The organism is Flavobacterium sp. J27, from assembly GCF_004303025.1.
Taxonomy (GTDB): Bacteria; Bacteroidota; Bacteroidia; order Flavobacteriales; family Flavobacteriaceae; genus Flavobacterium.
Genome location: NZ_PJQW01000016.1, coordinates 2413 through 60083, shown reverse-complemented (window position 1 = coordinate 60083; position 57671 = coordinate 2413). Strand labels below are relative to the sequence as shown.

48 protein-coding genes, 1 pseudogene and 1 riboswitch (1 of these 50 running past the window's edge) are annotated in these 57671 nt (G+C 30.5%); of the genes and pseudogenes, 14 read left to right on the top strand and 35 right to left on the bottom strand.

The genetic code is table 11. The features are described from left to right. From metH to epsC, 14 genes are all read right to left on the bottom strand, one after another. A protein-coding gene (metH, locus tag CX675_RS17930) for a methionine synthase (protein WP_130736630.1) crosses the window boundary here: on the bottom strand, positions 1-1817 show its 5' portion. The gene continues 883 nt to the left of window position 1, outside the view; 1817 of the gene's 2700 nt are visible here — the first part of the coding sequence; its start codon is at positions 1815-1817; its stop codon lies off the left edge, out of view. Positions 1818-1819: 2 nt separating this feature from the next. Further along, entirely contained in the window at positions 1820-2173 is a 354-nt protein-coding gene (locus CX675_RS17925) for a four helix bundle protein (protein WP_130736629.1), read from the bottom strand. Positions 2174-2203: 30 nt separating this feature from the next. Further along, complete coding sequence (locus tag CX675_RS17920; protein ID WP_130736628.1) at positions 2204-3190, bottom strand: homocysteine S-methyltransferase family protein; 987 nt, start codon at positions 3188-3190, stop codon at positions 2204-2206. 66 nt (positions 3191-3256) lie between these two features. Further along, positions 3257-3365, bottom strand: a riboswitch (SAM riboswitch). A gap of 170 nt (positions 3366-3535) precedes the next feature. Continuing rightward, the gene (locus tag CX675_RS17915; RefSeq protein WP_130736627.1) at positions 3536-4633 is read right to left on the bottom strand and encodes an aspartate kinase; all 1098 of its coding nucleotides are present in this window, start codon (positions 4631-4633) and stop codon (positions 3536-3538) included. Positions 4634-4638: 5 nt separating this feature from the next. Next, positions 4639-5592 carry an alpha/beta fold hydrolase gene (locus CX675_RS17910; RefSeq protein ID WP_130736626.1) on the bottom strand — a complete coding sequence of 318 codons (954 nt, stop codon included), beginning with the start codon at positions 5590-5592 and terminating at the stop codon, positions 4639-4641. A gap of 98 nt (positions 5593-5690) precedes the next feature. After that, a complete protein-coding gene (locus CX675_RS17905) occupies positions 5691-6149 on the bottom strand; it encodes an OsmC family protein (RefSeq protein WP_130736625.1) in 459 nt (152 codons plus the stop codon). A 2-nt stretch (positions 6150-6151) separates the two neighbouring features. Beyond that, on the bottom strand, positions 6152-7444 hold the full coding sequence (locus CX675_RS17900) for an O-acetylhomoserine aminocarboxypropyltransferase/cysteine synthase family protein (RefSeq protein WP_130736624.1): 1293 nt from the start codon (positions 7442-7444) through the stop codon (positions 6152-6154). A 492-nt stretch (positions 7445-7936) separates the two neighbouring features. After that, positions 7937-8560, bottom strand: coding sequence for a bifunctional precorrin-2 dehydrogenase/sirohydrochlorin ferrochelatase (locus tag CX675_RS17895; protein ID WP_130736623.1), 624 nt, complete (start codon positions 8558-8560; stop codon positions 7937-7939). Next, complete coding sequence (locus tag CX675_RS17890; RefSeq protein ID WP_130736622.1) at positions 8553-9311, bottom strand: DUF2490 domain-containing protein; 759 nt, start codon at positions 9309-9311, stop codon at positions 8553-8555. The genes CX675_RS17895 and CX675_RS17890 overlap by 8 nt, the downstream gene beginning before the upstream one ends. Before the next feature lie 3 nt (positions 9312-9314). Beyond that, on the bottom strand, positions 9315-10955 hold the full coding sequence (locus CX675_RS17885) for an NADPH-dependent assimilatory sulfite reductase hemoprotein subunit (protein WP_130736621.1): 1641 nt from the start codon (positions 10953-10955) through the stop codon (positions 9315-9317). A gap of 88 nt (positions 10956-11043) precedes the next feature. Beyond that, positions 11044-12741, bottom strand: a complete 1698-nt coding sequence (locus CX675_RS17880; RefSeq protein ID WP_130736620.1) for a sulfite reductase flavoprotein subunit alpha — start codon at positions 12739-12741, stop codon at positions 11044-11046. Continuing rightward, positions 12731-13549, bottom strand: coding sequence for a uroporphyrinogen-III C-methyltransferase (gene cobA / locus CX675_RS17875; RefSeq protein WP_130736619.1), 819 nt, complete (start codon positions 13547-13549; stop codon positions 12731-12733). Before cobA ends, CX675_RS17880 begins: the two co-directional genes overlap by 11 nt. A gap of 112 nt (positions 13550-13661) precedes the next feature. Then, complete coding sequence (gene cysK, locus CX675_RS17870; protein ID WP_130736618.1) at positions 13662-14573, bottom strand: cysteine synthase A; 912 nt, start codon at positions 14571-14573, stop codon at positions 13662-13664. Between the two features lie 10 nt (positions 14574-14583). Beyond that, positions 14584-15408 carry a serine O-acetyltransferase EpsC gene (gene epsC / locus CX675_RS17865; RefSeq protein ID WP_130736617.1) on the bottom strand — a complete coding sequence of 275 codons (825 nt, stop codon included), beginning with the start codon at positions 15406-15408 and terminating at the stop codon, positions 14584-14586. 557 nt (positions 15409-15965) lie between these two features. Between epsC and metK the strand changes: the two genes are divergently transcribed. Next, positions 15966-17216, top strand: a complete 1251-nt coding sequence (gene metK / locus CX675_RS17860) for a methionine adenosyltransferase (RefSeq protein ID WP_130736616.1) — start codon at positions 15966-15968, stop codon at positions 17214-17216. Between the two features lie 80 nt (positions 17217-17296). Here metK and CX675_RS17855 read toward each other — a convergent pair whose 3' ends face one another. Further along, positions 17297-20011, bottom strand: coding sequence for a TonB-dependent receptor (locus CX675_RS17855; RefSeq protein WP_130736615.1), 2715 nt, complete (start codon positions 20009-20011; stop codon positions 17297-17299). 102 nt (positions 20012-20113) lie between these two features. After that, positions 20114-20950, bottom strand: coding sequence for a GLPGLI family protein (locus CX675_RS17850; protein WP_130736614.1), 837 nt, complete (start codon positions 20948-20950; stop codon positions 20114-20116). Positions 20951-21068: 118 nt separating this feature from the next. Here CX675_RS17850 and CX675_RS17845 point away from each other — a divergent pair, with 118 nt between their 5' ends. Together CX675_RS17845 and CX675_RS17840 are read left to right on the top strand one after the other, a co-directional pair. Then, the gene (locus CX675_RS17845; protein WP_130736613.1) at positions 21069-22556 is read left to right on the top strand and encodes a sensor histidine kinase KdpD; all 1488 of its coding nucleotides are present in this window, start codon (positions 21069-21071) and stop codon (positions 22554-22556) included. After that, positions 22546-23226, top strand: a complete 681-nt coding sequence (locus CX675_RS17840) for a response regulator transcription factor (protein ID WP_130736612.1) — start codon at positions 22546-22548, stop codon at positions 23224-23226. The genes CX675_RS17845 and CX675_RS17840 overlap by 11 nt, the downstream gene beginning before the upstream one ends. Positions 23227-23229: 3 nt before the next feature. Here the strand turns inward: CX675_RS17840 and CX675_RS17835 are convergent, their stop codons facing one another. Beyond that, positions 23230-24141 (bottom strand): GLPGLI family protein, encoded by a 912-nt coding sequence (locus CX675_RS17835; protein WP_130736611.1) that lies wholly within the window; start codon positions 24139-24141, stop codon positions 23230-23232. A 124-nt stretch (positions 24142-24265) separates the two neighbouring features. Between CX675_RS17835 and CX675_RS17830 the strand changes: the two genes are divergently transcribed. From CX675_RS17830 to CX675_RS17820, 3 genes are read left to right on the top strand one after another with little or no spacing between them, the layout of a single operon-like run. Then, positions 24266-25051, top strand: a complete 786-nt coding sequence (locus CX675_RS17830; RefSeq protein WP_130736610.1) for a hypothetical protein — start codon at positions 24266-24268, stop codon at positions 25049-25051. Then, entirely contained in the window at positions 25051-25665 is a 615-nt protein-coding gene (locus CX675_RS17825) for a deoxynucleoside kinase (RefSeq protein ID WP_130736609.1), read from the top strand. Before CX675_RS17830 ends, CX675_RS17825 begins: the two co-directional genes overlap by 1 nt. Positions 25666-25722: 57 nt before the next feature. After that, positions 25723-26313, top strand: a complete 591-nt coding sequence (locus CX675_RS17820; protein WP_130736608.1) for a carboxymuconolactone decarboxylase family protein — start codon at positions 25723-25725, stop codon at positions 26311-26313. Here the strand turns inward: CX675_RS17820 and CX675_RS17815 are convergent. The 9 genes from CX675_RS17815 to CX675_RS17775 all read right to left on the bottom strand — a co-directional run bounded on the left by CX675_RS17815 (position 26310) and on the right by CX675_RS17775 (position 39251). Next, entirely contained in the window at positions 26310-28775 is a 2466-nt protein-coding gene (locus CX675_RS17815) for a glycoside hydrolase family 2 protein (RefSeq protein WP_130736607.1), read from the bottom strand. The genes CX675_RS17820 and CX675_RS17815 overlap by 4 nt on opposite strands. After that, positions 28768-29439, bottom strand: coding sequence for a copper homeostasis protein CutC (locus CX675_RS17810; protein WP_130736606.1), 672 nt, complete (start codon positions 29437-29439; stop codon positions 28768-28770). Before CX675_RS17810 ends, CX675_RS17815 begins: the two co-directional genes overlap by 8 nt. A gap of 13 nt (positions 29440-29452) precedes the next feature. After that, complete coding sequence (locus tag CX675_RS17805; protein ID WP_130736605.1) at positions 29453-30445, bottom strand: isoaspartyl peptidase/L-asparaginase family protein; 993 nt, start codon at positions 30443-30445, stop codon at positions 29453-29455. Between the two features lie 112 nt (positions 30446-30557). Next, positions 30558-33071 (bottom strand): sodium-translocating pyrophosphatase, encoded by a 2514-nt coding sequence (locus CX675_RS17800; protein ID WP_130736604.1) that lies wholly within the window; start codon positions 33069-33071, stop codon positions 30558-30560. Positions 33072-33182: 111 nt separating this feature from the next. After that, positions 33183-33713: an inorganic diphosphatase gene (locus CX675_RS17795; RefSeq protein ID WP_130736662.1), complete on the bottom strand. Its 531-nt coding sequence runs from the start codon at positions 33711-33713 to the stop codon at positions 33183-33185. 109 nt (positions 33714-33822) lie between these two features. Beyond that, a complete protein-coding gene (locus CX675_RS17790; RefSeq protein WP_130736603.1) occupies positions 33823-34428 on the bottom strand; it encodes a DNA-3-methyladenine glycosylase in 606 nt (201 codons plus the stop codon). Positions 34429-34538: 110 nt separating this feature from the next. Then, positions 34539-37028: a DUF5686 family protein gene (locus tag CX675_RS17785; protein ID WP_130736602.1), complete on the bottom strand. Its 2490-nt coding sequence runs from the start codon at positions 37026-37028 to the stop codon at positions 34539-34541. Between the two features lie 69 nt (positions 37029-37097). After that, positions 37098-38075 carry a pyruvate dehydrogenase complex E1 component subunit beta gene (locus CX675_RS17780; RefSeq protein WP_130736601.1) on the bottom strand — a complete coding sequence of 326 codons (978 nt, stop codon included), beginning with the start codon at positions 38073-38075 and terminating at the stop codon, positions 37098-37100. 159 nt (positions 38076-38234) lie between these two features. Beyond that, positions 38235-39251 carry a PKD domain-containing protein gene (locus tag CX675_RS17775; protein ID WP_165396086.1) on the bottom strand — a complete coding sequence of 339 codons (1017 nt, stop codon included), beginning with the start codon at positions 39249-39251 and terminating at the stop codon, positions 38235-38237. A gap of 234 nt (positions 39252-39485) precedes the next feature. On the opposite strand from CX675_RS17775, the gene CX675_RS17770 reads away from it, so the two are divergent. The 8 genes from CX675_RS17770 to CX675_RS17735 are packed head-to-tail and all read left to right on the top strand — an operon-like array spanning position 39486 to position 48326. Next, a complete protein-coding gene (locus CX675_RS17770) occupies positions 39486-40067 on the top strand; it encodes a C40 family peptidase (protein ID WP_130736599.1) in 582 nt (193 codons plus the stop codon). After that, a complete protein-coding gene (locus CX675_RS17765; protein ID WP_130736598.1) occupies positions 40060-40986 on the top strand; it encodes a hypothetical protein in 927 nt (308 codons plus the stop codon). Before CX675_RS17770 ends, CX675_RS17765 begins: the two co-directional genes overlap by 8 nt. Continuing rightward, on the top strand, positions 40987-41850 hold the full coding sequence (locus CX675_RS17760) for a TssN family type VI secretion system protein (RefSeq protein ID WP_130736597.1): 864 nt from the start codon (positions 40987-40989) through the stop codon (positions 41848-41850). It abuts the gene before it with no gap. 8 nt (positions 41851-41858) lie between these two features. Continuing rightward, on the top strand, positions 41859-43040 hold the full coding sequence (locus CX675_RS17755; protein WP_130736596.1) for a hypothetical protein: 1182 nt from the start codon (positions 41859-41861) through the stop codon (positions 43038-43040). Between the two features lie 14 nt (positions 43041-43054). Continuing rightward, entirely contained in the window at positions 43055-43567 is a 513-nt protein-coding gene (gene tssO, locus CX675_RS17750; protein ID WP_130736595.1) for a type VI secretion system TssO, read from the top strand. A 22-nt stretch (positions 43568-43589) separates the two neighbouring features. Beyond that, the gene (locus CX675_RS17745; protein ID WP_130736594.1) at positions 43590-46049 is read left to right on the top strand and encodes an AAA family ATPase; all 2460 of its coding nucleotides are present in this window, start codon (positions 43590-43592) and stop codon (positions 46047-46049) included. Further along, the gene (locus CX675_RS17740; RefSeq protein ID WP_130736593.1) at positions 46030-46461 is read left to right on the top strand and encodes a GPW/gp25 family protein; all 432 of its coding nucleotides are present in this window, start codon (positions 46030-46032) and stop codon (positions 46459-46461) included. The genes CX675_RS17745 and CX675_RS17740 overlap by 20 nt, the downstream gene beginning before the upstream one ends. An 11-nt stretch (positions 46462-46472) precedes the next feature. Then, on the top strand, positions 46473-48326 hold the full coding sequence (locus CX675_RS17735; RefSeq protein ID WP_130736592.1) for a type VI secretion system baseplate subunit TssF: 1854 nt from the start codon (positions 46473-46475) through the stop codon (positions 48324-48326). Positions 48327-48384: 58 nt separating this feature from the next. Here the strand turns inward: CX675_RS17735 and CX675_RS17730 are convergent, their stop codons facing one another. The 9 genes and pseudogenes from CX675_RS17730 to CX675_RS20230 form a co-directional block, all read right to left on the bottom strand. Beyond that, positions 48385-49272, bottom strand: coding sequence for a right-handed parallel beta-helix repeat-containing protein (locus CX675_RS17730; protein WP_130736591.1), 888 nt, complete (start codon positions 49270-49272; stop codon positions 48385-48387). Between the two features lie 267 nt (positions 49273-49539). Beyond that, on the bottom strand, positions 49540-50322 hold the full coding sequence (locus CX675_RS17725) for a hypothetical protein (protein ID WP_130736590.1): 783 nt from the start codon (positions 50320-50322) through the stop codon (positions 49540-49542). A 96-nt stretch (positions 50323-50418) separates the two neighbouring features. Further along, entirely contained in the window at positions 50419-51027 is a 609-nt protein-coding gene (locus tag CX675_RS17720; RefSeq protein ID WP_130736589.1) for a hypothetical protein, read from the bottom strand. 113 nt (positions 51028-51140) lie between these two features. After that, positions 51141-52052, bottom strand: coding sequence for a hypothetical protein (locus CX675_RS17715; RefSeq protein WP_130736588.1), 912 nt, complete (start codon positions 52050-52052; stop codon positions 51141-51143). Then, on the bottom strand, positions 52053-52655 hold the full coding sequence (locus CX675_RS17710) for a hypothetical protein (protein WP_130736587.1): 603 nt from the start codon (positions 52653-52655) through the stop codon (positions 52053-52055). Positions 52656-52659: 4 nt separating this feature from the next. After that, positions 52660-55458 (bottom strand): OmpA family protein, encoded by a 2799-nt coding sequence (locus CX675_RS17705; RefSeq protein ID WP_130736586.1) that lies wholly within the window; start codon positions 55456-55458, stop codon positions 52660-52662. Between the two features lie 2 nt (positions 55459-55460). Further along, on the bottom strand, positions 55461-55961 hold the full coding sequence (locus tag CX675_RS17700) for a DUF4280 domain-containing protein (protein WP_130736585.1): 501 nt from the start codon (positions 55959-55961) through the stop codon (positions 55461-55463). 67 nt (positions 55962-56028) lie between these two features. Further along, the gene (locus CX675_RS17695; protein ID WP_130736584.1) at positions 56029-57084 is read right to left on the bottom strand and encodes a LysM peptidoglycan-binding domain-containing protein; all 1056 of its coding nucleotides are present in this window, start codon (positions 57082-57084) and stop codon (positions 56029-56031) included. Between the two features lie 17 nt (positions 57085-57101). Beyond that, a pseudogene (locus tag CX675_RS20230) lies at positions 57102-57671 on the bottom strand (DUF2235 domain-containing protein); the annotation flags it as partial.

Below are 57671 nucleotides of genomic sequence, written 5' to 3'. Positions count from 1 at the left end.
ATAAAATTAGGCTTGGAAGGTAGATAATTAGTCCAATCTATTTTATATTTATTTAGACGCGCTTCTTCTATAGTCAGAAAATTCTTTTCTCTGCTTCTGTTTAAATACCCTTCACGTAATGCGTCATATTCATCCCTAATAGCTTTAACGTAGTTTTCTTTAGTTTCTCTTTGAAGTAAATTACTAGCTACAGTTACCGCTCTTGATGCATCATTAACATGCACCACAGTTTCTTTATATTCTGGAGCAATTTTTACAGCGGTATGTGCTCTAGAAGTAGTTGCACCACCAATCATAATAGGTATTTTAATATTTAATTTATCCATTTCTTTAGCCAAATACACCATTTCATCCAAAGAAGGTGTAATTAAACCACTTAAACCTATGATATCCACGTTCTCTTGAATAGCCGTTTCTATAATTTTTTCAGGCGGTACCATAACGCCTAAATCAATGATTTCAAAATTATTACATCCTAAAACTACAGCTACAATATTTTTCCCTATATCGTGTACATCTCCTTTTACTGTCGCCATTAGCACTTTTCCAGCACTAGAAGAATTTCCTGTTTTTTCTGATTCAATAAAAGGCAATAAATAAGCCACCGCTTTTTTCATTACTCTGGCAGACTTTACCACTTGAGGTAAAAACATTTTACCACTTCCAAACAAATCTCCAACTACATTCATTCCTGCCATTAAATTGATTTCAATAACCTCAATAGCTTTGTTCGATTGTAATCTTGCTTCTTCTACATCAATTTCGATAAATTCGTCTATTCCTTTTACTAAAGAATGCGTCAATCGTTCTTGAACACTTCCATTACGCCACTCTTGAATCGCTTTTTCATTAGTTTTAGCTACATCTCCTTTATAACTTTCCGCTAATTCTAATAATCTTTCTGTCGCATCTTCCCTTCTGTTAAGCAAAACATCTTCCACATGTTCCAGTAACTTTTTATCAACCTCATCGTAAATTTCTAACATTTCAGGATTTACAATTCCCATTGTCATTCCATTTTGAATCGCATGATATAAAAAAGCAGCATGCATGGCTTCTCTCACTTTATCGTTACCTCTAAAAGAAAAAGACACATTACTTACACCTCCTGAAACTCCTGCAAATGGTAAATTTTCTTTAATCCATTTCGTAGCTCTAAAAAAATCTAACGCATTGAGTTTATGCTCCTCCATTCCAGTAGCAACAGGAAATATATTGGGATCAAAAATAATATCTTCAGCTGCAAAACCCACTTGATTTACCAATATTTCATACGATCTTTTACAAATTTCAATACGTCTTTCGTAGGTATCAGCCTGACCAACCTCATCAAAAGCCATTACAATAACAGCCGCACCATATCTTTTGATTAGTTTAGCATGGTGCACAAAGAGAGCTTCACCTTCTTTTAAAGATATGGAATTTACAATTCCTTTCCCTTGAATCACCTTTAAACCTGCCTCAATAATTTCCCATTTGGAACTATCAATCATGATGGGCACTCGAGCGATATCTGGTTCAGCAGCAATTAAATTTAAAAATTTAGTCATTGCCATTACACCATCTAACATCCCTTCATCCATGTTAACATCAATGATCTGCGCTCCACCTTCTACTTGGTTTCGGGCAATATCCAAGGCTTCGTCATAATTTCCTTCTTTAATAAGGCGAAGAAATTTACGCGAACCAGTTACATTAGTGCGTTCTCCAACATTGACAAAATTAGTTTCTGGTGTAATAATTAAAGGTTCAAGTCCCGATAATTTTAAGTAGTTGTTGGTATTTGGTTGTTGGTTATTAGTCATATCAATTTTCATGCTTATAGTTTTTTACAATAATTGATAAATCCATTCAACAACTTTTTACAAGTTTCTGTTTGAGTAATTATTGCATTAAAATCATCTTCAGAAATATATTTTTGATCTAGTGCTAAATAAAATTGGGTCTCTAACTCATATAAGGAGCCTCTTGATATATGAAGAAAATGTATTGTATCTTTTGAAGTCTGTCTCCCACAACCTTCTGCTATATTCGAAGGAATTGAAATCGCACATCTTCTAATTTGACTAGTTAAACTGTAAAGTTCTTCTTTTGGAAATGTTTTGGTAATATCGTAAACCAGACTAGTTAACTTTCTAGCTTCTAACCAAACTTCCAACTTTATGTAATTCATATATTATCTTTTTTATCTAACAGCCATTAACTAACAACCAACAACCATTCTAGGTTTATATTCTTTGGCAACTTCTGCAATTAATTGGATATGTTCTGGAGTTGTACCGCAACATCCACCAATAATATTTACAAGATTATCTTGAAGATATTCTCGAATTAAAGATTGCATTTCTTCTGGAGATTGATCATACTGTCCAAAAGCATTTGGCAAACCTGCATTTGGATGTGCAGAAATATTTAATTGTGTATTATTTGCTAATCTTTTTAAATAAGGTTTTAGTTGATCAGCTCCCAAAGCACAATTAAACCCAATACTTAACAACGGAATATGACTTATTGAGATTAAAAAAGCTTCCACCGTTTGCCCTGACAAAGTACGACCAGAAGCATCAGTAATAGTTCCTGAAACCATTACTGGAATATCAATTTTTCTTACTTCTTTAACTTCTTCAATAGCAAAAAGAGCTGCTTTTGCATTTAAAGTATCAAAAATAGTTTCTACCAAAAGCACATCACAACCGCCGTCGATTAATGCTTCCACTTGTAGCTTATACGCTTCTTTTAGTTCATCAAAAGTTACCGCTCTATAACCTGGATCATTAACATCAGGACTCATACTTGCTGTTCTATTGGTTGGTCCTATTGAACCAGCAACAAAACGCGGTTTGTCTGTAAATTCATCAGCCACTTCACGTGCAATTTTAGCGGATTCATAATTTAACTCATACACTACATCTTCTAAATGGTAATCTGCCATACCAATAGTTGTTCCTGAGAATGTATTCGTCTCAACAATATCAGCACCCGCTTGAAAATACAAACGATGTACCTCTTTTACAGCTTCTGGTTGTGTTATTGAAAGTAAATCGTTATTTCCTTTCAATGGGTGTTGAAAATCTTTAAAGCGTTCCCCTCTAAAGTCTTCTTCTGAAAAATTATTGCGCTGCAACATGGTTCCCATGGCTCCATCGAGCACTAATATTCTTTTTTGAATTTCATTCAAAATTTTTGACATATCTATCTATTTGCCCTTGAGCATTTATTTTTTAAAATTTTGTTATCAAGAAAAGGAGATTTTCTTAAGTTATCTTTTTCTGAAAAAATCAGAATAGAATGTAGCACCTTCTATAAAGAAAATAGGGTTGCTAAGCTTTCATAGAGTCTAATCTCTCCAGCTTTCGAGATAACAATCAATATTTTTACGAACCTCGCAAAAGTACTAATGTTTTTACAAAATAGAAATATTTTCTATTTTTAATTTACAAACAACTTTTTTTTAGTTTTAAAAACCATTTTTTTATTTAAAAATACTTTTTAAAACTAAAAAAAATCAAAAATGATTAAATTTACACTATTTCCTCTACACTTCTAAAAGTTGTTTTTTAGATTTAAATTGCTTGGCTATTTTAATAATATCAGACAAAACGCCTCTTGCCGTTACTTTTTTCCCTGCACCAGCACCTTGAATAACAATTGGAATATCACCATAGGATTCTGTAAAAATTTCAATTAAATTATCTGCCCCTTTTAGTTGCCCTAATGCAGATTGCACAGGAACAGAAACCAATTTCACCTCTAAATTATTGTGCAACACATCTAATTCACCTACATATCGTAAGACATGATTTTCACTTTGAGTTATTTTAGCAATTTCATAATCTTTATCCAACAATTCTTTACTAATCGAATAATTTCTTTTGGATAATCCATCAATTTTTTCAGTGGTAAGCGAGGTAATTTTTACATCTTCAAATTCATTGTTTAAATCCAATTCTCTAGAGAGAATTAATAATTTTCTAGCCACATCTTTCCCTGACAAATCTTCTCGTGAATCGGGTTCGGTTAATCCTAATTTTTCTGCTTCAATTAAAATTTTGGAGAAAGATACATTTTCGTTACCAAATCGATTAAAAATATAACTAATAGTTCCAGAAAACACACCTCTTATTTTTGTGATTTTTTCACCAGCTAAATACAAATCTTGTATGGTATTAATAACAGGTAGTCCTGCGCCAACATTCGTTTCATATAAAAAATACTTTTCTCTTTTATCCAAAACCCTTCTTAGTTCTTTATAAAAATCGGAATGTAACGTATTTGCTTTTTTATTCGCAGCAACTATGTTGAAATTATTCTGAATAAATGGAATATAATTTTTAACGATTCCTTCATCTGCGGTAACATCAACAGCTATCACATTTTCCAATTCATTCTGAATTACATAATCATAAATATCTTCAACCGTATAACTTTGGCTTAGCGTTTTAAATTCATCCACCCAGTTTAAAGGTAATGGTCTTTTTGTAAACAAAGCGTATTTAGAATTGCACACAATAGGAATTCTCAAATTAACTTTAAATTTTTCTTTAAAAAAGTCATGTTTTTCAATAATTTGATCTACAAGTGTACTACCCACATTACCAATTCCAAAAATGATGATATTTATAGTTGTATTCATAGGTTTTAATTTAAAAAAATTTGTTTTAATATTTCGTTCAGTTGTTGGTATTCCATCAAAAAAGCATCATGCCCATGAATAGAATTGATTATATAATGATTGAAATTGGTATTGTTTTCATGAAGGGCATTGTATTCGTCTAAATTATTCTGAAATAGCAAATCTGAATTGATATTAATGGCATGTACTTCAATTTTGGTTTCTTTTAAAAAACGATTCAAATCAAAACCATTTTTCACAATATTAATAGTGCCCAATAAGAAATTCATTTGACGATAAGCATTTAAAGAAAAACGTTCCGTTAATAAAATACCATGATAAGACAACCAATCATTTACGGTGTAAATATTTCCTTCTTTTGCATTTTTAAAGCGTTGATTGATTGATAAAGGCGTTCTATACAACAACATAGCGTGTTTTCGAGCAACTGCAATTGGATCCTGACTAAAATTAAGTATATCATCTTGAACACCTACATTTGCGATCACCCAATCACTAGCAAAATAATGGGTCGCAATAGGAATTACTTTTTGAATTCTTTCCGGATGCAAAACTGCCATTTCCCAAGAAATACCACCTCCTAAACTACCTCCAATTATTGCGTAAAGATTCGTAATATTTATTGTTTCCAAACCAAGCCAAAACAACCTAGCAATATCTAAAGTTGAAATTTCTTTATAATCAGAAGACAAGCCATTTTCAATTTGAAAATTATTTCCAGGAATATTGAAAGCAATAACTGTATATTGGTTTAGATCGATAATATGATCATAATCAATTACATTTTTCCACCAACCGTTTTCTCCTGACACGTTTGAATTTCCAGTTAAAGCATGATTGATCAAAATTACTGGAGCCTTACCTATTGGTTTACCAAAAACTTGATAAAACAAAGCCACATCTGCTTTCCGTTTTTCGTTTTCTAAAACAAAATTTGCAATTTCTATCTTTTGTAACATATTTTCACAGCTTAACACATTTAAAATTGAAAAAAGAGTCTTTGATTTTGTTAACCAAAGACCTTTCCACAACAAACGCAACCATACATTTAATTTTTTTAAATTAAACTCACAGTATCGTATGCACTTACCAAATCCACTTCAATTGGAGTTGGATTTACAAGGTTATCATAAATTGGACAGCGATCTTCAACTGTTTTCAACCAATTCTCTAATTGTTTTTTAGTAATATCAGCTTCTAATTTTATGGTCGCTTTCAACTTACTAAACCCAGCTCTAGCAGAAGTCTCTCTTCCGTAAAATTTATCGACATCAATCTCTCCTGAAACATCTACTTGCAAAGATTTGTATTCTATTTGTTGTTCTTTAGCTACCAAAGTACCTACTGCATTAATACAACCTGCATAACCAGCCAAAACATATTCCAAAGGACTTGGTGCGTCTAAATCTGGGTGGTTTTTATTTTTACTAATTCGGATATCGTGGTTTTCTGTTTTTATTAAAAACTGTTCGTCTCTTTTAGCTCTACCATATATAGTTACTGTCTTTGCGCTCATATTTATACTTTTAATCCGTTTTTAACTGTTACAAATGCTTCTTTTAAATCTGCTTTTAAATCTTCAATATCTTCTAGACCTACAGAAAGACGAATTAAATCTTGTGTTACACCTGTAGTCGCTTGTTCTTTTTCAGAAAGTTGTTGGTGTGTCGTACTTGCTGGATGAATGATTAAGGATTTCGTATCACCAATATTTGCCAAAAGAGAGAATAATTTGGTTTCATCTACCACTTTTTTAGCTGCATCAAAACCACCTTTTAATCCAAAAGTTACAATACCACTTTTACCATTTGGAAGGTATTTATCAGCTAAATCTTTGTATGGCGAAGTTTCTAATCCAGGATAATTTACCCATGCCACTTCTTCTTGTTTTTCTAACCATTGAGCTAATTTCAACGCGTTTTCAGAGTGTTTTTTAATTCTAATTTCTAAGGTTTCTAAACCTTGTATGGTTTGAAATGCGTTAAACGGACTTAAAGCAGCGCCAAAATCACGTAATCCTTCAATTCTAACTTTTGCAATAAAAGAAGCTGCTCCTAGAACTTCATAATATTTCAATCCATGATATCCTGGAGAAGGCTCTGTAAATTCTGGAAATTTTCCGTTACTCCAATCAAATTTCCCAGCATCGATAATAACACCACCTAAAGAAGTTCCATTTCCTGTAATGTATTTTGTTAAAGAGTGAATTACAATATCGGCACCGTGTTCAATAGGGTTTAACAAATAAGGTGTAGCTACAGTATTGTCTACAATAAAAGGCACTTTGTAATCATGTGCTTCTTTGGCAATCGCTTTTAAATCTAGCACATCTAATTTTGGATTTCCTAAACTTTCAGCAAAAAAAGCACGTGTATTTTCTTGAACAGCATTTTTAAAGTTTTCAGGATTGGAAGGATCAACGAAAGTGGTAGTAATTCCTAGTCTTGGTAACGTAACATTTAACAAGTTATAAGTTCCACCATACAAGCTACTAGAGGCCACGATATGATCTCCTGCTTTTAATAAAACTTGTAAAGCGGTAGCAATTGCAGCAGTTCCTGAAGCAGTTACAACAGCTCCAATTCCTCCTTCTAAAGCAGCTAATCTTTGTTCTAAAACATCATTTGTAGGATTGTTTAATCGGGTATAGATATAACCTGCTTCCGATAAATTAAATAAGTTAGCCGCATGATCTGAATTATTGAAAACATAAGAGGTCGTTTGATAAATAGGAACGGCTCTTGTTCCAGCATTTTTAGTAACATCGTGACCAGCATGTAAAGCGTTTGTTGCGAATTTTTGAGTACTCATAATTTTTTGATTTAATTGTTTTTATTATTTATTTTTTGATTTTTTCTCATTAAAAAACCCTTTTGAAAGTTTTCCAAAAGGGTTCAATTTTTAAACATAACTAAAGTTTAACTATTATCTTTTGGACATACTAAGGTGGTGCGCACATGCACATCATCATCATACAACACATTTTATTATTACTTTTCATTTTTATATTTTTAAATTATAGAGATAAAAAAACCTCTGTTTTGTATTACAGAGGTTTTGTATCATTTATTAGAATTATGCATACGTTACCTCTGCGGAATGTTCCACATCATTTTACACATCATACACATAATTGTTCTCATTGTTTTCTTTTTTATTACATTGCAAATTTAGAACTAAATTCTATATTTACAAATATATTAGTATATTTTTCTAAATTTTGTTATTTAAAAATAATAAAATAGATTTTTATTCTATATTATCATTTGTTAAGCATAAAATAAATTACAAGTTGTCCCTTTTTCAGTTTATCGCAAATAATTGTTTGAATCTATTCCAAAAACCCGATTTCTTTTGCACAGAAAAAGCGGCTGTAATGGCATTTAAATCCTTTAATTTTTGCTGCAAATCTCCTTTATGATTCGACCTAAACTGATGCAAAACAGTTAAATTTTCATCAATATCATCTGGAATAATAGCGGTAAAATATTCCCGCATTCGTTTCGCTAGAACGGGTGACTTCCCATTAGTTGAAATTGCAATTTTTAGATTTCCTTTATTTACAATAGAACCCAAATAAAAATCACATAAATCGGGTTGATCTGCTGCATTTACCTTAATACCTCTTCTTTTTGCCAAGTTTCTTACATTTAAGTTTACCTCAGCACTATCTGTAGCAATGATTACAAAATCTTTTTCAGTTAAATCATTCTCTTCAAAAGGTCTTTCAAAAAAAGTAATAGTAGAATAAGAATCTACAATTTGCTTTAATCTTAGATGTATTTGTATCCCAATAATAGTAATTCGAATAGTAGGATTCTGCCTCAATAAGGTTTCTGTTTTTTCTAAACCAACATTTCCTGCTCCAACAATTAAAAAGTGAGCGGTATCTGTTTTTAAAAAAACGGGAAAAAGTGTGTTACTCATTAGTTTTATTTTTAAAATCTATTTTATGAAAGAATAACAATCTAAGAATATCTCTATTGTAAAAATCGTCACCGTTCGCTTGCTGCTGGAACCAATTTAGATATCCAAATTCGACAGCAACATTTGAATTCACCACAGTTTGTAAACCCAAGTAGATTCGATTTTGATCAAATGTATTTTTTACAATTTTACTTCCTATATTAAATAGCACCTCATCTTTTACTTTTAAAATTATTTTCTCAGATTGTTCTTTTTTGTATAACGGAACATCTATTCCCAATTGATATCTCATTCTTAAATTTGAAAAAACATAGTCATCCGTTAGTCGATTCTCTTCTACAATAGCAAAAAAACGCCCTTCTAATTTATACCGATGCGACAATGAAAAGAAAGTATATTTTTGGTTATTTAGAATACCAATATTAGGTCTTAATTCTGGAACTATTATCTTATTTTCTGCATAAGGATTATTCGGACTTTGCAGAAAAAAAGTAAAACCAGCAAAACCACTCCAATGTTTTACAATTTTTCTTTCTAAATCACTCCGAAATAACAATTGATGTTGCTGAAAAGGCTTTAAAAATACGCGCTCTTGAATTTCGTTTTTCAAACTCCAGTTTTTATTAAAAACTAGTGTTGGATAATATCCAATCCAAAACAATTTTTGATGTGTTATGTTTTTCTGTCCTAAAATTGAAATTTGAGAAAGCAATAAAAAAACAAGTACTGCTTTCTCTATTCTATTTTTCATTTATTAAAAAACGGTTCTAAAAGCAAAATCACCAAAAGTTTCGTTTTCTAGTTTTTCTTTCACATATTTTCCTAATAAAAGATCAACTTCTTCTAAAATTTGACTTTCGGTTTGTTTTTCTTTGTATAATTTATTCAATCGTTCTCCATAACGATCACCACCTAGCATAAAATTATATTGTTCTGGACCTGTACCAATAAAACCTAATTCAGCTACATAAGGTCGGCCACAACCATTAGGACATCCTGTCATTCTAATTGAAATTTCTTCGTTGGTTAAATTGTATTTTTCTAATAACGGCTCTATTTTGGTTACCAAAACAGGCAAATAGCGTTGTGCTTCTGCTAAAGCCAAAGGGCAAGTTGGTAAAGCCACACATGCCATCGAACTTTTTCTAAGCGCACTAACATGGGTTTCAATAGCAAACTGCTTCAACAATGCTTCTATTTTTTTCTTTTCATTTTCTTTTATTTCACCAAGAATTAAATTTTGGTTCCCCGAAAAAATAAAATTAGACACATTCAATTTGGCCACCTCTAATAAAAAAGCTTTTTGATTGGGCTGCACTACACCATGTTCCACAAAAAGAGTATAAAACCAATTTCCTTGATGGTTTTTTTCCCAACCGTAACGATCATTTCTTTCTGTAAATTGAAAAGGTTTTGCTGCCTCCAAAGAGAAACCAATTCTTTTTTCTAATTCTTTTTTAAATCCGTCAACCGTTAATCTTTCGATAGTATATTTCAAACGAGATAGTTTTCGATCGGATCGGTTTCCAAAATCTCTTTGAATGGTTAGCACTTCATAAACTGCTTTTAAGATTTTTTCTTCAGAATCGACAAATCCTAGAACATCTCCTAAACGTGGAAAGGTATTTTCATTTCCATGTGTTGTTCCTAAGCCACCACCTACAACAAGATTAAACCCTTTCAACTCTTCCTTTTCAACAACAGCAATTAACCCTAAATCATTGGTAAACAAATCCACATCATTACTAGGCGGAATGGCAATTGCTATTTTAAACTTTCTCGGCAAATAACGATCTTCATATAACGGATCTGCTTCAGCCGAACGCTCGTATATTTTTTCCCCATCAATAAAAACTTCATAATACGATTGTGTTTTTGGCAATAATAAGGTTGAAATTTTATCCGCATAATCATGAATTTTTTTATGCAATGGAGATAATTGCGGATGTGCAGAAACGATAACATTTCTATTTACATCGCCACAAGCTGCGATTGAATCTAATTTTGCCACATTAAAAGATTGAATGGTTGGTCGTAGTTGATGCTTCAATAGACCATGCAATTGAATAGTTTGACGCGTAGTTATTTTTAACGTTCCCGTTCCATATGCTTCAGAAGTTTCATGAATCGCCAACCATTGATCTGCTGTAATTTGTCCACCAGGAATACGCAAACGAATCATAAAAGAGTATAATTTGTCTAACTTTTTAGCAGCTCTTTCAGCTCTTCTGTCTCGATCATCTTGTACATACATTCCATGAAACTTAACCAATGTTTCATCATCTGGTCGTACATTTCCTGTATGATTATCTAAGTCGATACTTTCTTTTAAAGTTCCTCGTAAACCGTCACTTTTTGTTTTTATAAATTCTACTGGAGATAATTTAGTGCTCATTTTAATTTTAAATTTGATTTTTAAATGTTCTCGATACATTTTTTGCTTCATTCCCTTCCACAAAAAACACTCGAACAGACGAATGGATTTAATACACGTCTTTTTGATATTTTCCTGTTGCTTCTAACTCTTCTAAAATTTGTTTTGCTTCTGTAGCAGCTATATTTCTTTCTTGAGACAACACTTCTACTATCGCTTGTTCTACATCGCCACTCATCGGATTTTTTTGTCCGCAGATATAAAGATGAGCACCACTTTCTAGCCAAGCATTAAATTCTTTTGCCTTTTCTTTAATACGATCTTGTACATATATTTTATGTTCTTGATCTCTAGAAAAAGCCGTATCTAATTTTGTTAAAACGCCAGTTGCAATCCATTCTTGAATTTCAGTTTGATAATAAAAGTCTTGTACAAAATGTTGTTCCCCAAAGAACAGCCAGTTTTTACCTTCTGCACCTGATGCATCTCTTTGTGATAAAAAACTTCTAAAAGGTGCAATTCCTGTTCCTGGACCAATCATTATAATATCGGTATCTTCCTTAGGCAATCTGAAATTTTGATTTTTATGAATGTAAAACTCAAGGGTTTCATGTAAAGGAAAATCTGCTAAAAATTGTGAAGCAAAACCTGTTTTAAGTTGATTGTTTACATTAAAAGTATTTAAATTCACTGTTAAATGCACTTCTCCATCATGTGCTTCATTAGAAGAAGCAATAGAATATAACCTTGGTGCAATAGGCAAAAGAATTTCTAATAAATTTTCAATTTGAAAAGAATCTGGTTTAGCAAATAATCGCAAAACATCAATTAAATCTGCCTTTTCAAAAGTAATTTCAGCTTGCAACAATTGTCCTAATTGTTCCAAAGAACGCTTACTAAGTCCTTTTATATTTTTTCCTTGAAGCCAATTTTCTACTGTTTTTTGTTCGTCTTTTATCGCAATTAACTTTTGAGCGTCTGCTTGAAAATAATCAATAATAATTTGAGCGTCTGCTTTAGTGTTTTTAGGCACAATACCTAGAGCATCTCCAGGTTCATACAAAACCTCTTCTTCTGTAACAATTTCTATATGATACGTTTCTTTATTAGAACCTACATCATTTAAGACAATCTTATTCTTAATTCTTCCAGTATAATTTTTCTTATGTGATGTTACAGTAGCTACCTTTGAAACCAAGATTTCAGGAGCTACCTGTTGTTTAAAAACCTGTTGCAAATCTTGTTCCCATTGCAAGACATTTGGAGCAAAATCTACATCTGACTTCACTAAAGGCAATAATCGTTTCGCTCCTTTTTTCGCTAAAATTTCATCCAATAAAACACCTGCATGACAAAATAACGGATAAGAAGAATCTCCTAAACCAAGAACTGCAAACGAAATATGCTGTAAATCCAAATCATGCGTTTGTAGATAATTGTAAAATTGAATCGCATTTTGAGGAAATTCACCTTCTCCTTGCGTACTCATTACAAATAGGATAATAGTTTCTTTTTCCAATTTTGCTGTGTCGTATTGAAACACATCGATTGCTTTAGCTTGAATTTTATTTTTCTTGAAATTAGCTAGTAATTGAGAAGCTACTTTCTTAGAGTTCCCCGTTTCCGTGCCATAAATAATCAAGGGTTTAACAGCGATATTTTCAGTTGAAGCAACAACTGGAATTTGAATTCCGTTTTTACTTCCCTCTAAAAAACCAGCCAAGTAGCCTTTTGTCCATATTATTTCCTCTCTAGAAGCATTTTGAACGAGTTGTTGCAAATAATTTAATTTAGTATCAGATAGCATTTTGTAAAAGTGTTTTATGATTATCAAAATAAGATGCGGTTTCTTTTTGCTCTTTAAACCAAGCAAACTCGTGATGTAAATTCACCACATTACCAACAATTAATAATGTGGGCACATACTCAAAGTTTGGTAAAGATTTTTTTTCTAAGTCTCCAAATTGAAACACTTGTGTTTTTTGTTCAGTTGTTGTCGCTTGTTGCACTACAGCTAAACCTTTATTTTTTTCAATTCCGTGAAGTATAAATTGATCCACCAAAGTATTCAAGCGTTGTCCACTCATGTAAAAAACCAAGGTATCCTCAGTATTTGACCAATCTTTCCATTGTTCATTAGTAACGTTTTTCAAATCATATAAAGTAAGAAAACGAACTCCCCTAGAATAAGTTCTAGCCGTCAGTGGTATTCCCGTGTAAGCAGCAGCTCCAAAAGCAGCAGAAATTCCAGGAACAATTTCATAAGAAATATGATTTTCGATCAAAACTTGTAATTCATCTAAAACATTGGAAAACAAAGAAACATCTCCTCCTTTCAATCGAAGAACCAATTTCCCTAGAGTAGCAAACTCAACCATTAATTCATTGATTTCACTTTGTGGGGTATGAATTCCTTTAGAACATTGTTTACCAACATAAATAACAGTTGCCTCTTTTTTCGCATATTCTTCTACCAAAATAGGTGAAACCAATCGGTCAATTAAGACAACATCTGCCACTTGCAAATATTTCAGTGCTTTCACACTTATTAAATCGGGATCACCTGGACCTGCACCAGCAAGTATCACCTTGCCTTTTGTTGAAATTTGTATCATTATTAATTTTTAAAAAACACTTACCCTATAGATTTTATAGAGTAAATAATTAAATTTTTATATACTTTATTATTAAAATAATTCGTTTCAATAAATAAAACGAATGCAACTATTAAAACAAATCTTCTACAGAAAGATAACGCTCACCTGTATCATAATTAAATGTCAGTACCACTGCATCATCAGGTAATGTTGCTATTTTTTTGGCTACAGCTGCTAAAGAAGCACCTGTTGAAATTCCCACAAAAACCCCTTCTTCCAAAGCAATTTTACCAGCAAAATCATAAGCCTCTTCTTTAGAAACAGGGATGACTTCATCAATAAATTGACTGTGATAATTTCCTGGAACAAAACCAGCCCCTATACCTTGTAACGGGTGTGGCCCTGGAGCTCCGCCACTTAAAACAGGAGACAACTCAGGTTCTACAGCAATTACTTTCAGTTTAGGAAATTTTTCTTTTAAAACTTCTGCAACTCCAGAAATATGACCACCTGTTCCGACTCCTGTTATAATATAATCTAAGCCATCTGGAAAATCTTCCATAATTTCTAAAGCAGTTGTTTTCTTATGCGCTTCCACGTTGGCTGGATTATCAAATTGAGAAGGTGACCAAGCATTTGGGATTTCACGAACCAATTCCGCTGCTCTTTCAATAGCACCTTTCATTCCTTTCTCTCTAGCTGTCAATTCAAATTGAGCACCATAAATCTCCATTAATTTTCTTCTTTCCACACTCATCGATTCAGGCATTACTAAAATAACACGATAACCTTTTACAGCAGCAACTAAAGACAAGCCGATTCCAGTATTTCCTGAGGTAGGTTCAATAATTACACTTTCTGGTTTAAGCAAACCTTTTTTTTCAGCATCTTCAATCATACCTAAGGCAATCCTGTCTTTTATACTTCCCCCAGGGTTTGCTTTTTCGAGTTTTATCCAAACATTTTTATTTGAACCATACATTCGATTGATTTTGACTACTGGAGTATTTCCAATTGTTTCTAAAATAGTATCTACTTTCATATTATTTTTTTTAAATTATAAAATTTATAGGATCAGAGAATTTATTTTTTGATTTTACGATTGTTTCACTTTTGTGATATACTAATGTTTCTTTTTGAATAGATTCGGTTAGCCAAACATTTCCACCTATAACAGAACCTTTTCCAATAACAGTGCTTCCCCCCAAGATAGTTGCATTCGCATAAATAATAACATTATCTTCTATCGTAGGGTGCCTTTTTTGAGTAGCCTTATCTTTACTAACACTTAATGCGCCCAATGTTACCCCTTGATATATTTTTACATCATCCCCAATAATTGCGGTTTCACCAATAACAATTCCTGTTCCATGATCTATAAAAAAACGTTTCCCAATTGAAGCAGCTGGATGAATATCAATTCCTGTTTTGCTATGTGCATACTCAGACAATACTCTTGGCAAGATGACAACTTCTTTATTCCAAAGGTTATTTGCAATTCTATAAACCGCAATTGCAAAAAAACCAGGATAGGCATTCAACACTTCGTCCTCAGATTTTGCAGCTGGATCAAATGCCATAATTGCCTCTAAATCATCTAACAGATCATGATGAATAGTTACTAAATCGTCAAACAAACCTTTAGCTATAGCAATCTTATCAACAACACCTACTTGAGATAAAAACAGTTGCAAATCTAACTGTAAAGCTTCTTCTTTATGTTTAAACAACTCTATGTTTGTACATTCTCCATTTTTACAAAACAACCATGCAAACAAATCTTCTATCCAAAATTCTATTTTCTTTTTAGTAATAGAAATACCTTTGGATACGTTATTTTTTTGAAATAAAATGGTACTAATATTTTTTGGACTCATACTTCTGATTCAAAATTTTAGAATATATTTTAAATAAAAAACCTCTGCATTTCTGCAGAGGTCCTAATAGCTTTTATATTTATAAATTATTTTTTAAGCAATAGTAATACTCTGCGGAGTTTTCCACATCATACAACACATATTGCAAACTAAAAAATTCATTTTATCTTTCTTCTTTTATTTTTGTCAAAAGTAGAAAAAAAAACTATCACACAAAACAAATTAGTGTTATTTTCTGTTTTTTACACAAAAAAAAGCAAATAACAGTTTAAAAAACCAACAAAACACATTCAATTAAAATTTAAAACTAAAAAAAACAGACATTCTAGTTTTTAATTAAAAATGTTAATATATTTAAAAATTAAAAAGAATCGCTTTTATATTCAAATTGATTTCCTAAATTTGCCCCATTAATAAAAAGAGGAAAAATTTGAACTGATTGCAACCTCTTAATACTTTTTAAAGTATTATAAAAAATGCTAAAGCAGTACACAAACTTCTTTAGTATTTCCCTATACAATTAGTTCAATTATACCTCACTTAATTTAAAAGAAACTATGGCTTATTTATTTACGTCAGAATCTGTGAGTGAAGGACATCCAGACAAAGTAGCTGACCAAATTAGTGATGCATTAATTGATAATTTTTTAGCATTTGACCCAGAATCAAAAGTAGCTTGTGAAACGTTAGTTACTACTGGGCAAGTAATTTTAGCAGGTGAAGTAAAATCGAAAACTTACTTAGATGTTCAACAAATAGCAAGAGAAGTCATTCGTAAAATTGGTTACACCAAAAGCGAATATATGTTTGAAGCAGATTCTTGTGGTGTTCTTTCTGCAATTCATGAGCAATCTGCTGATATTAATCAAGGAGTTGACAGAGCAACAAAAGAGGAACAAGGAGCAGGAGATCAAGGGATGATGTTTGGTTATGCTACGAATGAAACAGAAGAGTACATGCCATTAGCATTAAAACTTTCACACGAAATTCTTCAAGTACTAGCAGAATTAAGAAGAGAAAATCAAGCCATTACATACTTAAGACCCGATGCTAAATCTCAAGTAACATTAGAATATAACAACGATAATAAACCTGTACGCATTGATGCGATTGTTGTTTCAACACAGCATGATGATTTTGCTGATGAACCAACAATGTTAGCAAAAATTAAAAAAGATATTATCGAAATTTTGATTCCAAGAGTTATTGCAAAAAACCCGCAATATGCTCATTTATTTAATGATAGTATTAAATACCATATTAATCCTACTGGAAAATTTGTAATTGGTGGACCTCATGGTGATACTGGCTTAACAGGTAGAAAGATTATAGTTGACACATATGGAGGAAAAGGAGCGCATGGTGGTGGTGCTTTTTCAGGAAAAGACCCAAGTAAAGTAGACCGTTCGGCAGCTTATGCTACTAGACACATTGCAAAAAATTTAGTTGCAGCAGGAATAGCCGATGAAATTTTAGTACAAGTTTCTTATGCTATTGGAGTAGCTGAACCTACCAATATCTACGTAAACACTTATGGAACAAGTAAATTAAGCATTACCGATGGTGAAATAGCTAAAAAAGTAGCTGAAATATTTGATATGAGACCTTACTTTATTGAGCAACGCTTAAAATTAAGAAATCCTATTTACAGTGAAACCGCTGCTTACGGACACATGGGTAGAAAATCTGAAACTGTAACCAAAACATTTACTGCGCCAGGAGGCAATGAAAAAACAGTTACTGTTGAATTATTTACTTGGGAAAAACTAGATTTTGTAGACAAAATTAAAAGTGCATTTGGACTTTAATTTTAATCCTAATAAATAAAAAAAGCCTGACAGTAATTTATAATGTCAGGCTTTTTTATAACTAACTCTATCTTTATTTTTTATAAATTATATTTCATACTTAAGATAATATATCTTGGTTGCACAAAATAACTGGAGAAATTACTAATTCCTGCAATTTGATTAAAACTATTATTATTTAATGATTTTGTATCTAAAATATTCGTTCCCGAAAGTTTATACTCCCATTTACTATCTTTCTTTTGATAAATAAGACTTGCACTTAAGAAATCATACTCATTATCAACCGATTTAGATTTGTTTCTATTGTGGTTGAATGTATAATCAGAAACGAAAGAAAAGGCATCTAAGAAATAGTATTCCAAACCTATTGTTGGACTATCTGTATAAAATGTATCAGTAAAATTATCGTTAATTGTATACGTATATCCTAAAGATAAATTAGGTAAGGTTTTATAATTAGTAGAAAATTTTACATTATAATTTTGTGTAAAAGATTCTGTAGATTGAACTGAAGTTGGATTGTTTGTTGGATCTGAATCAGCATCTGGAAAGACACGAATATTATTATATTTTCCCCAATTCATACTTAAACCAAAGGAAGCTTTATAATATTTCGCAAAAGAACGTCCATAGTTAAAGGCACCAGAAATAGATTCATCAGCAAAATTTGAAGGCAAATTTACAGAAGTAGACGTTTGAAAGACATTGCTTAACAAAGCTTTACTTTTAATTGCATCCACTTGTTTTGTATAGTTTAGGTATCCAAAAATATTTTCGAAGTTAAACATATTGTATTTAAAATAACGTAGACTGTGGTTTTGAGATAAGGAATTTTCTAGATTTCGGTTCCCATTAAACAAACTGTTGTAATTTGAAAATACATATCCTTCAGCTAATTTTGTAATATCTGTAAAATTATTTTGCAATGAAAAATTATAGGTTAATGTTTCCGATTTTTTAATTTGATACAAAGCATATACATCAGGTAAAAAACGATTAAAACTCATGGTATTCGAAGTACCTAATTGATTGTCTTTTGTGTTATATTGATGTACACTAAAACCAGGGTTGAAAGTAAATTTACCCGTTATAAACTTGTAATGCAATCCTACAAAAACATCGTTAAAAGCATAATCTACATCATTTCTTGTTTCCTCTATTAAATTAGAATTAACAGTACCATTGTCTAAAATTTGAAAGATATCTGAATTAAAATTTTGATAAGAATATGTATTACCAATAGTTAAATTAATATTACTTTTAGGAGTTACCATGTAATAATAATCTCCTTTAACATCCAACTTATTTGTCTTTACAAATCTATTTTGGTTAATATTATAAAGTGATTGCGCTTGAAAATCTATTATAGGAAAAGGATTATTTACTAAAATTGCATTGTAAAAAGGATCTTCCTCTTGGTATAAATGCTGTGTTTCAAAAGCGAAAACACTTTTATCATTTAAAGTATAATAGTAATTGAAATTTTGATTAAGCGAAATTGGATTTTGCTTTTTATTGGTATAAATCGCCCCTAAAACATTAGATATAGAGGATTGATTTTCTTTTTGATCAGAAAATTTTAACAGCGCATCATAGTCAACATGTAACTTATCTGATGGCACATAACTTGAACTTAGTTTCAACAAGGTTTGTGTTGTGGTTTGAAAGGACAAATCTTCTCTTGTTTCATCTTGTAAATCCCCTTCATCTGGTCTATCTGTAATGGCTAAATTCCTAGTATTTGTTTTATTATTTAATATAATTCCAAAACCACTAAAGGTTAAGGCTTTTGTTGGATTATAACTAAAATTTGCTGCTCCAAATTTAGTATCAATATTTGCTGCTTGATTGTTATTTAAATTTCCAATTCCTAAATCATTGGAAGAAACAGTAAAATTAGAACCTCCTTTTCGCATCATATTTCTAAAACCACCCGTAAATTTAAAATAATCACGTGTCGTTAAAGGCAACTCCCCTATATTATTAAAATTACTGATAACATTAATACTTATTTTCGGGTTATAATAAAATAGCTTTGGATTTATAATATAACGATCTTCTTCATGACCTACACCTATTCCTGCTGTCATATCACCAAACCAAAAATTCTTTTTCCCTTCTTTTAATTTAATATTAAGGGCAACATTTTCTTCATTATTTTCTAAACCACGAAGGTTTGCCACTTCATTATAATTACGTAAAACCTGAATTTTATCTAACGCATTGGCAGGAATATTTTTTGTAGCGATTTTAGTGTCTCCATCAAAAAAATCTTTACCTTCAACCATCACTTTTTGTACTGATTTTCCTTCTACAGTAATTTGCCCTTCAGAATCCACCTCTACACCTGGTAATTTTTTCAAAACATCCTCTAATTTACGTTCTGTTCCATTAGTAAACGAATCTGAATTATATATAATGGTATCTCCTGAAATAGAAACTGGCATTTCATAAACCACTTCTACATCTTTCAATTGTACACCTTGTGCCATTTTAATATCGAAAGTGGTGTTTTCTGTAGTCGTTTTTATCGTTTGCTCAAAAGTTTGAAATCCGATATAACTTGCTTTAATTTGATAGGAAGTATTCGCCTTTAAGTTTAGCACATATTTCCCTTTTTCATTCGTAATTGCATAAGCATCCATTGCTTTGGTTTCAGTATTAATAGCCATAACATTTGCCATTTCTAAACCTACACCAGTACTATCTTTCACAACCCCTTCAAAACGAATATTTTGTGCAAAACCAAAAGAAGTAACAAATAGTAAAAATGAAAATAGAATTTGCTTCATGAGATTTGTTTTTTTATACATATACAAGACTTGTTTTATATTTATTTGTTACATTCAAAATCGTTAATTTTCTTGATTTAGACTATTTCTTTTTCAAAAGGTTTAATTTATTCTTATTTCTATAGCACCATTTTCATTGGTCATGCTTTTTAGTTTTTTTTCTTGAATGGCATCAAACTCTTTTTGAGAAACATTTTTACCATTTTTTGGTATTTTTATTTCTATTTTATCTTTTGGATTTAAAACAATCTTATTACACAAAAAAACAGTATTAAACTCATGTAATTCTAGAATTAATCCAGGCAAACCCCAATATTTACCAGGACCGTTTGGAATAGGTATTTCCAAGGTATACCATGCTTCGACAACCTCATCTTTAGGCTCTTTTATTTCAAAAAGTGTTGTTTTACCTGCTTCTTTTTTCTTTTTAAATTCTTGATATTGTTTTGTTTCTTCATCAGATACAGGTATAATTAATTGTGCTTTATAACAAGTATAATTTCCTATTTTCTTTTGCTCATTGGTTAATTTCCAATTCATTTTCTGCATAGAATCTGTTATTAAAAACTCTTTCCCAAAAATGTCATCTTCTTTTATATATTGATTATTTTTAAAGTTTTTATATAATTTACCAGAAGTACTACTACCTATAAATGCCATTTTCATTTTAGGACCAGAATTGGGCGTTGGTGTATCTAATTTTTCTTCTTCTTGATATAACGATTCAAAGTTGGTAAAATTTAAAACAAATGTTTTTTCAAATGCTTTTTTCATTTTTTCCATCATTTGATCTTTCATCTCAGGTGTTAAATCATTACTCGTAATATTAAAATCTTTCAATTGTGTTTTAGAAGTGTAAGAAGCCACTCCTTGAATACCTTGAGCTACATTGTTTAAGATAAAAAACAAGAATAACGTTGTAAAAATGTATGTTTTCATTTTAGTTTATTTTAAATTATGATACAAACTAAAAACTTCCTATATAAACAAAGGGTTAATCTTTGTTAACGTATGTTAACGGTGTTTATTCTTTTAAAATACTTCCTATTTTTGAAACATGAATATCAATGTCAAAAAAATATTTTTATTTATAAGTATCGTTATTTTAAGTACGATATGCCTTCAAGTCTATTGGAATTATAAAAACTATATTACAAACAAGAATCGTCTTTTTAATGAAATTCAGATTGCTTATGACAAAGCATTAGAAATTTATTTTACAGAGCAATCTAAAAAAGATGTAATTAGTTTTTTTAGCACAGATAAAGATTTAAAATCAAAAGATTTTATCAATCTGGTTTTAAAAGATTCTCTTTTTAAGAACGAAATTAGGATGAACTCTCCTAAAAGAAGAGAAACAGATAGTCTTTTTTTGGAAAGTTTTAGTGATGACAATGTCAAAATTGATACAAAAATATTTTTTGCAGACACTAAACAAGATTCGCACCCAAAAAACAAATCCATTAGAGTTTTAAAAGGCATGACAGCTCAAAAACAAATTGGTGGTTTAGAACAATTTCCGAATCGCATAGTAATTAACATGTCAAGTGATACGATTCGATATAAATCGGTAGATTCCATTTTTAAATCGGAATTAAATCGAAAAAAAATTGGGTTAGATTATGGCTTTGAGCATCGAAAAAAAGATTCTCTATTTTATTATTTTTCTACAAATAAAGAAATATTTTCAGAAAAAATTACCCCTAAATCTTCTTTTTTCAAACCCGATGAAACTTTACAATTAGATTTTAAGTATTCCAACTTGCAACTTTTCCAACGCATGGGAATGGAGCTTGTATTGTCTTTTATTTTTTTATTAGCTGTAATAGGCTGTTTGTTTTTTATGCTTTATATCATTAACAAACAAAAGAAAATGGATGAAATAAAAAATGATTTTATCAACAATATTACCCATGAATTCAAAACGCCCATAACTACAATTGCTACTGCTTTAGAAGGCATGAGTAATTTCAACCCTACCAACGATTTAGAAAAAAACAAAAAATACATTTCCATTTCTAAAAACCAACTGATAAAACTAGAAAGTATGGTGGAGAAAATTTTAGAGACGGCAATCTTACCTACAGAAGACCTAAATGTAAGTTATGAAGAAATTGACTTCATTCCATTATTAAATGGGATTATTGAAAAATACAAAACCATAACAAACAAAGAATTATCTTTTATTACTACCGAAAACAAGGTCTATTTTTTAGGAGATCCTTTTTATTTAGAAAATGTTTTTTCAAATTTAATTGACAATGCCATAAAATATGGAGGAGATACAATAACCATCAAATGCATTAAAGAACACAACAACATTATTATTGATGTGGAAGATAATGGCAATGGCATTCCTAAAGCAGAAGAAAAAACTATTTTTGAAAAGTTTTACCGAATTCCAACTGGAAATTTACATGATGTAAAAGGGTATGGCATTGGTTTGTATTACTCGAAAGAAATTATACACAAACACAGCGGCACATTAGCGTTAATAAGCACTAACCCTACAATCTTTAGAATTACTTTGCCTTATGGATACTAAACTAAAAATATTGTTAGCAGAAGATGAGTCTTCATTAGGTTTAATCATCAAAGAAAGTTTAGAAAATCGTGATTTTGAAGTTACTTTGTGCGAGAATGGAGAAAGTGCACTAGAAACGTTTTACAAAAACTCTTTTGATGCTTTAGTTTTGGATATTATGATGCCTAAAATTGACGGCTTTTCTGTAGCAACTGAAATAAGAAAAGTAGACAAAGTAATCCCTATTTTGTTTTTAACTTCTAAATCTCAAACCCAAGATGTGGTTACAGGCTTTAAAATAGGCTGTAATGATTACATTAGAAAACCTTTTAGTATGGAAGAATTAATTGTGAGAATCATTGCTTTATCAGAAAGAAAGCTACAAATTGATAAAAAAACAAATTTTCAAATTGGAAAGTATCATTTTAACCCAGACACACAATTATTAACACACCCCAAAGAAACATTTTCATTAACAAATAGAGAAGCCTTACTTTTAGAATTATTATTAAAAAACAAAGGAGAAATAATCACTAGAGAAACAATTTTAACAATCGTTTGGGAGAATGATGATTTTTTTAGTGGTAGAAGTATGGATGTTTTTATTACACGTTTACGAAAAAAATTAAGCCTCGACCCTAATGTTCAAATTATAAACAGTAGAGGTCGAGGCTATAAGTTAATTGGTTAAAAATTAGAACCCTCTTCTACCACCTGGACCGCCACCTCTTTGACCACGACCACCATACATTTCTCTCATTTCTTCCATTTTTTTCTTCACAATTTCGTCATATTCCTTTTGAGTTACTTCCTTACCTTTTGTTGGTGCTTTAATTTCTACTTTTTCTTTAGAATTCAATACAATTTTTGAGCATAATAACACCGTAGTTCCATCATTAACTTCTAAAATTAACCCAGGCAACCCCCAATATTTATCAGGACCTTGATTGATTGGTATTTCAGGACAATACCAAGCTGTGATTGTTTTTTCTTTTATCTGCTCAATATCATCGTTCATAAAATTCGTTTTCTTAGTAGCATTAACAGAATCTTTTGCCTTTTGTTCTTTTTCTTTATTTTCATTGTTTCTTGACCCTCTCATTCTAAAGTTTCTAAAATCGGTTGGATCAGTTGCAACAACTGCTGTAGCTTTAAAACAAGTATATTCTCCTATTTTTTTAGTTTCCGAACCCATTTGCCATTGGTACATTGGTAAACTATCTTTAATTAAAAATTCTTTACTAAAAAACTCTTTATCAACAGTATATAATTTTTCTTTTACATTCTTATACTGTGTTCCTCCTCCACCCATCATAGACATCATCATACGACCACCATTATTATTCCCTGGAGCATCTAGTTTTTCCTCTTCTTTATAAATGGATGCCGACTTATTAAAATTTAAAATAAATGTTTTTTCAAACATTTTTTTCATTCTTTCTTCTATGTTTTTTTGCATTTCTGGTGTAATTTCTCGGTTACCACCAAAATTTTTCATCATTTCTGCTGTACTAGTTTTAGATTCATATACTGCTGTTCCTTGAAATTCTTGGGCATAAAAAGTAGCAGAAAGAAAAAATGATGCAAGTAGTATTAATTTTTTCATTTTAATATTTGTTTTTGTATATAATATAGACTCTGAAATCGCTTTTTTGTTACAATAAGTATTTCAATATAAAGTTAAAATACTATCTTTAGAATCAATTTTATAAAAAAGGTTTAATTTTTAAATGAAATTTAATAGTCTTATTTTGTTTCTCAGTTTTCATTTTGTTTTTCAAGCGCAAGAACAAATAAAAACCACACTTTTAGATTCGTTAGAAATTGACAATATCTCTTTTTTTGAAAAACAAAAAGAAACCTCATATTACAGTAAAAACAATGTGTTTTATAAAATTGCCAATGGTAAAACACAAAATTACAATAACTTCTCTTTAGGAAATATTAACCATATTGATTTATACAATCCATTACAAGTTGTTTTATTTTACAAAGATTTCAACACAATTGTTTTGTTAGACAGTCAACTAAACGAAACACATAAAATTGAAGGTAATAATTTAGAGTCTCTCCTAAATTTTGATTGCATTGGGTTAGCGATTCAAAATCAAATATGGTTTTATGATTTTACCAATCAAAAAATTGGATTATATAATTTCAATGCCAACACATTTCAATTTAAGTCCACTCCTTTAACCCAAAAGATAAAAGATTACACTACAGATTATAATTATTTTTACTGGATTGATGAAAACAATATAAGTGCTGTAATTTCTGTTTATGGAAACATCAAAACCTTAGGAAAAATCCCACAATATGACGCTGTTCAAATTGTTTCCAATGAAAATTATCTTATTCGGAGAGCAAATTTGTTATATTTATTTAAATTAGGAGAAAACAAAATGTACGAAATACATATTTCTGAAAAATCATTCAACAAATTCTATTATAAAAATGGATTTTTATCTATTTTTACCCCAAATAAAGTTATTAACTATAAAATACTTTTACCATAATGCATATAGCAGTTGCAGGAAATATTGGAGCAGGCAAAACAACTTTAACAAAATTATTAGCCAAGCATTTTAAATGGGAAGCGCATTTTGAAGACGTAGTTGATAATCCGTATTTAGATGATTTCTACCATCAAATGGAACGTTGGAGTTTTAATCTTCAAATTTACTTTTTGAACAGTCGTTTTAGACAAGTTTTACAAATTAGAGAATCTGGAAAAACAACTATTCAAGATAGAACTATATATGAAGATGCTAATATTTTCGCTCCTAATCTTCACACAATGGGTTTAATGACCAATAGAGATTACAACAATTACAAGTCTTTATTTGATTTAATGGAAGGGCTAGTTGGCTCCCCAGATTTATTAATTTATTTAAGAAGTTCAATTCCAAATTTAGTAAGCCAAATCCACAAGAGAGGTAGAGATTATGAAAATACTATTTCTATTGAATATTTAAGTCGATTAAATGAGCGCTATGAAGCTTGGATTGAAACCTATGATAAAGGAAAATTAGTTATTATTGATGTAGACAATATAAACTTTGTAGACAATCCTGAAGATTTAGGAAACATTATTAACAAAATAGATGCCGAAATAAACGGTTTATTTTAATTTAGAAACCCCTCCAAAAGAGGGGATTTTCGTATCACAACATAACACAAACACAATATGCCATTAGTTACTCCTTTACATCCAGATCATGATACTGCCACAAAAGAATTAGCTACTTTCTTTAATGAAACTTTAGGTTTTTGTCCTAATTCGGTTTTAACCATGCAACACAGGCCTGCAATCTCCAAAGCATTTATCAATTTAAACAAAGCTGTAATGGAAAACCAAGGTCGCGTTACTTCGGCTTTAAAAAGAATGATTGCTTGGGTAAGTAGCAATGCCACAGGTTGTCGTTATTGTCAAGCACATGCCATAAGAGCTGCCGAGCGTTATGGTGCTGAGCAAGAACAACTAGATCATATTTGGGAATATAAAACGCATCCTGCTTTTTCAGATGCCGAAAGAGCTGCGTTAGATTTCTCTTTGGCCGCTTCTTTGGTACCAAATACTGTTGATGAGAATATTAAAACAGAATTATATAAGTATTGGAACGAAGGAGAAATTGTAGAAATGCTTGGTGTTATTTCACTTTTTGGTTATTTAAATCGTTGGAATGATTCTATGGGAACTACCTTAGAAGAAGGAGCCATTGAAAGTGGCAACCAATATTTAGAAAAAACAGGCTGGGAAGTTGGCAAACATGTTTAGTTAAAAGTATTAAATAAGCTTTTAATATCTATTATTTTTACTGGATTTGACAATGTTACTCTATAGGTTTCATTAGGTATAACATCAAAATAATTGTTACTAAAATGAGCATTTTCATCTGATGACAAGTACACATCTTTCGCAACCACATCAGAAGTAATCTCATAGGTTAGCGCATCTATTTTTGTTATTTTTAAATTGGGTTTTTGCAACTGTAAGTCTTTGGGTTTAACCCAATAAAAGTTAGTATTTACTTTTTTCCCTTCCGTTATAAACTTGAGTTGCATAACCGATTTTTTTCGATATTTCTTAGGAATGTCTTTTTTTGTAAAGGAATATACAATTTTACTTGCATTAGCCTTTACCATTGTTGAAATAGATTTTTCAAAGATGACATTTCCATTAAAATCAATTATTTTTACAATTAAATTACCAGAAATATCCTGCAAACTATCATTTACCAAATACACCTGATACTTTTCTTTGGTTTCTTCAACCGAAAGGAGTAGGTTTTCAAAACTCTCTTTTACTTGATAATGCAAGGCTTTCCAGTTACCAAAATAATCAACAGAACTCCAAGAAGTAACTGGCCAACAATCATTGAGTTGCCAATAGAGTGTTCCCATACAATTAGGCTTTGCTCTTCTATGCGCTTCAATGGCCGTTTTTATTCCTTTTGCTTGTAACAATTGAGAAACATAAACATAATTTTCAAAGGTTTTTGGAATTATATAATCACGTTGCATATATTCCTTTATGGTTTCATAACCTGTGGGATGTTTTTGATGGCTTTTTATAATTTCTGAATCAAACTCTAACGATTTTCCATTGGCAAAATAGTTAAATGTGGATTTATCAGGCATTCCTTGAAATCCGTATTCACTCATAAAACGACCTACTTTTCTCTCATACATTTCAAAAGGTTCTTTCCCCCACCAAACGCCCCAATAATGAGCATCTCCTTGTATTAAACTTTCCTTTCTTCCCCAACCAATGGAAGGAGAAGATGGCCAATAAATGACTTTTTTTTCTGAATACAAACTATCCAACGTATTTGGAATTAATTCATGAAATACTTTTTGGTAATCCTTCCATATTTGAGTAGAATCTGCTTTAGAATAGTTCAATTGCTTTTGCCAACCCCAATTATGCCATGCCTCGTCTATTTCATTATTGCCACACCAAAGCGCTAAAGAAGGATGATTTTGAATTCGAGTTACATTATCGATTACCTCTTGTTTTACGTTTTCTAAAAAATCTTTTCCTCCTGGATACATCGCACACGCAAACATAAAATCTTGCCACACTAAAATTCCATTTTTATCACAGAGATTATAAAAAGCATCACTAGCGTATACTCCGCCTCCCCAAACACGCAACATATTCATATTTGCTGCAACTGCGTCTTCTATTCGTTTTTGAGAAATACTATCCTCAACTCTTGGCAAAAAACTATCCTCTGGAATGCAGTTGGCTCCTTTCATAAAAACAGGTTTTCCATTCAACTTAAAATAAAAGCTTTTACCGATTGCATCTTGTTCTTGAATTAATTCAATGGTACGTAAACCAATATTCATTTCTTGAGATTCAATTTCTTGAAAATCATCACACAAGCTAATCTTAAAAGCATACAAATTGGGATCTCCCAAACCATTACACCACCACAATTCAGGATTATTTATCCTATATTTTATGGGAATAGTCTGCAAACCTTGTTGTAATTCAAATTTTACAATTGAATCATTAATCTTAACCGTAATTACTTTCTTTTTTTCAGAAAACACCGCTACGTTAAACTCTAAATCAGCCTTTTTAGGATTCAATTGTACTTGCTTGTAACTACTGTTTACCAAAGTAACTTGATTCCAAAAATATAATTTTACTGGTTTCCAAATTCCTGCTGCAACCAATCTTGGTCCCCAATCCCAACCGTATTGATAAGGTGCTTTTCTTGAATAGACTCTTTCATCTGTAGGTAATTTAAAAGATGCTTTCTTAGCTAATTTTTGTTCTTCGATTACTGCTGATTTGAAAACCACTTTGAGTGTATTTTCTCCTTCTAGCAAATACTTCCTAACTGGAATTTTCCAAATTCGGAACATATTATTAGCTTCCAAAATGAGTTGATCATTTAAAAACACAGAAGCATACGTATCTAAACCATCAAACTGTAAATCGATATTCTTAAAATGGAGTTCTGATTGTGAGAGAAAGAAAGACGTTTTATATTCCCAATCTTCTTTTTCGATCCATTGCACTTCTTTTTCGTTAGTTTCCAAAAACGGATCGGCTATCATATTATTGGCTAACAAATCAGTATGCACCGTCCCAGGGACTGTTGCGGTTAACCAATTCTCTTTATTAGCTTGTTTAAATTTCCAATTTTCAGCACTTAAAGAGCGTTCTAAATTTTGTCCAAACAGTAAAAATGGCATAAAAAAAAGAACAAAAAACTTATTCATTTACTATCGATTTTAAGCGTTGAATTTCTATGGGATTAGCCGTTTCTGTTCCATCTGTAATGGCAGAAGAATGATAAAATGTGGCTTTTGTTTGGACGTAAATCTCTTTTAAATTAGATGATCGTAAACCACCACCTGGCATAATTGTTATTCTGTTAGTTGCCTTTTGAACCAGAACCTCTAATTGATTGACTCCTTCGTTAACATTTTTTGCATTTCCAGAAGTTAAAATCGTCTGAAATCCACATGCAATAAGTGCTTCTAATGCTTCGAAAGAATTTGGCACCTCATCAAAAGCTCTATGGAAAGTACAAGGTAACGGTTTTGCCAAAGCTATGAGTGTTCTATTTTGTATCTTATTTATCTTATTTTCCCTATCTAAAATCCCAAAAACAAATCCATCAACTCCAATGCCTTTTAACTCCATAATTTTTGTTTTCATCCATTCAAATTCTGTTTCACTATATACAAAATTACCTCCTCTTGGACGAATCATTACATAAATAGGAATGTTGATTTTTGCTTTCGCATTTTGTATCATTTGAATGGAAGGAGTTGTGCCTCCTTTGCTCATTTCAACACATAATTCTATTCTATCAGCTCCATTTTTATGAGCGATTTCAGCAGATTCTAAATTAAAACAAGCAATTTCTAATTGTGGCATTTTACAGTTCAATTTATTTCAAAAAATAATCAGAATCGATTAGTTTATTTCCAGAAACATCATTAACTGCAAAATTAAAACCGCTCTGAATGCAATAGGCACCATATTCTCCTTTTTTATTTAAAGCGATAAAGCCTACTTGAATATCGTTCAAGTTTTTATGCCTATTTTTTGTTAGCTTAACAATTCGTGTCACAGCTTCTTCACAAGCTTTTTGAGGTGTTTTACCTTGTCGCATTAATTCAACTACTAAATGACATCCTACGATTCGAATAACTTCTTCTCCATGTCCGGTAGCTGTGGCAGCTCCTATCTCATTATCTACAAACAAACCTGCACCTATAATAGGTGAATCGCCTACTCTGCCATGCATTTTAAAAGCCATACCACTAGTTGTACAGGCTCCAGAAAGGTTTCCATGACTATCCAAAGCAATCATACCAATTGTATCGTGATTTTCAATATTTGCAATAGGTTTATAATCACTTTTTTTTAGCCATTCTTTCCATTCTTTTTCTGACGCTTCAACCAATAATTTTTCTTTCTTAAATCCTTGGGAAACTGCAAATTGTAAAGCCCCTTCTCCTACCAGCATAACATGAGGAGTTTTCTCCATAACGGCTCTAGCTACAGCAATAGGATGTTTAATATGCTCTAACGCGGCTACCGAACCAATATTCGAAAATTCATCCATAATACAAGAGTCCAAGGTTACTTTACCATCTCTATCTGGTCTACCACCAAAACCAACACTTCTTTCATTCGGATCTCCTTCTGGAATTTTAACTCCAGCTTCCACCGCATCTAAAGCACGTCCTTTATCCTTTAAAATTTTCCAAGCTGCTTCATTAGCTTGTATTCCAAAATTCCAAGTAGATAATACAATTGGTTTGTTTATTTTACTACAATTTTCATTCTCATTTTCACCATTCGTTTTAAATGAATGCAGTGCAAAGGCTACCGAAGCTACAGCTGTTGTCTTTAAAAAATCTCTCCTATTTTTCATGTTAAAAAATCGTTCTTTAATCTTCTATAAATGTATTGAAAGAAATACTAGAAACAAAAAATCTCTTTTAAAATACGTTAAAAGAGATTTTTTGTTTCTAGTATTTTAAAATTTATTTCCCAAAAGCTTCAATTTGAGCATCAACTTCTGCTTCGGTCCCTTCAAAAGTTTTTTCTGTAACTTTTTCCTCTCCATCCATAGTTTCAGTCATTTTTACAACCGCCTTTACAGAACCATCTTCATTAGTTATCTTTTCTACTTTTATATCTTTTTCCATATTAGCATGTTGATGATCTTCATGATTTAAACTGTGTACAACTTCTCCTTGTAAGATTTTACAATTTGGATTTACACATCCTTTTTCAATACATTCAACTTCACTCATAGAATTACATTCAACCATAGTTACATGTTTATGACAGCAAGTTCCCATAGCCATATCTGATGTAGCAGAATGTCCACCCAAAATAGGTGCAATTACTAAACCTATTAGACATGTTAATTTAATTAAAATATTCATAGACGGACCCGAAGTATCTTTAAAAGGATCACCTACGGTATCTCCTGTGACAGCAGCTTTATGTGCATCTGAACCTTTATATGTCATTTCTCCATTAATCTCAACACCTGCTTCAAAAGATTTTTTTGCATTATCCCAAGCTCCACCAGCGTTATTTTGAAATACTGCCCAAAGCACACCAGAAACTGTAACTCCAGCCATATAACCTCCTAACATTTCTGCAATTAATTGATTGTTTTCAGGATAAATTAATTTTCCTAATAGTACAATTGCAATAGGGAAGCCAATCGTTAATATTCCTGGCAACATCATTTCACGTAAAGCCGCTTTTGTAGAAATTTCAACACATTTACCATATTCCGGTTTTCCAGTTCCTTCCATAATACCAGCAATCTCCTTAAATTGACGACGTACTTCATATACCATATCCATAGCTGCTTTTCCAACAGAATTCATTGCTAAAGCTGAAAAAACAACAGGAATCATTCCACCCACAAATAACATAGCTAAAACAGGCGCTTTAAAAATATTAATTCCATCAATTCCTGTAAAAGTAACATAAGCTGCAAATAAAGCCAAAGAAGTTAAAGCAGCAGAAGCGATAGCAAATCCTTTACCAGTTGCAGCTGTAGTATTCCCTACCGAATCCAAAATATCTGTTCTTGTACGAACTTCTTTTGGTAATTCGCTCATTTCAGCAATTCCTCCAGCATTATCAGCTATAGGACCAAAAGCATCAATAGCTAACTGCATTGCTGTTGTAGCCATCATAGCTGAAGCAGCCAAAGCAACTCCATAAAAACCTGCTAAAGCATAAGAAGCCCAAATGGCACCTCCGAACAATAAAACCGTTGGAAAAGTAGAAATCATACCCGTTGCCAATCCAGCAATTACATTGGTTCCTGCTCCTGTTGAAGATTTTTGAACAATAGCTAAAACTGGTTTTGTACCTAACCCTGTATAATATTCAGTTACTGAAGAAATAACACCTCCAACAAATAATCCTACAATAGTAGTATAAAATACACGCATGGAAGAAATTTCTTTTAATCCTTCACCGAAGAATTCCATTTTCATTGTTTCAGGCAACATGTATTTTACTAAGAAATAACAAGAGACTAAAGTTAAAGCTATAGATAACCAATTTCCCTTATTTAAAGCCCCTTGAACTTGTGCTTCTTTAGCACTATCTGACGAAATTTTCACTAATAATGTTCCTATAATTGAAAACAAAATACCAAAACCAGCAATGGCCATTGGCAATAGAATGGGACCAATACCACCAAAAGCATCTTGAATAGCTCCACCCATGTCTTTGATTACATAATTTCCTAAAACCATTGCCGCTAATACTGTTGCTACATATGACCCAAATAAATCAGCTCCCATACCTGCAACATCACCTACATTGTCTCCTACGTTATCTGCTATGGTTGCAGGATTACGAGGGTCATCTTCGGGAATACCTGCTTCAACTTTACCTACTAGATCTGCACCTACATCGGCTGCTTTTGTATAAATTCCACCACCAACACGAGCAAAAAGTGCAATGGATTCTGCTCCAAGAGAAAATCCTGCTAAGGTTTCAAGAACAATAGTCATATCTTCCGTTGAAGTCCAACCTCCATTCATAAAGATTTGATATAATACAATAAAGAAAGTTGTTAACCCTAAAACTGCCAACCCTGCAACACCCAACCCCATTACTGTTCCTCCTCCAAAAGATACTTTTAAAGCTTGTGGCAAACTAGTTCTAGCAGCTTGTGTAGTTCTAACATTAGATTTTGTGGCAATTTTCATCCCCATATTTCCTGCTAAAGCAGAAAAAATAGCTCCAAAAATGAAAGCGACTACAATAAGTATATGTGTTGTAGGTACTATAAAAGAAATGGCTGCTAAAGCTATACTTGCACCAATAACAAAAAAAGTTAATAATTTATATTCTGCCTTTAAGAAAGCCAAAGCACCTTCATATATATAGTCGGAGATTTCTTTCATTTTACCATCTCCAGCATCTTGCTTTAAAACCCAGGCTCTCTTATAAAACATAAAAGCTAAACCTAATAATGCCATAATAACAGGCACATAAATCATGATTGAATTCATACAGTTTTTTTGGTTGTTTTAGTTTAACATCATTTAACGTTCTTAACAAAAATAAACAAAAAAGGCAATATTCCTAGGGAATATTGCCTTTTTTACAATAATTATCTTAATTTATTTAATACTAAACAATCCTTCTGGTTTGTTTGGCACTTCATTAAATCTATGCGTACATTTTACAAAAATCTCTTTTGCTTCTTGAACATCGCCCCAACCTTCAACATCAACTTTTTTGTTTTCTAAGTCTTTGTATACTTGGAAGAAATGCTCAATTTCTTTCAATAAGTGAGGATTAATATCGCTCAAATCGTTTAATTTATTCCAAATAGGATCAGAAACTGGAACACAGATTACTTTTTCATCTGGTCCTTTATCATCTGCCATATGGAAAACACCAATTGGTTTTACTTCCATTACACAACCTGGAAAAGTAGGTTCTGTTACTAAAACTAAAACATCTAAAGGATCACCGTCTAACGCTAAAGTTTCAGGAATAAAACCATAATCTGCAGGATACATCATAGATGAAAATAACATCCTGTCATATCTGATTTTTTTCAAATCAAAATCATATTCATATTTATTTCTACTTCCTTTTGGAATTTCTATCAATACATCAAATGTAGTAACTTTATCTGCTGTCATTTTTTTTGTTTTTAAAGCGGGTGCAAATGTAATCATTCTATATTTTTTATAAGAATGAATTACTATTTTATTTTATTAGATTAGTAAAAAATCATTATTAGTTAACAATTTAATAAACCAATGGTTCTCTATTACGCTTTTTAAGATAGTAATGCCAAAAAAAATAGGTCGCTAAAGAAGTTTTTGGTTCCCAGTTTTTTGCTAAGGCTATCATCTCTTCTTTAGTATTAACTGAATATAATTCTTTGAGAGTATTTTGCAAGGCAATATCTCCTATAGGGAAGACATTTTCTTTTTTAAGGCAAAACATCATATACACTTCCGCAGTCCAGTTACCTATACCCTTTATTGCAGTAAGTTCTTTTTTGATTTGCGCTTCATCTTTTAAGGAAAGAGTTTCTAATTCTAATTCCTTTGAAGAAACTGCTTTCGCTAAAGCTTTTAAATAAGTTACTTTTTGTTTAGAAATAGCATTGTTTCGCATCGCTTCTTCAGAAGCATTTAAAATAGTTTCTGGTGTTATTGCCTCTAAAAAAGTTTCTAATTTTAGATAACAGGCTTTTGCAGAAGCCAAGGAAACTTGTTGTTCTATAATTAATTTGCATAAAGACTCAAAACCCTCAGGTCTGGTAGCAATAAATGGTTCTCCGTATAAATTGATAATTTCTTGAAAAACAGAATCTCTTTGCAATAAAAAAGGAATTGCTTTTTTCATGATACTTTATTAGTGTTAGCGGTTGCAACGGCATCCTTTTTTTTGTTTTTATCAAAAAACAAAAAAAGATATAGTGAAAAACGCGACCTGAAAGGGAACACCCAAAACGATTAAAAATAAAATCCGAAAGAGGCTTTAACTGTAAACTTATTTGCGTCTGGAATATGAAAATAGCTTCCTCTCCAAGCAAAATCAATTCGTAAAACTTTAAAAATATTACCTATTCCTGCATTATATTCCCAGTACACATCTTCAGGAGCTCTATAAATTAAACCAGAAGCATTAATGAGGCGATTTTCTTCAGAAACTGTACCATATACCCCTTTAACACCAACAATTTCTCGCCAATTTAATTTTCTTAACAAGGGCACCCTTGAAAATAACCTTCCGTTAAAATGATGCTCAAAATGCAAAGAAGCATATTCATCGGCCACAAAATCATAATAATCCAAAAGATTATAGGTATTATCGATGATAAAATAAGATTGATTTCCAGGGATAACTCCCATTAAACCTAAAGGAATTTGACCGTAAGTCTTTCCTAATTCGAGGGTAGTAAACAATCTTCCAAATCCACCGATTAAAACGGGTTGACGATAATAAAATTGCACTTTATGATAATCAAAATCGCTATTCATTACCCCTTTAAAACCCTGACTATAACTTAAAAATATTCGAGCGTAGTTGTTGTCTACCAAAAGTCTTTCCACACCATAGCCAACCGTTCTACGCTTTGGTGTATACTCAGTAACAAAATTGATTTCAGATTGTCTAACCATACTATTCGTAGTAGTCCTGGAAGCATCTGTAAAATAATTCAAACTAAACTCATTAGAAGCTGATTCTAAGGTTCTATGTGAAAAATTGGTTTGAAAAGTTAGATTTTTCACTGGTTCTATTTCAAAACCTAAAGTCGTTAAATTAACCGAAGTTAGTTTATTATTAGTCCCACTAGAAAAAAGTGATGAAGAGGCAAAACTTCTCCCTAACACATCATTTGAGGTCGTTAAACTTACTCCTATTTGCTCAACATCTCTTCTATTACCTGCTGATAAAATGATACGATTTTTCTTATCGACCATCCATTTTCCTGAAATACCGTATTTAAACTTATCGTCTTTAAAACCGTAAGCCAAATAACCTTGTATACGCCAAATATCGTTACTTCCGAAATAGGTTCGCCCACCTACTCTAATACGCTGTCCTTCAACATCATTATACCCAAAAGTAGAAAAAATAGGACCAAAATCCATTTTCCATTTTGGTATTTCAATATAACCGCTGCCTAATATAGAGGCGAGATTATAAATTCTTTTGAAACGTGGTACTTCTTTTAAAGTATCTAGCATTTTGTAAATACCAGCTTCATTTTCGTTTAAATCCTCAAAACGGTTTTCTTCCCAATATTCTTTAGACCTATTGAAGACTTTGTTATCGTAGAAATTAACTTCTTCTTTATAGAATTTATCCTCTTTCTTAACATCAAAGAGATGATTTCTAGCTAAAGTAGTTCTTTTTCCATATACCCCTTTTGATTCTTCCTTTTTAGAGAAACTAAAGTCAGACATCATATAATCTCTTTTAAGTAAGAAGACAGAATCGTTTAACACATCGTATTCTTGCTCAATATAAATTTCTTTAACCCAGTTAATATTGGCACTTTTACTTGCTTCTAGATTGATTTTTTTAATAGCAAAAGTAGTATCGTTTACCCAAAAATCTCCTTTGAAAGTCAATTCATTTTTACGTCTTGGATAATATACAATATTGTAACACCATTTGTCATCAATATACATACTGTCGTTTAAAACGTAATTGTATACATTAATTCCTGTGCGCGATAAGGGACTTACAAAATCTTTATCGAAAAATTTCAGGTAGTTATCATAAATATCATAATCTGCATATAGATCCTTAATAAAAGTGTTTACACCATCACCTGTGCTAAATCCAGAATTTTTATTGGCTTCAATAATTTCTTTAAACTTCTTAGATTCGTTATCGCCATACACTTTGCTTAAGGTTTCATTGATAAAAATAGGCAAGAACGTTTTTCCTGAAATATTAGAAGTATCTACTTGTTTGAAAATAAATTCCATTCCTTTAAACACTTTACTACTCATGAAAGCGGAATCTATTGTATTTAAGTCAAATTCTACTTTTTCATACTTTTCGTATTCATATTGTTTAAACATTTTAAGCCCATTCTTTCTTCTTCGTTCCCAAATTTTCCTAAGAATATCTAAAGCTGGATTGTCTTTTTTAGATGTTTTACCAGAATAAACAACTATCTCTTTTAATTGAGTACCTTCCTTAAGAATAATTTTCAACCCTGTATTTGTACCTGATTTTAAAGGAATTTCTTTTTTTTCAAAACCAATAAAAGACACTTCTAAAGCGGTGTAATTTTGACTTGATTCAAAATAAAAACTCCCATTTTCATCTGTAATGACCCCTTCCTTTGAATTTTTAAAGATGACATTGGCAAAAGGAATGGGTTCACCAAATTCATCAACAACTTTCCCTCCCACTTTTGTTTGTGAGAAACTCAAAAATGTAAAAAAGAAAAGTACCAGAAAAAATATTTTTTGTATGTGCATATCTTTAGTTCAAAAAAGAAAAAACTTCATCAATTTCTTGATGAAGTTTCAAATATAATAAGTTTTTATTTACTTGTACGCAACTTTTTTAACTGCTTTTACTACATCGTCTGCATTTGGCAACCATTCTTTCAATAATGCTGGTGAATAAGGAGCTGGAGTATCGGCAGTTGTTATTCTTTGAATTGGCGCATCTAAATAATCAAAAGCTTTTTCCTGAACCATATAAGTAATTTCAGAAGCTACACTTCCAAATGGCCATGCTTCTTCAAGAATAACTAATCTATTTGTTTTCTTAACTGAATTTAAAACCGTATCATAATCTAAAGGGCGAACAGTTCTTAAATCGATAACCTCACAAGAAATTCCTTCTTTCTCTAACGTCTCAGCAGCAATAAAAGCTTCCTTTAAGATTTTACCAAAAGAAACTATTGTTACATCTTTACCTTCTCTTTTTATATCTGCAACACCTAATGGTAATGTATATTCTCCTTCTGGCACTTCTCCTTTGTCACCATACATTTGCTCAGATTCCATAAAAATAACTGGGTCATTGTCTCGAATAGCCGACTTTAAAAGCCCTTTTGCATCATAAACATTTGAAGGCACTACTACTTTTAGACCAGGGCAATTAGCATACCAATTTTCAAAAGCTTGTGAATGGGTAGCTGCTAACTGACCCGCAGAAGCTGTAGGCCCTCTAAACACAATAGGAATATTAAATTGACCGCCTGACATTTGTCTCATTTTAGCAGCATTGTTAATAATTTGGTCAATACCTACTAATGAAAAGTTAAACGTCATAAACTCTACAATTGGACGATTTCCATTCATGGCTGACCCTACTGCAATACCTGCAAAACCTAACTCAGCAATTGGAGCGTCAATAACTCTCTTTGGTCCAAATTCATCAAGCATTCCTTTAGAAGCTTTGTATGCACCATTATATTCAGCTACTTCTTCTCCTATTAAATAAATAGACTCATCGTGACGCATTTCTTCACTCATTGCTTCACAAATAGCTTCTCTAAATTGAATTGTCTTCATTGTATTTTTATTAAATTTGAAAATGTCTCAAAAAAAGACACTTTAATCTTTTAAATTATATTTGAATCGCAAAAATAGAAAAAATTTAAATTAATATATGTTGATAAATTAATAATTCAATTATTAATATTAACGATAACCTTTTCGTAGCTCATAAAACTAAAAAACTGACTTGTATTTTTTATCAATTAAGATAATTACAATACAATCATCTTTTACTTTTTGAATAGATATATTCTTCAATTTTATCCTCTCTTTCTTTACTTGATAATAAAATTCTTTTAACGAACATGTCTTTTGGTCTTTAAAAACAACTGTTGGTAAATTATACTTACAAAAATATTGCAGTAACTCCTCATAAGATATTTTACCATTGGTTACCAAACTAAACACATCTTCAATCTTATTGGCATCTGAACCTCCTATTTCTGGTCCTTTTTCTACTTTCACAACATTTCCATCATCAGGTGGTGCATCTGGCACATGTATAAAAGGATTAATTGGAGGATTTTTTCTTTTGTTATCAACCTGCACTACTTGTTGTTCTTTTTTAGGCATAACAAAAATAACTTTAGTCCCTACATGCGTATAATCATCATTCACAACCAATGAAATCATTTTTCTACCTGGACTTGTAAAGGTATAAGTACATTTTTTATCAAACGAATCTACTTTATTATTCATATTTTCGCCAAATCGCCATTCCCATGATTGTGCATCAATAGTTGTGTCTTCAAAAACTACCTCTTCTCCTTCTACAACATAATCTGGCACATTAATTTTTGGTATTAATGATTGATCTACATCCGTTTTTCTGGGTACAATTGTAATTACTTTTTGGAGTGTACATTTATTATTAATAACTAACTTCACTAAGTAGCTTCCTTCTTTATCAAAAGAATGAGCTACTTTAGATCGAAAAGCAATTTGAGAATCATCTCCAAAATACCATCTCCAAGAATGACTACTATTAGAATCATCAGAAAAAATTATAAATTCACCAACTGTAAAAGAAGGAGCATCTATCTTAAACTCTTTAGCATTACACTCCACTTCATTATTTAATTTATACACAATAATTAGAAGCGACAGTAAAGCAACTCCAAAAAAGAGCAAAGGTACTTTTACATCAAAATATCTTTTAAATGGATTTAAAATAAACATAGTGCTATTCAATTACTTTTAAATTAAAGTAGTTTTTAGAAAGGTTAAATATAAATTTTACCAAAAATAGGAATTTTCTTTTATTAAAATACATATCTTTAATTTCATTTTATTTCTTAAAACAAGAATTTTCAACATAAAAAAATATTACTCTTTTTGAAAGATATTTCTACTAAAAACACTTGTTTTTTTTAATAAAAACCCATACTATTGTAGTTAGTTTCAACGACAAACAAATAACATACAATGAAGATTATAGCTTTGCTCTTTTTTTCATTCCTATTAATTAACTGTGGATCAAAAAAAGGCACGTCTACTTATTACAATGAAAACGTTTACGAAGAAAAAGCAAATTATGTAGTTTATGACCCTGTTCCTGAAGCAGACAAAATATACTTTTCAAAAAAATTAGACGTCGAAAAAGACGAAATAATTAATGGAAAATTATACAAGTTTATCAAAGAATGGGAAGGCACAAAATATGTCTATGGTGGAGAAACCAAACAAGGCATAGACTGTTCTGCTTTAATGCAACGTTTATTCAAAGAAGTATACAATTGTGAATTACCCCGAACAGCTGAACAAATGGGATTGGACAAACGCTTCCATCTATTTAAGTTAACTAAAAACTTAAAAGAAGGCGACCTAGTATTCTTCAGAATTACTGATGAAAGAATAATTAGTCATGTGGGTATTTACTTAAAAAACAATAAGTTTTTCAATGCAAATTTAGCAGGAGGAGCCTCTATTTCTGATTTAAAAAGTGATTATTGGAGAAAGTTTTATGTAGTTTCTGGAAGATTGAAAAACGACAAAGAAAATGAATAAAGAAAATACCTTTATAAAAAATCATAGAGCATTAACAGTATTTGATTTAAAAGTAGAACTATTGTTTGATTCTTTATTAAAAAATCATGTAGATGATGAAAATATAATTATCAACTCAAAAGGTCTCTTTTACAGAAAGTTCAGTAAAGACAAAATGACCATAAATAGAGATGCTATTGATACCGATCTTTTAAATATAGATATTAGCAGAGATGGTTTTTATGATGTTTTACCAGAAAGCATCTCTCACAATTATAGAAATACAGACATTTACTCAAATCCAGTTGAGGAGTTTAAAACTAGAAAAAAAGAAGAAAAAGATGCCAGAAATTTCTTTAATCCTATCGAAAATGAACTTTTTCGATTTAGGCATGCTATTGAACAAAATGAAAATCACTTCTTTTCTAATTTAAATGCAAATGGAATAGTAGACATTATAAAAACTATTTTAGTTTTCAATGAAGATGTTCCAAATGAATTAGTTGTAAAAATGTTTTATGCCTTATTACAATTAAAAGACAATTCTAATCAAAACATGGATGAGATTGTCTCCATTTTAGAACAAATTATAAACGAAAAAGTAACCTATAAAACGAGTTATATTAAACTTGAAAAAGTAAACGACAATAATGACAACTCTAGCGATTTAATTATGGGAATAAACACCACATTGGAGAGTTCGGAAAGAATTTTTCTTAAAAAATATAATTTCATTATTGGCCCATTAAAAAAGTCAAAAGATTTAAGTAAATACTTTCAAAATCAGCAAATGGAATCTTTTTTAAATAACTTTTTTAATCTATTTTTACCCTTTCATGTTCAATATTCTTTTGATGTTATTTTAAACAAAAAAGACCAGGCATTTGCCATGGGAGAACAAGAGTACAAATCAAGACTAGGAATATCAACTATATTATAAATGAAAAAATATTTCAATTATTTCAACTTTGGTCAAGAATTAATATACTTATTGTTATTAATTGCTATCGCATTAGTAATCAATATTTTTATTGGAAGTAAAATACCAAAATTCAAACAACAACGAAAAAAATACTATTTCTATATTTTAATTCAGGTAGCAATTTTTATTGTATTTTCTTTCATATTATATAATTTAAAAAACACTAGTTTAAATCAACGCTTAATTTCATTTCAAGTCTATTTTGCAATAGCCGGAATTGCTCATTTGAAAACATTTCATGATACTTTCAAGAAGTTTGAAGTTAAAAATTTCTTAGGTGAACTAGGTATTGCTTTCTCAACAAGTTTATTTTTAGCTGCATTTACATACGTGATTACAAAATTCTTCCTAGATGGTGAGTTTTCACTTTATTTATTAAGTAGTTTGATTTTCTTCTTTCTACCTACTTTTTGTTATAAATTATTTGAATATTCTATATCTATACCAGTTAAACTACACAAAAGATGGTTTTACCCATTAAACGATAAATATCCTTCTCCTAAAGTTTCAGAAATGAAAAACATTATTATTTTAAATTTAGTTTTTCAAAAGAAAGCAACCGATACTCAAATCATCAATTTTAAAGTTAAAGCTCCAAGAGCTATTGATTTTGGAAGACTGTTTTATTATTTTATAAATGACTACAACGAAAAAAATCCTAATAGTCAAATTCATTTTGTAGATGAAAAAAACCAGCCGTATGGATGGTATTTTTACTCCAAACCAAAATGGTTCAGTTCCTCTGAATACATTGATCCTGAACTAGCAATCGACACAAACAATATCAAAGATGGAGCTACCATCATTTGTCAACGTATATAAAAAAAATTATGGCAGAAAACATCAAACATTTTCCAGTGAATTGGATTGATGGAATGAAAATCAATAAAAAACATTTCATCGAACTCCAAGACAACTTAGAAGACTCTATTCGAGACGCAAGAAATTTAGAAGTAAATGAATTACATTATGGATTACTTTCAACTCATTTAAGTCGTCCTTTTCAGTATACAATTTCAATTGATGCGCATAACGAATTAAGTGTTTCTATTAAAACACTTAAAGCAATAACTCCAGCAGGGGGAAGAATAGAAATTACTGATTTTACAGGTGAATTTTCAGAAAAAATAGAATTGAAAGATTTTGATTTAAAAGAAAATAATTATTTTTTACTTTTAAATGTTGATCCTTATACTCGCGTACCTTCTGGTGAACAAAACATGGAAGAAGTACCTCCTCGATTTCCTCATGCACTTCCAAAATATAGCTTAAGCACCGTTTTAGAAAGTGAAGTAAATCAAAATAATATAGGAGCCTTACAATTTCCAATTGCAAAGTTTAAAACTTCGTCAGATGGATATGAAATAATAACAAATTACATTCCTCCTTGTTTAACTTTAAATAGCCATCCCAGTTTAATTACTTTATTTGAAACGTACGATTTATTTTTCAAACAATTAGAGTTTTATGCTATTCAAATTAATCGCAAAATCAAATTCAGAAATAATAACGAAGATGAAAATGTAATTGCTAACATGGTTTTTGATGTTTGCGATAAAGCGCTTCGATTTGTAGAACTACATATCACTAAAAACAAGTGGATTAACTATAATTTAAAACCGTTTGATGTATTAAATAACGTGATTAGCTTAAGTCGTTCAGTAAAAAACAGTTTTGATTATTTTTCTGGAGACGGAAAAGAAATGTTATTTAATTATTTTTCTGAATGGACTGACATTACTAGTGGCGACTATGAAAGACTTTTTACAGACACCATAAATGTGAAATACAAAGCGTATGACATTGAAGCAGTTGTAGCACAAGTAAACGATTTCATGACCAAAATAGATGAATTATTCTCTATTTTAAACCAACTAGATTATATCGGTAAAAAACGTGATGCTGGTATTTTTGTAAATGAAAATATTTTGAAAAACGATCGTAAATCTACTGGTTTATTTGGTAGCGACGATAATGATATAGATTCTTCACCAACATTTTTAGCTGATTAAAACTACAAACAACTATGGATATTTTAAATAAAAAAGAACGTCGTAATGCATTTTTATTATTCCTATTAATGTTTTTTATAACAACAGGAGTATTAATTGCCGCTATATTTTTCAATTTTAAACTTCCTTTAAAAGAAAATGAAGTGTTAAAAAATGAAAATGACAGAATGAATTCTCAGTTCAATTTCAACAAAGAATTTACCTTAAAAATGGAAGAAATAGGAAAACTAGTTGATTCTTTAGACAAAGCACCATTAAGTTTTCAATTTATTGAACAATCTATTGGTTATGAATTAAAAGAATTAAGTGAGAGTATTCCTAAAGATTCTACAATAAACCCTGCTTTATATCAAAATATAATAATTACAACTAAAGAGTTTGTAAACACAAAAAAAAGGCTGCTGTTAACCAAAGACGCTGAAAAAGAAATCGAGAACCTAAAAAGAGAAAACGAAAGTTTAAAAGAAGACAACAAATCGTTAGAAAGAAACTTACAAGCTCTTAGTGTAGGTTCAAGATTTAATTAAAAATTTTGATAACTATAAAAAAATGTCTGTAGAAATAACATCACAAATCATTCACATAGCCAAACAATATGCAAAAGAAAATTTAAATGCCAAATATCACGCTGCACATGTGTTGAAAGCCATTCTAAATCAACAATTTGATTTTTTAAAAGAATTAGACACTAAAGGCGTAGATGTTTTCTATTTAGATGAATGGGCCGATATACGAATAAGTGAATATCCAAAAACAACCAAACCTTCAGATTCACCAGAAGCTGATGAAAGTGCCACTATTGTTTTAGAAGAAGCTGAAAATTTTGAACAAAAACACAACATCAGTGTTTTTCCTGCCATTCTTACCGCAGCAATAACACCTGGGATTGGTTTTTCACACGATCAATTAAAATCGTTACCTATTACTGCGTCTACGATTATAGAATTATATCAATCTGGCACAACGATTAAAAGTCCAGATATACAATTTACAAATACATCTACTTCTTCTACCGCTTCAAATGCTGTATCTAAATATTGTATCAATCGATTACAAAATATTGCAAAAAATGAAGAGCATACAATTATAGGAAGAGATGAAGAGTTGAAAACAATTACAGAAATATTAAACCGAAAGTTAAAACCACACGTTATTATAACTGGTGAACCAGGTGTAGGAAAATCAGCTTTAATTGAAGGGTTTTGCAAAAAGATTGCTACTAAAAATATTTTAAATGCTTTCGATCATGCTTCCGTTTACGAAATAAACATAGGTGCCTTATTCGCTGGTGCTTCTTACAAAGGAGAAGTAGAAGATCGTTTGCAAAAGATTTTCAATGAATTAAAAACAGTTGAAAAACCAATTCTTTTTATCGACGATATCCACGAACTTTTCGATTCTAATCAAGGTTCTGGTATAGCCAGTATTATAAAGTCGGAATTATCAAAAGGGGTAATTACTTTTATAGGTGCTACAACTCCAGAAAAATTTAGAAAAACACTAGCAAAAGACGATGCTTTATCGAGACGATTTGAAACATTAGAAATTAAAGAACCCAATCAAGAATTAGCGTTTAGAATGATTTCTAGTATTATTGAATCTTATCAAAAACATCACGATTTTACCATTTCTGACGAAAGCCAGAAAGAAGCCATTCGCTTAGCCAAAAGATATTTAAAAGAGAAATCATTACCTGATTCGGCATTAGACTTAATCGATAGAACAATGTCTTCTTTAAAGGTAGCCAAAGAAACTATTAAAAAGGAATTACCCGATTTAAAAAATCAGGCCGATGCTTTACATACTATTGAAGAAATCAATGAAAAGGAAGAAAGAATTACTTGGTTATTAAATGACATTCTTCAAAAAACAGGTAAATTAATCTATGAAAATGAAGAAAATAATGCTCACTTTGATGCTTTAGAAAATCATGATGCTAAAATAAATTTCATTTATGATATTCTAACTGATTTAGAAAAACTGGAAGAAGTTGAAAATGAAGTATTAGGTTCTCATTTATCGGTAGTAGTTTCTGATATAACAGGAATTCCTGCGGGAAAAGTAAAATCAGACGAAAGAGAGCGATTATTGGATATTGAAAACACCCTAAAAAGACGAGTTATTGGACAAGATCATGCGGTCAAAGTAGTTTCTGATGCTATCATGGAATCGCGTTCTGGTTTAACAAAACCAGGACAACCTATTGGTTCGTTTTTCTTTTTAGGACCTACAGGAACGGGTAAAACTGAATTAGCAAAATCTTTAGCAGACTTCTTATTTGGAGATGAAAACGCCATTATTCGTTTAGACATGTCGGAATTTAAAGAAGAACATTCTGCTGCTTTATTATATGGTGCACCTCCTGGTTATGTAGGTTATGAAGAAGGTGGTTTATTAGTAAACAAAATCAGACAAAAACCATATTCATTAGTACTATTTGATGAAATAGAAAAAGCACACAAATCGGTATTTGATGTCTTCTTACAAATTCTAGATGAAGGAAAATTACACGATCGTTTAGGAAAAGAAGGCGATTTTTCAAATTCAGTTGTTTTGTTTACTTCAAATATTGGTTCTGACTATATTGTACAATCTTTCGAAAAAGACATTATTCCAAAATCTAACGACTTAATTCAATTAATGACAGGTTATTTCAGACCTGAGTTTTTAGGACGTTTAACAGAAATTATTCCATTTGCTCCTATTAATGTAAAAAGTGTTTCTAGAATTTTTGACATTCATCTTAAAAAAGAGCTTTTACAATTATTAGAGAAACTAGACATTACATTAGAGATTAGCGAAGAAGACAAAGAAAAAATAGCCTTGCAAGGATTTAGCCCAGAATATGGCGCAAGACCTATTAAAGGTACCATTAGAAATAAATTAAAAAGACCGCTTTCGCGAATGATTATTGCTAATGAGATTACTAAAGGTGATACTGTGAAAGTAACTTTAGATGAAAATGAAGAATTAAAATTTGCAGTAACAAATGAAAGACTTGTACTATAAAATACCTTTCGATTACAAAAAGCTAAGTAATGGAAATGATGCTGCTAAAGTAACTATTGAAGAATCATTAGCCCAATTCATTTCTGTTATTATTTCCACAATATTTGGAGAATACAAGTATGATGATGGATTTGGTACGGTTATTTGGGAAACCGATTTTAATTTATTAGCGAATCCAAATAAGCTAAAAGACATGATTCGCGAATCGGTACATGAAAAAGTAAATCAATACGAAAAAAGATTAAAAGTTACTGAAGTTACTTTAGGGGTTAATGAAAACACCCTGAGCTACGAAACGAACATTAGAGTAAAAAAAAGATTAGATATTATTGTTTATGGCGTCATTAAAAAAACGAACCAACCTTATTATTTTAAAAGCTCGTACTATTTAGCACCCTTTTCGTTTAAATAAAAAAACAAACAATGAATTCATTATCAAAAGATCAAATTAAAGATAGAATGCTGAAACGCGCTGCTAAAAAGTGGGGCTACAGCGACGTAGAATTAGAAAATGTATTTGATCCTATTGTAAACCTTCTATTTGATGTATGCGCCAAAGAATTAGAAAAAATATCAAATGAAATTTTTTCAAGCAGAAGAAGAATGACAGAACGCTTAGTAGATATTTTAACACCTACAGCTTCTGCAAAAGCTACACCTGCAAGAGGCATTTTAAGAGCTTACCCAGTAGAAGACGAAACCACGCTACACGATTATCATCAATTTTTCATTCAAAAGAAACAGCCTAACCCATACAACCCAATTGAAAATTTTATAAAAAATTATCATTTCGGACCTACCCTTCCTATTAAACTGAATAGAAATAAATTAAACTATGTAGTTTTACCTAATGGTGTTCAGGAAATTGTAAAAAATCAATTTAGAGAGTTTATTTCAGAAAAAGAATATTTGAAACAAACCCCACATGGAACTATTTGGTTAGGATTAAAACATGAAGGAAATGGTACTTTAAAGGATTTAATGTTTTATTTCTATTTAAAAAATGTAGCGGAAAGAACCAAATTTTATCATTTTTTACCTAGATCAAAATGGTCTTTAAATAATATTCCTTTAACTATAAAACAAGGGTATAATATTGATGAAAATGAGAAAAAAATATATGATTTAAAACAACACGATATTTATCATATTCATAAGATTGAAGAGCATGCAAATGAGTTTTATGAAAAAAATTTTATTTCAGTACAAGACATTATTCAAATTAACGATACTGAAGCACTTTTTCCTGATGAATTTGAAACTTTTTTACCTAAAAAAGAATTAGAGAAGTTAAAAAGCGAAAAAGACATTTTATGGATTAAAATTCAATTCCCTAATGTTATTGGTCCATCCATTTTATCAGATATTTTCTGTTCCAACAACTGTTTCCCAGTTGTTAATAAAAAACTTAATGAAACACAAGGAAACATTAAAGAGTTATTAGATATTTATCCTTTAAAACTAAATGATGATTATTTTCTGGAATTATTTTCAGTCTTAAATGACAGCAATAAGGAATTTGATGTTATTACCAACAACATTGAACCAGAAGATGAAAATTATGCCTATTTACGTTTTGGAGGTGTAGCTCGTTTTGATGAAAGAAATGCATCGGAAGAAATTAATTACTTAATTGATTTGATTCGTGATGAAGCGGCTGCTTTTTCTCGTTTAGGTCAAGATTTCACCGATAATAACTTGAAAGAAATCAATCAAATTATTGCTCGATTTAAAGGAAAAATGGCTCAAATTGGGATGCAAAATTTAAACAATCCTTATTTAGTTTTAAATACTGAAAAATCAAAAGAAAAAGGAGTACTATTTATAAAATATTGGACTACAAATGGAGAAGATGCTAATAAATTAAGTACTTTCAGTAAATTTAATGTATTTAAAGGAGCTGATTTTGATAAAGACAGTATCATGTTGTTATCAAGCACCGTTGGTGGAAGAAACGAATTAACAAACTCAGAAAAGATTTATGCTTATCGTGAAAATTTAATTTCTAATCAAAGAGTTGTAACACGACAAGATATTATTATTTTATGTAAAAATCATTTTGGTGAAGCCGTTGAAAAAATAGAAATAAAAAATGGGATTCAAACTGGTTTTGATAACAATATTGGTTATACGCCCACTATAGACATTCATTTAACACAATCTAACAAAGAACATTATTCTGATGAAGAATGGAATTTCTTAAGTGAAGATTTAAAACTAATGATTGAAAAAAGAGCTTTAAATGTAGTTCCTTTTCGAGTAATCTACACACAATAAATAAAAAGCCATCAGTTATTTTCTGATGGCTCTTTTGATATCTCTACATAATTAATTATTAATAAATTCTGGTAAATAATCCTTTTACATTACCAGAGCCACTACTTCCTGTAATGGTAATATGTCCTGTATTTCCATTGCCATCATATCCCCAAGCTTTATTATTTGTTGCTGTATTATTGGTAACGGTATGTGGTACCGATTGTCCAGCACTGCCTAATTTAAAACCATTACCATCTCCATTAGTACCATAACCGTTATTACTTGCGGTACAATTTCTTATCGTAACAGTATAAGGTTGTCCATATAAATCCCAACCATCGTCGGAATTATGATTTGCAATACAGCCTTCAAATACATTATTTTTACCTGCTGATAATTTACAAGCAAAGCCATCTGCATTTTCACCACCATTGGCAACATCGTAATTTTCATTAGAATAGCATTGTCTGATATAATTATCATGTGCTCCATTATATACTTGTAATCCCGAATCACCGTTGTATGAAGTTGTTACATTATATACATAATTGTACCCTCCATTTTGCAAAACCAAACCACAATCTGGAGCATTTCTTATAGTCATATTAGTAATATTCCAATAACTTCCGTTTACTTTTACACCCCAACTACCAGAAGGTTGATTTGCACAATTTAACACACCACCAGTAATATTAATTTTTGAACTAGACGTTCCGCTTCTTGCTAATTCTAAGGTACGAGTCAAATTGATTGTACCACTAATCGTAATAATATCGCCTGGATTTGCAGTAGAAACTGCAGAACGTAGTGCAGATTCACTGGTAACCGTAGTAGATTTTGCAACATTAGACACTGTTTCTTTTTGTTGCTTTGTAGCTACATCAGTTGCAATAGTATCGTCGGTATCACAAGAAAAAAATACCAATAATCCGCAAAACAAGATACATTTAAGTTGGTTTTTCATAATAAAAAAGTTTTTGTTTATTTATTTAATAATCACTTTGATTATTTATTGTAAAAAACATTTTATCTGTAGTCTTTCTTTCCAATAGACTAATAACTAACGTTTTTATAACTCAAAATCGATGTAGTTAAAGCGGAAGTAAAATTTTCAAATCTAGAATTTTAAAAAATACATTTTTTCGTAATCGATTACGAAAATAAGAAAAAAAAGGATTCCATAATAAAATATGTTTAAAAAAATGAAATCAATAAAAAAGAAATGCTTTTTTTATTTTTTCATTACGATAGTAACCGATTCAGTATATTTAATTTCTTCTTTGATAAGAAATTGAAAATAGGCAGATTTTTTCTTCACTTTCTTCTCTACATTATCAAAATGCGATTCTGTGTGTAGTTTTACTGTTTGATCGTCCCATTTAATTTCTCTTTTAATTTTTGATTTTAATATTTCTATGATATTGTGAGATAATCGTTGGTACGAATCGAAAGAAATAATCATGTCTCTTGCGCCAGGATTTAAAATAGTGGTTCGCCCTACACATGGAATAACGCCCATGGCTTTAATATTCCAATTTAAAATAGTACCTATGTCTGGTAAATTAACATTATCAATAGGAGGATTAAAGAAAAATAAATTCCAATAAGGCTCTTTAAATTTTATTTTAGTAAAGGTTTCTTGATCTTTAATTAAATCATAATAATATTCTTTAACTTCTCTAGCTTTGTCGAAGTCAGAACTATCAATTAACAATTTTTCAGCTTTTTGATTCCATTCTAAAAGCCAGTTTTCATGATCTTCAATTTCCAAAAATTGACCTTTATAATCTGTTTTAATCTTTATTGGGTAATTTAAAGCTTCTAATTCATCAACAACTTTTAAAAAAGCATTTTCTTGAATAGGTAGTGTATGTATTCTTTCTTTATTAATGATATAAATTCGTTCATCATCAGTCTTATTGTACAATGAAAAATCGATATTAAATCTTGTTTTACTTTCTTTTTGGAATCCATTCATTAGGATTGAGACTTCTTCTACAATTTCAAAAACCATAAGTATATCTATTTGTTTGTTTTCATGTTTTTTATCTCATTACAAAAGAGTAATTTACCTCAAAATAAATACTCTATTCAATTTTTAAAAACACTATTAAATATAGGTTCTTAATAATCTATTTACAACTAACTCGTTATTATACAATTTTCCAGTTCTAGTTTTATTTGAAACGATATATATAAGCGAAGCAATTACTCTTTTACCATTTGTGTATTCATAAGATTGAGATAAAACAATTGATAAATTATTTTTTAGAGACCAAACATACGCAGCATATCCTAATAATTGACCTTCGTTGTTTTCTGTAGGTACAGGTTTTAGATTTTTTGGCTCGCCATTTATCTTTTTCAATTCTTTTAAAATTGCTATACTTTCATTACTATCTTCAATAGAAAGAACCACTCCTACAAGCTTATCATTATTAATTGATTCTGTTAAAACTCCAATTTTACTCCAAGCCATACTATTGGATTTCGAATTAGTAAATTCAACTCTCCCATATTTGAATCTATTTACTTCCTTTGTATAAGTCAAATTGAGTGTCGTATTTATTTCATTTGCTTCATACATTAAATTGGCATCTCCAAAGAAAAATTCTTTACTTTCATTCAAATCAATTTTATCAATTGAAATTTTATCATGCGTATTATTACATGAATTTCCTATAAAGCTAAGTATAAGTACAACTAATAATTTATTCATTATTTTTTATTCAAAAACATTAATTCGATTGGTTACAAAAACACTATTATAAAAAAGTCAGGTAAAATGAGAAAATCATATAAATATCTATCTATTAATCGTTAATAGATATATTAAATGACTCCAAATTCTGTTTTACCCTTTGGCATATAAAAAGTAATGGGTAATACTAATTCTTCTTCTGTTTCTGCATTTACTAAATATAATGCTGACATTCCATTCATTCTTTTTAAAGAAGCTAATTTGCCATAACCAGAAAATTCAACTATAACAGTATCATCAATAGCAACAGCTTTAAACCCATTAGAAAAATTATAAAGAAGTTTCTTTACCCTATTGTTTCTTTCCTGTTCATTTAAATACATCATTGTCGCAAAATTATTTTCGCGTGTAGCTATTCTTTTTATAAATTTTTCATAATCTCCTTTGTTTATCTCATTCACCATTTCGTTATAAGCAAACATTAATTTTTTCTTTAAATCATCAAAATTTGCTTCTTTAAGATTTTGTCCGTTTTGCCAAGCATCAATTTTATAATCAACATTCGCCTCAAATTTACTTTTATGAACTAAAAACGGAATATCTTTTTGAACAGGTAAAGTCTGAAAATTTTCAAATTGTTTAATAAATTTAAAATCACCTGAACTCACATCAAATTCATTTACTCTATACCTTACGTAAGCCTCATTATTTAGTTCTTTCATACCTTCTAGTGGAGTAACTCTAATTTCTATTTCTTGTATTCCACTTCCTAATATTCCTTGATTTATTGGGATATCCATAGTTGCTTGTCCATCCACATTTAAGGAAAAAACTTCAACATCATTAATTTTTATCTGGAAATTGCACATTAAGGCGCTACAATCTAATTCGTAATATATTTGCTTCATATCGTTATTATCGTTTACTTTTTTTTCTGATAGTACAATAGAATCGATCAACTTTTTGTTTTCTGTATGATTATATCCCTTTTTATTACAAGAGGAAATTAAAATAATTACTATGTACAAATAAAAGTACTTCATCTATTCTTCTTTAGGGTAAGCTAAATTAAATCTTTCAAGAATAGTAAATACATTTTCATCTTTAGAGTTTTCTACTCTTGTACCTTGTTTTACAATCACTAAATTTGTAAAATTAAACTTAGCGTTATCTTTAGTCTTCTCTATTCTTTTTGTTAAAAACACCCATGCGTTATCAGATTTTAAATCCCAAAAAAAAGCACTTTCATCTTCATTCATAGCATTTCTTGATTCAGGGGCACCATACTTTCGTTTTAAATAATCAATTAGTTTGTCTCCTTCATCATTTTTGGCAAGATAAAGTGAAAATCCTAAATATTTTTTACTTTCATAATTTTCAACATAGAAATATATATTACTTTTAGCATAAGAATACGCATTTGGCACTTGATATTCAGTAAAAGAAACATCTCCAAATCTATAATCATTCAATTTTGATGTTTCAAAACTCATAAATCCATAAATACCATCAACTGCTTTATTTGATTCTTGAATAACAGTAGTTTTTTCTGATAATTTTTCATCAAACTTTAAAAGTTCTAAATCAGTCTGACCTTTACAAGAAATCATAATTATTGAAATTATTATTATAACATTTTTTTTCATTTTTTTAATCATTTTTTATTAGTGGGATATTTGCATCCATATTAAATAATGTTTCTAATTCTTTAATCACATCAAAAGGGGGTATAATATTCTTAAAATTTCCTTCTAGAAATTTATGTTTACCTTCTCTATTTATTTGTGTTTCATGATTTGATTTTTTAATTTTTAATGCTAAAGAGGCACTTATATATACTACATATTCTGCATTTAATCCATCAAACCCTAATTCTGGTCTATAATATAATCCTTTATCATCATAATTTATTCCATGTCCAAAAGTAACGGAGGCATCAGCACTGGCAGAAGCTTCAAAATAAACTTCAGCTTTCACTATCGCAACTACAGCTTCTCCTTTAATTTTTACTCCAATTTTTAATTCGACTTTTAGCTTATTTTTAGCTTCAATTTTAAATTTTGAATCTTTAGCTTTTCCAGCAGTATTGAATTTAAATTCAGTTCCTATGGTAATTATATTCGATATAATTAAATCCATATAAATATCAACACTTGCTTTTGCTCCATTCCCTTTATCTACATCACCAACTTCCCAGCCCTCTTTTAATTGTGATTGAATTTGCTCATAAAATCTAAGTACAGGAACAGAGGCAGTTCCTCCAGAAATAGTACCAGCAGCAGTAAAAATTAATGCTCCTAATAAATCTATTGTTATTTCTAAACCAATTAAAGGATTTGCATTTAAGCCAATTGCAACATCTGTACCTACAATTTTATTATTATCTTTTGGATGACTTAAAAACCAATCTCCTGTTAATGATAAATTAGGTGGTTTAACAGCAAAACTTACAGGTATTCCTTTTGGAGAAATTGACCTAGCTTTACCTTTTGTTTTATTTGTTATTCCATCAGACAAAGCACCAATTGATGCAAATAAGTCATATATTTTTTTAAACTTTGCCTCGTATTCATATTTAAACTCTTGCTCTTGTTTATCTTCATCCCATTTCGCTTTTAAACTAAAACCTAACGAAGCATCTTTTTGCTTCCATCTTTTTTCTGCACCAATTTTCCCCGATCTTTCTTGCAATTTTTTGTGTTCATAAGGGTCCATATTCATCCATTTAACACTTAAATCATTAGTAAGATTCAAAAAGAAATTTAGCTTCCATTTAATATCAGGATAAGCTTTAATCAAAATTGTAGCATTATTATATTCAGAAAAATAACGACAAGAATGTATAAAAACATTATAGTTTTCAGCTGCATCTATACCGTTTCCAGAAGCTCCTTTAACTAAATTCCATTTTGGCCATATATATTGCAAAGGTGCTACATTCCATGTTGATAAAGCAGAATGTACAGGTATAGTAACCGAGCTTCCGCTTTTAACTAAAGGTGTCTTATATTCTGAAGAAGTGACCTTAACTTCTTTTTTATGTTTATCCTTATCTCTAAAACAAGCATCCGTTTGAAAAGCTGTAATATCAAACAAAATATCTTTATCATGGCTAGGCACGATTGTTTCGTAGATTATTGTAGCCGCAGTGTGACTGAAATATTTAAACGAAATATCAACTCTTCTAGCTTCTGCATACTTTTTTTCGTCTTTGTATTTTAAATTATCTGCTCCTTCTTTATTGTCTGTAGCATTAATTTCTCCTTTACCAGTTGAAATAATTCTCCGAGGATCTAATTTCCCATCTATAAAGAATTTTTTTACCGCATCACTCCTTTTTTGTGAAAGTGATTGATTATACTCCATTTTACCAATTACACAAGCATAACCATCAATTGTTATTGTCGAATGTTCATGCTCAAGAAGAAAATTTAAGGTATTATTTAATTTTTCATTTCCTTCTTTGGTGATGACATCACTATCAAACCCAAAAAAAATAGTCTTGGTTACCTCTTTTTGAGGATTTGCAACGTCTTTTAATCCCTTACCATTATCAAAAACTAGAGTAGTTGTTTTTTCCATTTTCCCATCTTTTTTTTGGGTTTCTGTAATGGAAATCGTTTCAAATTTACAAAGATCGTATCTCTCTTTTTTTGGACTAGGTGTGCCTGTTTTTGCAGCTGTATTGTTTTGTGGTGGTTGAGGATTATTTGCTACTAGCTTATTTTTTATACGTAAAAAACGAGCATGTTCTTCATCATTATTAGTATCAACTATATATTTACCTGTCGCTTGATCTTTAACTTTTATATAAAACTTTTCTTCATCTTGAATATTATTGACTAAACCTTGCCATGTAGAGGTATTTTTAATTTCAAGATTTACCTCTCCATCTCTTACTTTAACATTCGTAAACGTAAAAATTAATTTATCACTTCTAAGTTTTTGAATATTATATATTTCTACAATTAATCTATCTCCATTGAGACCTTCTGTTGATAGATTTAAATGAATAATATTACCATAAGAAAATTGATACGATTTGCGTACATCTTGACCTCCATTTGTAGTAGCCCATTTACTGGAAATAATTCTTTTATCACAAAAACCATTGATATACAAGCCTGTTGGATTGGGATCTGTATTTCCAGATAAACTGGCTTCTAAATAATAACTATAAGAACCGCAGAGTTTCTTTGGTAACTTTATTGCATAAATCTTATTAGATGGAATAACTTTTTTCCAAATAATTATTTTTCTATTCTGTTCTTGAAAAATCCAAGTAATATCCTTTTTTTGATCTTCAGGTGTGGTTCCTGACAACCATTCGCTTATTGTAAACCAAACAAATTCATTGGGTGGAATAACCATTCTAGAAGAGTAATCCGATTTTTTTTGAAATACTTTTCCTTTTCCTGTCCACTTTATTTTTTTAACTCCTCTAGCCATACTTACATAGAATTGGATTCAACATTTTCATGTTTTAAAGGTTCATCATTCATCGTTTTGATGTTCACCATTGGATTTAACTGACTGTGAACATCTTCATTTGCGTTTTGAGCATTTTGAGATGAACCTTCCGATTTTTGCCCGTGATTGGTAATAGAAATACAATCTGGTCCGCCAATTGGACAAGTTGCTTTACTATCTTCTAAGAGTATTTTACCTTGATTGGATAATACTACTTCTTCGTAAAAACCACTCCATTTCGTTATAACAGCTTGACAGGGCAAGAAATCGCTACTAGTAGGTTGCAATTTACATTTACCAAAAGTGTTTTTTTCTAAAGTTTGGCCAATTTCCTTATCTGTTGCAATAAGCTTTTTTGATGCTTGTTTGTCATTAGCATAATCTTTTGTTTGTGTTAGTACCTTTAATTTATCTATTTTAGGTTCTACACTAAACTTACATTGGCATTCAGCTCCTTGCACTACAATATGCTTTTCGCTCATGTTTTTTGTTTGTTTTTGTTGTCACATTAAAATTTAAAATTAGGTGTTGTGAAGCAACTAATTTTTTTTACAAGAGAGACACCACTATTTGTATCTTCTTTTCTAACTCTAATTCAATAGAACATTCTAAAAACAAAGATTCAATCCACTTTGAAGTTGCATTTAAAAAATAAACCGAACGATAGGTTCCTTTCGCCATATTTTGATTAGGGTACAAAACCCCATAATAAGGAACATTTAATTCATTTTGTAAATCACTTTTAGATCGCTCTTCTTTTAGTTCGCCATTTTGTTCTATTCTAATTAAATTATTTTGTTCTATAAATTCATTAATTTTTTGTTCTATTTCATACCGCACTGGTTTACAGTTTGGTAAAATTGGAAAATCAGCATTTGTAATAAATCTAAATTTATGAGAATAATAAACATAAATGGTATTAAAATAGCTTTTTAAAAACCAATCTTTTTTTAAGCTTGTTACAACATTACTCTCACTTTCTAGCACACTCTCATTTAAAGATAAATATTTCTCAACCCATTCTCCACCATATTCTTTCAGAATATTTTCTTTTATACTTTCCCATCTTTTATAAATGTCTTCATAATTAGCAATTCCTGTCCATTCACCATCTTTAGATACTATTACTTCCAATGGATATAAAACACTGCTTGTTTTTACCGCTAATTCATCAGCAATAGTATTTACTTCTTCTTCATTTATAAAAGTATTTGTTGTTCTATCAATGGTAAAAACAAAGTCATTCTCAACGGTTCGTTCTTTACACGATATACAAATTTCAAACTTTATACTATGCTCTTCAACTCCATTTTTAATGATGTATTCTACTCCATAAAGCAGTTTCTCTTGAAAAGGTTTTATTTCGATTTTATAAGCAGCATCGAAAGTAACCTTGGGTATGCGAATTAATTCCTCTTCATGAAATTCAGGATAAATAAATAATTCTTTTAATGTTTTGGGTAAATCAACACCAATGTAATCATCTGGACTACTAAAAACATTATGAAAGTTTTTTATCTCATGAATACTTTTTCCTAGTTTTTTTGAGATACTTTCTAAAGTATCTGCCTTTTTTATTGTATACTTTTTAAATCTTGGTTTCAATGTCTATGGACTAATTTTTAATAATAGACTCTTTTTCTATCGCTATTTGGATCCATTCCTATACCTTCTCTTCTAGCGGACCAATGTAAATATTTATTCCTCAACAACAATAAATCGCTCTTTTCTTCTGGAGTTAATTCGTTATTGAGTAAATATTGCTTTCCAGAGCCAAAAACATAGTCTCTTAATTTTGTTTTCACTCTTTCTAGCAATGCATCACTTGAAATGTCATAAAAACTTTCCAGCTTTCCTGTATTAATATTTACTTGTTTATTTTTACTACTTTCTCCCATAAAATGAAGTGGAATATAACTATACGATTTTTTTAAATCTCTTGTTCCTTGTAAAGCCCAATATAAATTTCCACCTGTAATTTCAAGTTGTTCTCTATGATACCAGCCTTCAGCTACCAGTCGATCGATTAATGGGTCTAATTTTTTTCTAGACCCCCACGAAGTTTCTATCTCTTTAATTACTTCAACACCATCATTATAACTTCCTCCAATATCGGAATGTACTCCAGGAAATGTTTTTTGTATACCAACATGTGTATTGGTCAATGAAAAATTTTCTCTATGTTCATTTTC

Bases quoted from the DNA above. Each gene is read 5' to 3' on its own strand.
- CX675_RS17925 (WP_130736629.1), bottom strand. From the start codon at position 2,173: ATGAATTACATAAAGTTGGAAGTTTGGTTAGAAGCTAGAAAGTTAACT.
- CX675_RS17920 (WP_130736628.1), bottom strand. From the start codon at position 3,190: ATGTCAAAAATTTTGAATGAAATTCAAAAAAGAATATTAGTGCTCGAT.
- CX675_RS17915 (WP_130736627.1), bottom strand. From the start codon at position 4,633: ATGAATACAACTATAAATATCATCATTTTTGGAATTGGTAATGTGGGT.
- CX675_RS17910 (WP_130736626.1), bottom strand. From the start codon at position 5,592: ATGTTACAAAAGATAGAAATTGCAAATTTTGTTTTAGAAAACGAAAAA.
- CX675_RS17905 (WP_130736625.1), bottom strand. From the start codon at position 6,149: ATGAGCGCAAAGACAGTAACTATATATGGTAGAGCTAAAAGAGACGAA.
- CX675_RS17900 (WP_130736624.1), bottom strand. From the start codon at position 7,444: ATGAGTACTCAAAAATTCGCAACAAACGCTTTACATGCTGGTCACGAT.
- CX675_RS17895 (WP_130736623.1), bottom strand. From the start codon at position 8,560: ATGAGTAACACACTTTTTCCCGTTTTTTTAAAAACAGATACCGCTCAC.
- CX675_RS17890 (WP_130736622.1), bottom strand. From the start codon at position 9,311: ATGAAAAATAGAATAGAGAAAGCAGTACTTGTTTTTTTATTGCTTTCT.
- CX675_RS17885 (WP_130736621.1), bottom strand. From the start codon at position 10,955: ATGAGCACTAAATTATCTCCAGTAGAATTTATAAAAACAAAAAGTGAC.
- CX675_RS17880 (WP_130736620.1), bottom strand. From the start codon at position 12,741: ATGCTATCTGATACTAAATTAAATTATTTGCAACAACTCGTTCAAAAT.
- cobA (WP_130736619.1), bottom strand. From the start codon at position 13,549: ATGATACAAATTTCAACAAAAGGCAAGGTGATACTTGCTGGTGCAGGT.
- cysK (WP_130736618.1), bottom strand. From the start codon at position 14,573: ATGAAAGTAGATACTATTTTAGAAACAATTGGAAATACTCCAGTAGTC.
- epsC (WP_130736617.1), bottom strand. From the start codon at position 15,408: ATGAGTCCAAAAAATATTAGTACCATTTTATTTCAAAAAAATAACGTA.
- metK (WP_130736616.1), top strand. From the start codon at position 15,966: ATGGCTTATTTATTTACGTCAGAATCTGTGAGTGAAGGACATCCAGAC.
- CX675_RS17855 (WP_130736615.1), bottom strand. From the start codon at position 20,011: ATGAAGCAAATTCTATTTTCATTTTTACTATTTGTTACTTCTTTTGGT.
- CX675_RS17850 (WP_130736614.1), bottom strand. From the start codon at position 20,950: ATGAAAACATACATTTTTACAACGTTATTCTTGTTTTTTATCTTAAAC.
- CX675_RS17845 (WP_130736613.1), top strand. From the start codon at position 21,069: ATGAATATCAATGTCAAAAAAATATTTTTATTTATAAGTATCGTTATT.
- CX675_RS17840 (WP_130736612.1), top strand. From the start codon at position 22,546: ATGGATACTAAACTAAAAATATTGTTAGCAGAAGATGAGTCTTCATTA.
- CX675_RS17835 (WP_130736611.1), bottom strand. From the start codon at position 24,141: ATGAAAAAATTAATACTACTTGCATCATTTTTTCTTTCTGCTACTTTT.
- CX675_RS17830 (WP_130736610.1), top strand. From the start codon at position 24,266: ATGAAATTTAATAGTCTTATTTTGTTTCTCAGTTTTCATTTTGTTTTT.
- CX675_RS17825 (WP_130736609.1), top strand. From the start codon at position 25,051: ATGCATATAGCAGTTGCAGGAAATATTGGAGCAGGCAAAACAACTTTA.
- CX675_RS17820 (WP_130736608.1), top strand. From the start codon at position 25,723: ATGCCATTAGTTACTCCTTTACATCCAGATCATGATACTGCCACAAAA.
- CX675_RS17815 (WP_130736607.1), bottom strand. From the start codon at position 28,775: ATGAATAAGTTTTTTGTTCTTTTTTTTATGCCATTTTTACTGTTTGGA.
- CX675_RS17810 (WP_130736606.1), bottom strand. From the start codon at position 29,439: ATGCCACAATTAGAAATTGCTTGTTTTAATTTAGAATCTGCTGAAATC.
- CX675_RS17805 (WP_130736605.1), bottom strand. From the start codon at position 30,445: ATGAAAAATAGGAGAGATTTTTTAAAGACAACAGCTGTAGCTTCGGTA.
- CX675_RS17800 (WP_130736604.1), bottom strand. From the start codon at position 33,071: ATGAATTCAATCATGATTTATGTGCCTGTTATTATGGCATTATTAGGT.
- CX675_RS17795 (WP_130736662.1), bottom strand. From the start codon at position 33,713: ATGACAGCAGATAAAGTTACTACATTTGATGTATTGATAGAAATTCCA.
- CX675_RS17790 (WP_130736603.1), bottom strand. From the start codon at position 34,428: ATGAAAAAAGCAATTCCTTTTTTATTGCAAAGAGATTCTGTTTTTCAA.
- CX675_RS17785 (WP_130736602.1), bottom strand. From the start codon at position 37,028: ATGCACATACAAAAAATATTTTTTCTGGTACTTTTCTTTTTTACATTT.
- CX675_RS17780 (WP_130736601.1), bottom strand. From the start codon at position 38,075: ATGAAGACAATTCAATTTAGAGAAGCTATTTGTGAAGCAATGAGTGAA.
- CX675_RS17770 (WP_130736599.1), top strand. From the start codon at position 39,486: ATGAAGATTATAGCTTTGCTCTTTTTTTCATTCCTATTAATTAACTGT.
- CX675_RS17765 (WP_130736598.1), top strand. From the start codon at position 40,060: ATGAATAAAGAAAATACCTTTATAAAAAATCATAGAGCATTAACAGTA.
- CX675_RS17760 (WP_130736597.1), top strand. From the start codon at position 40,987: ATGAAAAAATATTTCAATTATTTCAACTTTGGTCAAGAATTAATATAC.
- CX675_RS17755 (WP_130736596.1), top strand. From the start codon at position 41,859: ATGGCAGAAAACATCAAACATTTTCCAGTGAATTGGATTGATGGAATG.
- tssO (WP_130736595.1), top strand. From the start codon at position 43,055: ATGGATATTTTAAATAAAAAAGAACGTCGTAATGCATTTTTATTATTC.
- CX675_RS17745 (WP_130736594.1), top strand. From the start codon at position 43,590: ATGTCTGTAGAAATAACATCACAAATCATTCACATAGCCAAACAATAT.
- CX675_RS17740 (WP_130736593.1), top strand. From the start codon at position 46,030: ATGAAAGACTTGTACTATAAAATACCTTTCGATTACAAAAAGCTAAGT.
- CX675_RS17735 (WP_130736592.1), top strand. From the start codon at position 46,473: ATGAATTCATTATCAAAAGATCAAATTAAAGATAGAATGCTGAAACGC.
- CX675_RS17730 (WP_130736591.1), bottom strand. From the start codon at position 49,272: ATGAAAAACCAACTTAAATGTATCTTGTTTTGCGGATTATTGGTATTT.
- CX675_RS17725 (WP_130736590.1), bottom strand. From the start codon at position 50,322: ATGGTTTTTGAAATTGTAGAAGAAGTCTCAATCCTAATGAATGGATTC.
- CX675_RS17720 (WP_130736589.1), bottom strand. From the start codon at position 51,027: ATGAATAAATTATTAGTTGTACTTATACTTAGCTTTATAGGAAATTCA.
- CX675_RS17715 (WP_130736588.1), bottom strand. From the start codon at position 52,052: ATGAAGTACTTTTATTTGTACATAGTAATTATTTTAATTTCCTCTTGT.
- CX675_RS17710 (WP_130736587.1), bottom strand. From the start codon at position 52,655: ATGAAAAAAAATGTTATAATAATAATTTCAATAATTATGATTTCTTGT.
- CX675_RS17705 (WP_130736586.1), bottom strand. From the start codon at position 55,458: ATGGCTAGAGGAGTTAAAAAAATAAAGTGGACAGGAAAAGGAAAAGTA.
- CX675_RS17700 (WP_130736585.1), bottom strand. From the start codon at position 55,961: ATGAGCGAAAAGCATATTGTAGTGCAAGGAGCTGAATGCCAATGTAAG.